The organism is Micromonospora sp. NPDC049102 (assembly GCF_043197485.1).
Lineage (GTDB): Bacteria > Actinomycetota > Actinomycetes > Mycobacteriales > Micromonosporaceae > Micromonospora.
Genome location: NZ_JBICTE010000004.1, coordinates 226,884 through 282,260, shown reverse-complemented (window position 1 = coordinate 282,260; position 55,377 = coordinate 226,884). Strand labels below are relative to the sequence as shown.

Here is a 55,377-nt window from a genome sequence, read left to right as displayed (position 1 = left end):
CCCGTGGCAGGGCTGGTCCCTGCGCCGCGCCGACTTCCTGCTCACGCGCCAGTTGGAGATCGTCGTGCACTCCGACGACCTCGCGGTCAGCGTCGGTGTGCCCACGCCGACCTTCCCGGCGGAGGTCTTCGAACCCGTACGCGACCTGCTGGTGCGGCTGGCCGTCCGCCGGCATGGTCAGTCCGCGCTGATCGGCGCGTTGAGCCGCAGCGAGCGGGCCCGCGACATCTCCGCCTTCTGACCCCTTGGTCGAGGTTCGGCCCGGACGGCGCAGGCCGCCGACCCGGATCGGGTCGACGGCCTGCGGTCGTACGAAGAAGTGGAGGTCAGCGCTCGTTGAACGGGACGTAGTCCCGCTCGGGGGCGCCGACGTAGACCTGCCGCGGACGGCCGATCTTGGTCTCCGGGTCGCTGATCATCTCGCGCCACTGGGCGATCCAGCCGGGGAGCCGGCCCAGCGCGAACAGCACCGTGAACATCTTCGTGGGGAAGCCCATGGCCTTGTAGATCAGGCCGGTGTAGAAGTCCACGTTCGGGTAGAGCCGCCGGGAGACGAAGAAGTCGTCGGCGAGCGCGATCTCCTCCAGCTCCATGGCGATGTCCAGCAGCGGGTCCGGCTTGGCCATGCGGCCCAGCACGTCCTGCGCGGCCTTCTTGACGATCGCCGCCCGCGGGTCGTAGTTCTTGTAGACGCGGTGGCCGAAGCCCATGAGCTTGACGCCGTCCTGCTTGTCCTTGACCTTGCGGACGAAGGACCGGACGTCGCCGTCACCGGCGTGGATCTGCTGGAGCATCTCCAGCACCGCCTGGTTGGCCCCGCCGTGCAGGGGCCCGAACAGCGCGTTCACGCCCGCCGAGACGGAGGCGAACAGGTTGGCGTTGCTGGAGCCGACCAGGCGGACGGTCGACGTGGAGCAGTTCTGCTCGTGGTCGGCGTGCAGGACGAAGAGCATGTCCAGCACCTTCGACATCACCGGGTCGACCTCGTACGGCTCCGCCGGCACACCGAACGTCATACGCAGCAGGTTGTCCACGTACCCGAGGGAGTTGTCCGGGTACAGCAGCGGCTGGCCGATGGACTTCTTGTACGCGTACGAGGCGATGGTGGGGACCTTCGCCATCAGACGGACCGTGGAGATCTCCACGTGCTCGGAGTCGAACGGGTCCAGGCTGTCCTGGTAGAAGGTCGACAGGGCACTCACCGCCGACGACAGCACCGCCATCGGGTGGGCGTCCCGGGGGAAGCCGTCGAAGAAGCGACGCATCTCCTCGTGCAGCAGCGAGTGCCGCCGGATCCACTCGGTGAACTCGGTCAGCTGCTGCTCGGTGGGCAGCTCGCCGTAGATGAGCAGGTACGAGACCTCCAGGAAGGAGGACTTCTCGGCCAGCTGCTCGATCGGGTACCCCCGGTAACGCAGGATGCCCGCGTCGCCGTCGATGTAGGTGATCGCGGATGAGGCAGCCGCGGTGTTGACGAAACCGGGGTCGTACGTCGTCATCCCGGTTTCCTTCAACAGCTTGCTCACCCCGATACCAGCGGGGCCCTCGACCGCGGAATGCACCGGCATCGACAGCTGCCCGCCGGGGTGGTCGAGCTTGACTTCCGTCATGTGGTTCCTCGCTTCGCCGGCAGATCTACGTTGAATTGCCTTCGCTTCTACCGTAATTGCGGTCCGGGGGACACCGCCCGCCGTGGTTCGGCGGTGAGGTATGCGTCACCCGATTCCCGACCAGGAGGCCGGGAAACCCGAAATCCCGGCAGCCGGGAGCCCTCGACAGCCGGCTGGAACCAGCGCGACACCGCCAGCTCAGGACAGCGTCAGGCGGCGCAGCGTCGTACCGGCCGTGACCTGGTAGACGTCGAGCTGGTTCGTGCCGGCGTGGAACAGCCGGTCGTCGGTGAGCAGCGCGGCGAAGCGGCGGCCGCCCGGGTCTGTCGGCACCACCGGGACCACCGCGCCGATCCGCCCGTTGACGGCGACGGCCAGCAGCGTGCCGTCCGGTATCGCGTCCGGCACGTCACCCCAGACGAGCGCCGGGAGGGTCCCGGTGTCCGGGTCGGTGGCCCGGAACGCGGCCAGGTCGGCGACCGTGGCGCTGCCCCCGGTCGGGCCGGCGCGTACCTCGGTGCCGACCAGAGGGTGCGGTGTGGGCAGCGGCGGTGGTGTGGGCACCCCGCCGGCGAAGGTGACCGCCTCCCCGGGGGCGTCGTAGAAGTGTTTCGTGGTGTCGGCGCGCGGGGCCTGTCGGGCGGAGCGGCCGTCCACCCGCCAGGGCAGTCGGATGCCGGCCTCGTCGGCGACGGTGGGCAGCAGGTCGACGTGTTCCCAGTTGCGGTCGTCCACCCGGCCGGTCTGCTGCCGTGGTTCCTTGACGAACATCGGCACCCAGGCGACCTCGCCGGCCGCGGCCTTGATGGCGTCCATCCCCCGGCCCTGCGCGCCCGGCCGGAAGCTCACCCCGTGGTCGGCGGTGACGACGACGAGGGCCTGGTCGTAGAGGCCGCTGGCCCGTAGCGTACGCAGCGTCTCGCCGATCAGCCGGTCGGTGTAGCCGAGCTGGGCGAGGTGGCGTTGGCGGGCCAGGTCGACCCAGCCTGCGCCGTCGTTGGGCAGGTCCTCGGGGGCGTCGTAGCGCGCGCCCGACGGCAGGTACGCCCACGGGGAGTGCGGCATCAGCAGGTGCAGGAAGTGCAGGGCGGGTCGGGACTGCGGCTTCAGCCCGGCGAGGAAGCTGGTGAACCGGGCGGGTTGGTTGTCGTCGAGACTGTCCCAGCGGAACTTCGGGTCCGCCGGCACCGGCTCGGCGGCGTCCAGACCGGCCTCGACCCGCGTCTGTTCCCGGTAGGAGTCCTCCGGGTCGATGGTGCTCTCGGTCGGCCCGGCGACCCTGCCGAGCAGCTTGCCGGTCTCCTTCACCAGCACGCCGAGGCCCTGCTCGGGGGCGACCGGCTGTTCGCAGCGGCTGGGTGGGCAGAGCCGGGTGATGCTCTCCTGGGCCTGGACGTCGTACAGGCCGCCGAAGGCGGTGAAGAGGTTGTCCGGGTACTGCGAGTAGTGCGGCGCGACAGCCCGCGCCGGGTAGCGGCCGGTGAGCATCGCCGGCAGCGCGTAGGGCGTCCAGCCGCTGACCCCGGTGGCGTTGCGGTACCAGGTCGATCCTGCGGCCAGCTCGGCGAAGTGCGGGAACCGTGCCGCGTCGATCCTGCCGTCGCCGCCGAGCAGACTGACCAGCGGCAGCTCGTCGAGGATCAGCATGACCACCGGCGGGTGCACGGCCGCGCCCTGCGCCGTGCCGACCGCACCGCCGTCACCGCGCGGCAGCACGACCGCCGAGGTGGGCGAGACGAACAGGAACAGCGAAACGAACGCCACCGGCCCGGCGGCGGCCAGTCGCAGCGCGCGGCCCGGGGCCCGCCACCGCCGGTGCGCCACCGCGCCGGCCACACCGACCAGACCGGCAAGACCGAGCAGGGGTACGCCCCGAAGCGGCATCGTGTGCCGGCCCACCTGCACGGCGAGAGCAGCGAGCAGCAGGCCGACGAGCGCGGTGTGGGTGAGCGCGCGCGCGGTTCGGCCGGCGAGTCGACTGAGCAGGCCGAGCGCCGCCACGGGCGCGGTGGGTACGAGCGCCACCAGGGCGACCAGCAGCAGGATGTGGCCGGTGTCGGCGCGGTGGAAGAGGAAGAAGTCGGGGCTGCGCCCGAGCACGTCCAGCAGCGGCTGGGTGACGACCAGTCCGACGAGCGCGACGATCTCCAGTAGTCGGCCCAGCTCGCCCCTCCAACCCCGGTCCCACCGCCCCCGGTCGGGTGGGGACTCGACGGGCGGGTCAGCCACCCATCACCGTCCGGTAGAGCGTGCGGGTGCCCGAGGGCAGTTCCAGCCGGTCGGTGATCCGGCCCCGGGCGGCGAGGAGCCGTTCGAAGGTGTCGCGCCGGTAGTCCGGGAAGAGGCCCCGAGGCTTGTTGGCCAGCAGCCGGGCGGCCATCGGGTCGTCCGGGTGGACGAACTCGACCACCACGGCCCCGCCGGGCGCGGTCAGCCCGGCCAGCCAGTCGACGACCTCCGGCAGCGGCACGTTGCGGCCGATGGCCAGGTGGTGCGCCAGGGCCAGGGCGAGGACGACGTCTGCCGACGCCCGTTGTGCGAAGCCGGCGCGCTCGACGCCGCGCCAGCCGCCGCCGGGGGACGGGTCGGCCAGGTCGACCACCAGCGGCAGGATGCGGTGCTGCCCCTCGGAGCGCAGCGCTCGGTACAGCTCGTCGACGACGGCCGGGTCCTGCTCGACGGCGACCACGTAGTCGGCGTGCCCGGCGGCCAGTCGGGCGTACCGGCCGTCGTTGGCGCCCAGGTCGAGCACCAGGCGCGGCCGTCCGGCGGCGGCCACGGCGGCGACCACGAACTGCTCCTTGACGACCCGGTCGCGTGCCGAGTAGCCGCAGGTGCGCTGGTAGTCCGACCAGTGGCTGCCGGCGGGGCGGTGCTCCAACCGACGGACCAGCTTCTCGATGCCGCGTACCGTGGCCACCTGCAACTGGCGCGAGTAACCGGCGGCCCGGAGTTGGGCCTTGACGTCGTTGGTGCTGGCGGCGGCGTTGCGTTGCTGCATGGCGGCGTGCAGGTGCACGTGGGTCAGGACGCCGGGGCGTAGCCGGCGGGTGCCGCCGAAGAGGGGGCGTAACTGCTCGGCCTCGATGCCGTCGACCTGGGCGCGCAGCCAGGGCTGGAAGTCCACGCCCAGGTGCGCGGTGAGCAGCAGCGGATAGAGCACGGTCTGGCAGAACTGCCGGTAGCCTGCCCACGCTTCGCCGTCACGCACCGGTTCGAAGGAGCCGATGTCGATGAAGACCGGCTTCGCGCCCCTGAACTGGAGGTTGTAGGCGGAGCCGTCCTTGGTGGTGAAGCCGTCGGCGAGAGCGGTCCGCAGGATCTCCAGGTGCAGCAGCGCGGCGTCGCGCAGCATGCCGAAGGACCACTCGTACGGGTGGGAGACGAACGGGATGCGCTCGTGGCGTAGCACCGCCGCCCACCCGGAGCCGGCGGGTGCCAGCGTCGGCGGGGCGTCCTCGGTGGCGCAGACCTTTCCCGCCGAGACGAGGGCGGGGAAGAACGGGCTGGCCGCGAGGGTGCGCCAGTGCTCGGCGGCCTGGGCGTCGAGCCCGCGCAACACTTCGTCGCCGACGTGGAAGACCCGGTTGGCGGGGTCGCGGAAGGAGGCGGGCTCGGGGCGTACCCCGGTGGGTGAGGTCGTCATGGTCGCTGCGACCGCTACCGCTGGTCGCTGGGTTGCCGGCGGAACCGGTCGACCAGCCGCCGCCAGTAGAGCTTGGCGGCGACGGCGGCACCGGCCACCCCGCCGACGACGGCCTGCACGATCAGGCTGCCCGATCCCGCGTCCAGGTAGGCCAGATGGATCACCGACCGCTCCTTCCCCTCGCCCGTCTCGACACCGACGTCCCAGGAATACAGCAGTGAGGCATTTGACCCAGAAAGCCGGACTTGTCCATCACCGTACGCTGCTCGTCCTCGCCGTCGCGGCCACATCCGAGGACTCCCAGCCCGGCCACAGGAAGCGGTCCTCGTCGGTAGCGCTGGATGATCGTGGACGCGCCACTGGACTCCTCCGGCAGCGGCCGTGGCAAGGCGCGGGCACCGTCGGCCCTGCGCCGGGCCGGCCTGCTCAACGCCCTGGCCAGCGACGACGACGGGCCAGCCTGGCTGCACCTCGACTTGGACGTGGTGAACGACGCGTCGTCGAGGTCCTCGCGCAGACGTTGGGCGACTGGTCCGCCGGCCGCTCCCCGCCCAAGGACGGCCGTTACCGAAGCGCAGCGGGCTAATCGAGTGTGGGCCCGCATTCGTAGACGGCTTCGGCGAGACTCTTCATGTGTTCGACATGGCCGGGCATCGCTTGAGTGAGATCACGGATGGCCTCGACCCATTGTCCTCGTTGGTCAACGGTAAGTGTGTGGCGGTTGCGGGCGATGAAGTCGGCCGCGCTGTCGAACCGGTCGGCCTTGATATCGCCAATGAGGTTGAGGATTGCTGCCGAAATGTCAGTGGCACCAGCGGTTTTTACCATCGATGCGAGAGCGGTGGTGCTCAGGCCGCCATCGAGCGGAGCGTCTAGTTGGCCAGCTCTTTCAAGTCGCGCTACTGAACTAAGGAGTTGTCGAGGTCGACTCGCCTGGGGACTACTCACGTAGTCGAAGACGATGTCGGCGTGACCGAGGGCACCGAATTCAAGGACCGGCGCGAAGATGCCGAGCGCCGGGCCGGAGCCGTCCAGCAGAGAGTGGCCCGGGACCCGACCGAGCATTTGTTCGACCTGGACCTGCCCGGTCTTCATCTCCGCACCGCCCCACCTCCGCTCCACAGCGTGGAATGCCGAGCGGGCTCGGTCGTAATCCGGTGCCCAGATGAGGTCACCGAGGACGGCGCTGATCCGGGAGACCGCAGCGGTCGGCTCGGCGAGGGCAGCCGCGGTGTCCAGGACATCACGGTTGATGCGTTGCCACGGACCGTGCCTCGTCGACTTCTGCTGGTGGGGAGACTTCGCTTCCCACCAGAGCTCGATCGACAGCCCCCTGCGGTCGACAGGATCGCGTGAAACTGGCATCGCCGGTTGGAACACCACCGCGCCATACCGCGCCGCCACGACATCGAGGTCTTCGGTGACTATGCCGCGACTGACCACGGTGGGCAGTTGGCCGCGCTGTGCGTACTGCTCCAGAAGCAGGTTCAGCGCTGCGACATCGTCCCGCGTAGCGCGTGCGGAGGCACGTGGAGCTCCTATCAGGATCACTGGGTGCTCGGCGTCGGCCGCCGCAAGAAGTTCGGCGACCATCGGTTGCGGGGGGGCCGAGCCAGGGCTGGCGATGACGTGCATATGGGGGTGCTCGATGACCGACCCGGGTATTCGCCACGGCCACGTCGTTGCCACAGTCGGCTCCGTGACACCCGCTCGGTTGGTCAAGGCAGCGTCGAGCACGCGCCGAGTATGGGACGGATCGGGTAGGCCCAGGGCGATCAGGCTGCTCGCTGCGGGCGCGTCCGTTCCGACCAGCGGCTGACCGTGGGTGTCGCTCAGGGCCACCCCAGGACCGGTGCGGGCCAGAGTCAATCGCGGCGCGTGTTGGAGCACCATCGGGGTGCGTAGCCCAGAGATACGCGCGGTTCCCGGCGCGTCAATGTACTCCACGAAGCCGCCCGAGACCAGACGCAATCGGCCGTCGTCGCCCAGGATCGTAGCGGACACCACGACCTCGGTAGGGTCGTGAGGCGACAGCTGTACCACCCCATCAGGCGCGAGCAATCGCTTGGTGGCGTCGGGCAGCAGCGCGAACAGTTGGGCGGCAAAAGTGTCGAAAAGCGTACTTGTCGATCCAACCGTTGCCAGGTCACATATCACCGCGACGATGTCCCGACCGACGGAACGACTGTCGTGCACAATCAGGTCACGGATCTGCGTCATGCTGATCGACTTACCGTCGACGACTGGGCCGAGCGACGAGCCGTGCACAAAGACGGGGTATTCGTTGGCACCAGCCCGAAAGGCTCGTGCCGCCTCCGCCATGGCCTCCTGACCTGGGCCGAGGATGCACAAGCCTGGACAGCTGTCTGGAAGATACCGCACGGCCAATTTCGGCAACTCAACTAGTGGACCGGTCGGTGGATCAATCTCGCCCCAGCGGGTAGGGCCGAGAGATGATCCGCTTTGGGCGGGTGGTCGGTAGATCTGTGGACCGCCGGTTCTTGAAGAAGAGGTGGCCGGGGGCGGCGCGGCTGGCGTCGGGGCAGCCGAATCGCGCAGCACTCCTGAAATAGACGGGCCCCGCAGATTGGAGCGGGACCGGCCGACAGCACCGACGTGCGGACTACTGGTCGGCGAGATCTCCGGCGCCGCCAAGAAGTCCGGAACCAGCAGCGGCTCAGAACAAGGAGGCGGCAGGGATGAAGTCAAAGAATCTGGCTGGCCCTGATCTGGGACAGGCCGGCGCCGCTCGGGAAGCCGGAGCCTGTTGCGCCCCGACTGGTCGCCGCCTATGCTCTGACTTGCATCGGGTGGCGTCCATACGTTGTAATGGTTTCCTCCTGCATGCCACAATGAAATCGGTTCGGAAACCTTCCATTCACCTAGCGGCGCGATGAGGCGACCCTCAGGACTGCCGTCGTGAATATGAATCCGCACTTTCAGAATGTAGGCGATGACATCCGCGAACACTTGCCCGAATTCGCCGTCCCAGGAGTCGCCCCAAGAATGAACGGCAGTTACCAGATCTACTACGTCTTGCGGGGATACACGATAGGCTTCTGCCCCCCCCGCCACATTTTGCGCACGCACCGAACCGCGGAGAATATTGGCGAGAGCGGCGCTGTTCTCCGGTTTTTGGGCAAAGATCGCGAAGCGAGCGGCCAAGCGCCGGGGCCAGTCGGTAACAAATGGCTCATGGACAGCCCTCTCGGACCACAGGACCGCAGCGTTCGCGTTCGGCCGATCGGGAAGTCGTCCCAGGCGCGGAGAACGTGCGCGCGTTTCGTTCGAGTATAATTCCGAGGCGACGACGTGGGGTGCGGCGAACAGAAACGCCGCAGGTAAAGACATGCCGTCCGGCGGTAACTGACGAACATGCGAGGGCGTGGGTAAGCGGCGCGGGGACGCTGCCGGTACGTGGAGAATGATCTCCGAACGCGGAAGCCTCGTTGGCCCAGTCATGAATGATAGGTTGTTAATCCACTTTCTGTCGAAGTCCGAACGAGAGCCACCCAAGACTTCGCAATACACTCGCCGCAGCTCATCGATAAGCAGTTTTCGGACCTGCCCTTGACTCGTCGTAGCGCCGATGGTGCCCGTAATGGTCACCACCGTTCGCAGTTCCTCTCGCAAGAGGTCAGGGATGATCCGAGAGGCTGCTCGCTGCAGCGACTTCGAGGTCTCGATGCGCTTAATTGCCACGTCGAAGGATCTTGTTTCGTCCGGCCAAAGTGGGCTCTTGAAGAGCTCTTCGCTGTTAGTGCTCGTCGCGTTGTAGTCGGCTGGTACGGGGGGGTTTCGGCGGGGGCGCACCGGCACAAGCACGCGCGGAGAATTTTCCCAATCCGAGACTATATTAGCCGACCCGGCCCGTTCGAATCGCTCTCCGATCAGCAGAATCGACACGAGAGCGTTCTTGCTGTAACTCTCACTGAAGGACACAAAATCCGGCCAGGTGGCGCGGTTGGTTAGTAGCAGGGCGAGCACGGCTCGGTAAATAATTAGCCCTTCGGCCAGATTCCACCTACTGAGTTCATTCGAAATTCCGTCGACCATCAGGGTCTTGCGGCGCTCCGCATAAGAAGAGTACAGCGTCCACGCTACAATAGCCTCCAAGGCTGGCCGATCCGCAACTGAGCGGACTGACAGGGGCCCGGATTCTACAGGCGGCAATTCGACCGACGCGGGGTGTAGAGCAATTGCTTTTTGCGCGAGGTCTGCGATCGTCATAGCCTGCCAAGAGCGGGGCATTTCCTGACTCTGAACAGTCCAGATGCCTCCATCCGCGATATTCAACGCGCGAGCGCGCTCGTCCTCGAGGTCTGCGATCATCAACCTGGTGGTTGGCGCGTATACAGCCACTTCGTACCCCTTGCGCCGCAGCTCGGAGTACAACTCCTCCGCGAAGGTCAGACCATTTCTGCAGGATTCAAGAAGCAGCACCCGGACGCCCCTACGATAGGCGTCCCGAAAATTGGGATCGCGCCGCGTGATGTTTGCCATCATCGCGCCACTGATTCGGACGGTCTGGTTCTTCGACCCGCCGGTCCGGATTTTAACGTAAGCGTCGCTGCCGTCCCCATGAGCACTGATCACATATATTTCATTCTCACCCCAAGGACTTGGCAGTCCGTAGAATCTCGCTCCGTGCTGCACCCCGAATCGAGTCACGTCGTGCAGCGGTAGACCCGACTGCAGGGCACTCTCGACCGTGACGGCACGCCTCCAGAATTCGCCGTCGTCAACGTCGTTAGTTACGTATACCGCACCATCCAGCACCTGGTCGCCTTTACCGGTGATGCGAAAACACTCCAGCTGCGAAACGTCAAATTCCTCCACTTTATCTTTATGGCGGTGCAGGGCCGTAACTTTAAATCCCTGACGATGCCGGAACGGCGACAGGCCCATGCGGAGCCCGGAATTCGTCTCGTCATGTGACGCACCGACCCCGTCGAAACGCCGGCCGCCCGGGTGCAGGTCGTTCATCACATCCCAACCTTCACCGCCGATCTCGTCCTGCGGCAGAAAAAGTTGCCAACTCTCGCCCTGCCGGGTGGAGATCCCGCCGCTGATGACAGCGCCGATCCGGACGTCACCCTGGGGCGCGAGCACGTCGAGGTTGGTCAGATCAGCCAACCGCGCGGCGAGCCCGCCGCTGATCGAGCCCGCCCCACAGGAAACAAGTACCCAGGACAGGGCGTCGGGCGCCAGTCTTGTTAGCGCGGTGGCCAGGTCTGTCACCGAAAGATCGGCTACGCCGTCGGTGCCGTCGGCGTGCCGTACCGGGACGCGGACATCGTCACCCTCGGCCGCGTGCACCGCGACCATGGTTCCTCTGCCGGGAGGACTTAGCTCTTGTCCGGCGATCTCCGCCCATTCCTCGTCGGTGACCAAAAGGAGTACCCGGCGGCCCGCGGTGACGACTTCCCGCACGACGAGTTGCACGGAGTCGAGGTCCACCAAGTGTTGACGCACCGTCGGAGCGGAAGACGACGCGCTGCCCCCCAGCAGCGCCGCGAGATATGTCGCTCTGGCACTCGGCGTCGGCCACATCTGCTCTTCACGAAGAACGCCGACCTGTCGACGAAACAGTTCTGCGGGGGGAGCATCTCGTAGGTCGAGTGCCGCGACCCCCTCGCTCCTGTGTCGGTGGTAGGCACGGTTCACCAGATGTCGAGCAGGTGCCACCAGCGCAGCCCCCACTTCCCCTGCCGCCGCAAACGGGGCGACGCGGGGGCCGACCAGGTCCTGCGGCGGCAGCCCGCGCACGAGCGTCGGTAGGCCAATCTGGTCAGCTCGAACCAGTGCTCCGCCAACATCGCAAGCAGGGTCCTGCGGCACATACACCATACTCGCGAGTACGCCCAACGGCTCATCGCGGAGAATGTCGGCGACGACCGTCAGGTCGCCCACGGTTTCATCGACATAGATCAGATGGAAGCCCGGTATCGGTAAAGCGTCCAGCGCGCGGTCGGATGCCCGTCCGAAGAACTGGATCGATTGACCCGATCGCACCCACGTGCGAGTTGATTCGACACAGTGAGGTTGATGAGCCATTTCCATCTCACGATCCCCTTCGCGCATGAGGTGCAGCCTGAGCCAGAGGAGACAGGACCGGCCGGCGTGACACAAGGTAACCGTGTCCACACTGTGTCTACAGTAGATCGTCCGGGCCTGAGCAAGGCTGCTGATAGCGAGCGTTCCAAGGAGTGGATGCAGCTTTCTATGGCGAGGTCGGATGCGCTCCATGCATGGACACCCACAGCGAGGGTTCCGGGCTGGCCGTACTCGACGCGGCGCAACGCCGACCGGCTGCTCGGGATGAGCGTGACCGATCTGAACACCGGCGAGGACCCCAAAGGAGGGCACACGCGACCCGTCGTCGAGGTCCTCGCGCAGATGCTGGGCGGCTGAACCGCCGCTGTCTCAGCCCCGCCGGTGGTGCATGCCGAGGCGTCGCTGGTCAGCACCACGCCAAGCGCGAACGCCAGCAGCCCCTGGGCGTGGTGTCGACCGGCGTGCCGGCTGCCGGTGATGCCGAACGTCAGCCGCCGATTCGCGGCCGTGTTCGCCACCGCGGTCACCAGCAGGGCCAACAGGTTCGCCGGCTGCGCGCCGAAGAACCACCCGGCGTCCCGCACGACGGGCAGCAGCCCACCGGCGACGTCGCGGGGATCGCCTTGAACCCGCACTGCGCGTCGGAGAACCGCGCGAACAGAGCGCCCCGCAGCAGGTTGTAAGCTCGGAACACGGCCTCCCGTTTGGCGCCACGCACCACCCGGGACGTACGCGCCAGACGGGTGCCGATCGCAAGGTCGGAGTGACCGCAGATGAGCGGTGCGACCAGGGGGAACAGCGCCGCCAGGTCGGTCGACAGGTCCACGTCCATGTACGCCAGCACCGGCGCGGACGAGGCCGACCACGCCGCGGACAGCGCTCGCCCCCGACCCTTGGCGTCCAGGTGCAGCACCTCCACGCCCGGCAGTTCGGCGCGGAGCCCGTCGGCGACCGTCAGGGTGTCGTCGATGCTGGCGTTGTCGGCGATGGTGATCCGGAACGGGTACGGGAAGTGCTCGCTCAGGTGCGCGTACAGTCGCCGGACACACGGCCCGAGGTCGACCTCCTCGTTGTGGACGGGGATCACCACGTCCAGCACCGTTCCGGCGGCGTCAGATGGCACCTGGACGGCGGCCCGAGGTCCGCCCAGCGGGGTCATGACGCCTCCGCCGTGGCGCCGGGGTCGTAGCGGGTGACCCTGTCGACGGTCTGCGCCGTGAAGGTCTGCGCGACCCAGGCGGCGATTTCCTGCGCGGCCGAGCTGCCCCCGTTGGCTCGGAAGTGATCGAGTTGGCCGCGTCGGACGAGCCGTAGAAGAACGCCTTCCAGCTCACCGAGCCGGCCTGCGCGGCCGCCGCGTAGAACGAGTTGCCCCATCCGGAGGCGCCCAGACCCCACAGGTAGAGCAGGCCGGCGCCCAGGAGCAGGACCAGCAGGGCGGGCCGGGTCCAGGCCTGCGATCGACGCGTCGGCGGCGGATGCTCGTCGAGGCGCGTGACCGGCGGCGCCTCCGGGTCGGATTCGGCGGGTGTCGTCAGCGGAGTTTCGGTGGTAACCATGCGGCGAGCCTCGACGGCGGGGCGGACGCGACGCCGTGCGTCACTTATGTGTCCGCTGTGAGATTCGTACTGAAACGATCGTTGGTCAAAGCTAGCCGTGTCGTCGTCGGCGCTGAACGCCTCTCCGGGGCAAGGAACAGGCGACGGAAGGCTCGGCGTGGGATGCCGCAGATAGGGTGATGTGGCCGTATCGGGCTCGCCGCTCGCGGACCTGGTACTCGTAGCCCAGCATTCGACCGTCTCTTCGGTCGTTAGGCTGTGCGGGGTTCAGCCGTTCCGTAATGCAGAACCGAGGCTAGCCCGCACAGCTACAGCTGCGGCTCCCGACGACGAAACCGCCATGGCGGGGATGTCGCACCTGTTGTTTCCGACTCTTCCAAAGTAGAAGATTCCCGGTTGCCGCAGGTCGGATGATCCACGACAACCGAGAATCGAGACAACGGCGTCAGCAAGAATGGGCGCAGCTAGCTGGCCCGTCCGTCAGTACTGAACCCACCGGTAAAGGTAGTTGGCGTCGCAGAAGTAACTGGTGGGGTAATTGGCTAGGCTCAACGCGACGGCCTTTACCTGACAATCAAAGTCGGTGGGAAAAGTGCCGATCCACTGGGGGTACTGACTCTGCGACGTGACGGGAGCGGCCGAGGCCGGCGTCCCACCGGTGAGCGCACCGATCGCCAAGACTCCGGCCATGCCGGCTGCCGCAGCAACCCGCTTTACCTGCTTCAGCACTGTGGATTCGCCTTTCTCTGCAGATGTCCGCTGCGTCAACCCTCGGGGAGGGTTGCACGTGCAGGAAGACCATACTCGATGACGAGCCGCAGGGGATAGATCATCGGCGCGCTCTTTGTCCTCGTGTAGACGATGTCCGAGCCGCCCGGGAGTGTGCGGCTGCCAAATCAGCGCTCCCCCGCCACGTGAAGCCACCGGGGTCGGGGTGAGCGTGGTCAGGTGCCGAGGCAGAGCCGCGGCCTCGACCCCGGCGGCGGGTAACGGGGTACGGCGAAGGAGCGCGACGCCGTATGGTGATCGAGTAGCGAGAACATTCTCGACGGCCTCGCTCCGACTGGCCACGTGCTCCACCACCGCCGACCCAACCCAAGCCGACGCCATGTGGATCAAGTGCGGGCCCGGCACCGGCCTGGCCTGGCCTGGCCTGGCCTGGCCATCGGACGGCACTCAACCAAGCTCCTGCCCGACAACAACTCCAGTGGGCACCCACATATGGAGAAGCTCGGGACTATCCACGCGCGCGGTCACCTGCACCCACCGCACCCTGACGCGACGCAGTATGAGCACGCCATCCAGCTCCAGGCGGACTGCCCGAGTGAAGCGGCTAGATGTCGGTCGTGGGATGCGGCAGGCCGACGGCGAAAACGGTCCGGCCCGGGCGGCTGTCGACGGTGACCGTGCCGTGGTGGGCCTCGACCACGGCTGCAACGATCGCCAGGCCGAGCCCGGTGCTGCCGTGTGCCCGGGACCGGGAGCTGTCGCCCCGCGCGAACCGCTCGAACATCTCCGGCCGCAGTTCCGCCGGCACGCCCGGTCCGTCGTCGGCGACGGTGAGCACGGCGGCGTCCGCCTCGACGGCGAGCGTGGTGGTGACCGTCGTACCCGGCGGGGTGTGCACGCGGGCGTTGGCCAGCAGGTTCGCCACCACCTGGTGCAGGCGGGCGGCGTCGCCGGGCACCCGGATGACCACCTGCGGCAGGTCCAGCCGCCAGCGGTGGTCCGGGCCGGCCACGTGCGCGTCGCTGACCGCGTCCACCACGAGGGCGGACAGGTCGACCGGGTCGACGGCGAGCGGCCGGCCGGTATCGAGCCGGGCCAGCAGCAGCAGGTCGTCGACGAGGCTCGTCATCCGGGTGCTCTCGGACTCGACGCGGCGCAGCGCGTGCGCCACGTCGGCGGGGACCTCGTCGCGCCCGCGCCGGGCCACCTCGGCGTACCCGCGGATCGCCGCCAGCGGGGTACGCAGCTCGTGGCTGGCGTCGGCGACGAACTGACGTACCCGGGTCTCGCTGGCCTGCCGCGCGACCAGCGCGTCGGCGACGTGGCCCAGCATGCGGTTCAGCGCCGCCCCGACCTGGCCGACCTCGGTACGGGGGTCGGTGTCGGCGGCCGGCACCCGGACGGCGAGCGCGACCTCGCCCCGGTCCAGCGGCAGCTCGGTGACCCTCGTCGCGGTGGCGGCCACCCGGTGCAGCGGTCGCAGCGTGGCGCGCACGATCAGGGCGCCCGCGCCGCCGGCGAGGAGCAGCCCGACGCCGGCGACCCCGGCCTGCGCGGCGACCAGCGCCCACACGGTGTCCTGTACGCCGCCGAGCGGGATCGCCACGGCCACCACGATCCCGTTGGGCAGTTGCCGCGCCGCCGCCCGGACGTCGCCGTCGCCGTCGCCGAGGGTGACCGTACGCGGCCGACCGTCGGTCGGCAGCGCGGTCAGCAGTGCGGCGTCGGCGGCGGGCACCTCGGCGAGGCTGCCGCTGTCGGTGCTCCGCGTCGCCATGGTGACGCCGTCGGTGCGGCGTACGGCGATCGAGCCCGGCGGAAAGCCGCGCGGGGGCTCCGGCGACGGCGGTGCGGCAGTGCCCGGGCGTGGGGCGGGCCGGCCGGGGTCGCCGCCCTGGCGGAACCACGGCGGTACGTCGCGCGGCCGGTCCCCCATCGTCAGCTGGGCGTCGACCTGGCCGATCAGGAAGTGCCGCAGGGCGACCGTGGTGAGCCCGCCGATCGCGACGCTGACCAGGGCGAGCAGAGCGACGAGGGCGAGCACCAGCCGGGTCCGCAGGGACCAGCCGGCCAGCCAGCGTCGGACGGCGCGCGCCGGCCCCCCGCGCCGAGGTGCGTCAGTCGGCGGGTTTGAGGACATAGCCCGCGCCGCGCAACGTGTGGATCATCGACGGCCGGCCTGCGTCGATCTTCTTGCGCAGGTACGAGATGTACAGCTCCACCACGTTGGCCTGGCCGCCGAAGTCGTAGTTCCACACCCGGTCGAGGATCTGCGCCTTGCTGAGCACCCGGCGCGGGTTGCGCATCAGATAGCGCAGCAGCTCGAACTCGGTCGCGGTCAGCGTGATGAGCTGGCCGGCACGGCGGACCTCGTGACTGTCCTCGTCGAGGCTGAGGTCGCCGACGGTCAGCACCGCCTCCTCGTGGGCGGCGACCGCGAAGCCCGAGCGGCGCAGCAGCGCGCGGAGCCGGGCGATCACCTCCTCCAGGCTGAACGGCTTGGTCACGTAGTCGTCGCCGCCCACGGTCAGCCCGGCGATGCGCTCCTCGACCGCGTCGCGGGCGGTCAGGAAGAGCACCGGCACGGTGGGGGCGTGTTCGCGCAGACGACGCAGCACCTGGAAGCCGTCCAGGTCGGGCAGCATCACGTCGAGCACGACGGCGTCCGGCTGGAACTGCCGCGCGGCGCTCAACGCCGCCATACCGTTGCCGGCGCTACGCACCTGCCAGCCCTCGTAGCGCAGCGCCATCGACAGCAGGTCGGTCAGCGTCGCCTCGTCGTCGACCACCAGCACCCGGACCGGTTCGCCGTCCGGACGGCGCAACTCGATCCGGCCCGGCACGGTCTGTCCCTGGATGACCATGCCGCCCATCGTGGACACCGCGGCTGGGTCGCGCCTCTGTTCCGCCTGTGTGCCAGCTGTGCGGCCGGGACGCCGGGCCACCGCTCAGGCTCCGACAGTGGTCACTCGGAGACCCCGTACGCGTCGGTCCGCACGAACCGCATGCTCCACCCGCCGTGACCGTCGGGCTGGTCGCGCTCGTAGAGGTGGTCGGGGCCCGGCTGTGTCGGGCCGGTGCCGCCCGGGTGCCGCATGATCCACCGCCGCGGAGGGGCGCCGTCCGACTCGGCCGGCACCGCGCGGACCAGGCCGTCCGCGGGACCGCCGACGAAGCGTACGGTGACCTCGTCCATCGCACTCCTTTGCGTGAGGGTGCCGACACGCTCGGTGCGTGCGGCTCTGGCTCGCAAGCTACCGCACCCGACGTCGACCCAGCCCGAGGTACGCCGGGATCGGCGGCCGTCGCGGTTTGCCCAGCTCGGCCCCCGGGTACCGCGATCGAAGGCACCCGCCGCCGGCGGGACGAGGACGAGGAGTTGTCAATGCGTACGCTGGACGGGCGGTACCAGCTCGAACAGCGTATCGGCGTTGGCGGGATGTCCGAGGTGTGGCGGGCCCACGACCGCGTGCTGGACCGGCCGGTCGCGGTCAAGCTGATCGCGCCCGGCCCGGCGGGCAACCACGACACGGTGGACCGCATCCGCACGGAGGCCCGTTCGGCGGCCCGGTTGGTGCACCCGAACGTTGCCAGCGTCCACGACTTCGGCACCTCGTCGACGCTGCCCGGCCGCCCGGTTCCCTATATCGTCATGGAGCTGGCCGAGGGCGAGACACTCGCCGCGCACCTGCGGTCGGGGCCACTGGACTGGCGCATCTCGGTACGGGTGTGCGCCGAGGTCGCCGCCGCACTGTCCGCCGCCCACGCGAGTGGTCTCGTGCACCGCGACGTGAAACCGGCAAACGTCATCCTCACCCCGGCGGGCGTGAAGGTCCTCGACTTCGGCATCGCCACCCCGGCCGACACACCGGACCCGATGCCCGACGGCATCCTGCTCGGCACTCCGGCGTACCTGGCACCCGAGCAGCTCGACGGCGCTCTCGCCACCCCGGCCGCCGACATGTACGCGCTCGGCGTGCTCCTCTACTACTGCCTCACCGGCCTGTTGCCGTACCGGGCGGACACCTCGGCCGAGATGCTGAGGGCACGTCGTTCCCGGCCGCCCGAGCCACTACCGGAGATCGACGGGCTCCCGCCGGAGGTGTCCGAGTTGTGCCGCTCCTGCCTGGCCGACGATCCGGCGGAGCGTCCGACCAGCCTGGTCGCGGCGCTGCTGCTGGCCGAGGTCGTCGACGCCCGGGTGTACGTGCCGATGGCGATCCCCACGCAGCGGCCACCGTCGACGACGTCGCCGTGGACCGAGCGGGCCGCGGCGCAGGCCACCGAGGCGCTGTCGGTCGTCGACGGGAGCTGACCCCGGCGTTTCACCCGCCCCCGGCCGGGTAGCCGGCGGTGAGCGACGGGAGGAACGCGATGCCGAGTCCGAGTTCCTGGCTGCACGAGGCCACCGCCACCGCCGAGGGTGGCCACGTCCGAACCGATGACGGCGGGCTCTCCACGCCGCTCGCGTCGCCGCTGGCAGCGCACTGCACCGGCCTGAGACCGGAGCAGCTGCTGGCGGCGGCCTTCGCGTCCTGCCTGCACCATGCGGCGGTGGAGGCGGCCGGGAAGATCACCGACGAGGCGCACACCGTCCAGGTACGCGCCGAGGCGAAGTTGGGCCGCGACGACGACGGCCGTTACCGGGCCGACGTGCACGCCTCGATCTCCTCCGCCGGTCTGAGCCGGTCGCAGTTGGCCGACCTGGTCGAGTACGCCGACCGGCTCTGGCCCTTCTCCAGCGGTGACAACACCCGGCACCGGCTGACCGTCACCCCGGCGGAGAGCGGTCGACACTGAGGGACAGTCAGCCGCTCGGGGGCACCGACCTCACGCGTTCGGTGGAGCCTGTGATCCACCGAACGGGGGACGATCAGAGGGTGGCGGGGATCGACCCGCCACTGGTACATGATGACCGAGTTGACCTGCCGAATCGGGAATACCCGTCTCGCCTGATCGGCGAGGTTATGCCGGCATAGCCGTCTTTTGACCGATGCTATGACCAAAATTCGGGCAAATTGTGGCGCATGCCACTCTACGGACCGATGGCAGCGGACGGTCGACTATCTAGCCTCGGCGGGTGCATCCCGACGACCCCTCCGCCCAGAAGCTGACCGACGCGCCCTCGACCACCCGCACGGGGGACGCCGCATCAACCGAACGGACGATCGGCCGTCACCGGGTCCCCGATTCGCCGCGCCGCGCACTGCTCGGGTCCACCCCGGTGCGGATCGCCCTGGCCACCGGCGTCACGTGCTGCCTCGGCCTGGGCGCGTTCGCCGCCACCCGTGACACGCCGGAGGCCCCGCAGCCGGTACGGCCGATCGCCGACGCGCTGGCCGACCGTGCCGCCATCGCCGACGAGCGCGCCTCCCGGTCGCTCGACCGCGACGCCGCCCCGGCCCGGGTCGTCCCCACCCCGACGGCCTCGCCGACTCCGGCGCCCACCGTGACCCGCAAGGCGCCCCGCAAGCCGGCCAAGCCACGCCGGCCGCGCCCGGTCGCCGGCCTCGACCAGGCGCAGATGGACAACGCCAAGATCATCGTGGACTTCGGCCGGGAGCTGAAGATGCCGCGCCGCGCCCTGGTGGTGGCGCTCGCGACCGCCATGCAGGAGAGCAACCTCTACAACCTGGCCAGCGACGTGCTGCCGGAGTCGAGCGAGTACCCGCACCAGGGCAGCGGCTCCGACCACGACTCGGTCGGACTGTTCCAGCAGCGACCCAGCAGCGGGTGGGGCACGGTCGCCGAGCTGATGCGCCCGTCGTACGCCGCCCGCGCCTTCTACACCGCCCTGGCCGAGATCCCCGGCTGGGAGGACATGAGCGTCACCGCCGCGGCCCAGGCCGTCCAGGTCTCCGCCTACCCCGACGCGTACGCCCCGCACGAGGAGCGCGCCACCACCGTGGCGGCGGCGCTCCTGGCCTGACGCCCCCTCAGCGGGTCGTGTGGCCGGTGGGCGGCTGCGCGCCGCTGTCCCGGCCACCGGCAGCCACCCGGGTCGCGGGTACGCCCGTACCGGCCGCCGCCGTGGGCGTGTCGGCCGGCACCGGTTCGCCGGTCACGCCGGTGAGGATCTCGTCCACCAGCCCCTCTCGGCGGCGACGCGCGTGCAGCGTCTCCTCGAAGTCGCGCCGGGCCTGCACGGCGTCCGCGTACGCCTGCTCGCGGACCCGACGGGCCTCCTCGCGGGCCTCGTCCAGCACGCGGCGGGCCTGCGCCAGGATCTCGGCTGCCTCCTGACGCCCCACGTCGCCGGCCGGCCGGGTGGTGGCGGCGTCGCCCAGATCCAGCCGCCGCAGCAGGCCACTGAGCCAGGTCGCCTCCTGGCGGATCTCGTCCCACTCGCGGGTCGCCCCGGCGGCGGCCTCCGCCCGTGCCGCGAGCCGGGACAACCGGATCGCCAGCTCGTCCAGGCAGGAATCCACCTGCCGCTGGTCGTAGCCGGTCTTCACGACGGAGAACCTCATACTGTCGCCCCCCAGGCAGCCGCTGTTACTTCCCCACCTGGATCCTCGGGCGCGACGACGCCTACCGAAGCGGTTCGGGAAAATTGTTCAGCATGCGCGGGACGGGCGGATCAGGCGCGCTTGGGCAGCACGACCACACGGCCGAAGAACTCGTCGATGCGGCGCACCACGTCGTTGAAGTCGTCCAGGTCGATCGGCTTGGTGACGTACGCGTTGGCCTGCAACGTGTAGCTGCCGACGATGTCGGTGTCCGCGTTGGAGGTGGTCAGCACCACGATCGGGATGGTCCGCAGATCCTCGTCCTGCTTGACCGCCCCGAGCACCTGACGCCCGTCCATGCGGGGCATGTTCAGGTCGAGCAGGATGACGTCCGGTCGACGGGCTCCGGAGTGGCGACCTTCGGCCCGGAGGAACTCCATCGCCTCCTCGCCGTCACTGACGACGTCGATGATCTTCGCGACGTCGGAGTCGGCCAACGCCTCCTCGATCATCAGCACGTCGCCGGGATCGTCGTCGACCACCAGGATGCGTACCGGCTGCGGGCTGTCGCCCATCACTACCTGCCTCGGGTCGGCGGAGAATGGGGACCGGACGGTCACCACGCTGGCGGGAAAATCTAGCCCATCAGGGGGCGCTCTGGGACGCCGGGTCGGCCGCGTCCGGGACGTATCGGAGCACGTCGGCCAGACCGGTGACCCGCAACACACGCTCGACCCGCCCGCTGGCCCCGGTGATCCTCAGCCAGCCCCCGTCGGCGGCGGCCTGGTTGTCGCCCCGGACGAAAACGGCCATCCCGGTGGAGTCGCAGAAGGTCAGATCGGTGAGGTCGAGCAGCACGCGGCGCTCGCCGGCGGCGTTGAGCCGGTCGATGGCGGCGGCCAACTCACCGGCCGTACTCAGGTCCAGCTCGCCGGCGAGCCGCAGGCAGGCGGCACCGCCGTCGCGCTCGGTGTCGCTGACACTGAACGTCACCGTCTCCCCCTCGCTCGTCCACCGATGGGGTGGGACGTTTGCAGTGCGGCAAGTATACGCAGGGGGGTGTGACACGCCGCAGCCTGTGGTGATCGTCCGACGGCGCTGGTCAGACGGCGGAACGGGACCCGGCGGCCAGCCCGGCACGGCCCAGGGCCAACGCGTGGGCCGCACGCGGGAAGTCCCGCAGCGCGACGGCGAAATGCTCCAGGGTCTCCTCGACGGCACTCGCCGGCACCTTCCGACTCGTCAGGATCTCGGCCAGCCAGTCCACGAACTCGGAGAACAGCGAAGCGTCCTCGACGTAGAGCGCGGCGGCCAGCGAATCCAGGATGTGACCCAGGTCGCTCACGGTCGAGTCGAGCTGGGCGGCCGTGTAGTCGCGCGTCGCCGGCACCCGCTCGCGCAGGTCGGTCAGCGCGCTGTCGATGAGCTCGCCACGGCGGCGGACCAGACTCGCGTACTCGTCGTCGGCCAGGTGCGCGAGCTGCGCCGTCGGCACCCGCCGCAACGCCCGCTCATCGGCGATCAGCTCGGCCGCTGCCGGGGCGTTCGGCGCCCAGGCCGCGCCGAGCCGGGCAGCCCACCGGCCGTCCGCGCCGAAGCCCCGCCCACCGACCACGACCGGCACGTCCGAACGCCGGCAGGCCTCGATCATCCGATGGGCGTGCGGCAGCCGCATCGGCAGCGCGCAGGCCAACGCGACAGCCTGCGCGTCGTACCGGTGCAGGTACGACACGAGGTGCGCCGCCGGCACGCTGGCGCCCAGGAAGGTCACCTGCCAGCCGCGCAACCGCAGCACCTCGGCCACCAGGCGGGGTGGCAGCGCGTGCCACTCCCCGTCCATGCAGGCCACCACGACATGACCGCCGGTCGGACGGGTGTCGGCGTGGGCCGCCACGGCGGCGACCACCCGTTCGCTGATGTGGGTGGCGGCGTGCTCCTGGGCCACGCTCCACTCGTTGCGGGCCCACCGCTCACCCACCTCGGCCTGCGCCGGCGCGACCAGGTCGAGCAGCACCCGCTCCGGCGACACTCCCGCGTCCAGCAGGCCGATCGCCACGTCGATCGCGGCGTACTCGTCGGCGTCGGCGAGGCAGGTCAGGTAGCCGGAATAGGCGTCGGTCGGGTCCGTCGTCGCGGCGGGGGCGGTCACGCGGGGCTCGTCCTCTGCTCGTCGGCGTTCGTCAGGGTGGGCACGGCGTGCAGGTGTCGCGCGCCGCGGCTGACGGGGTTGACCGCACGCACCGCCAGGACGGCGATGTCGTCGTGGTCGCCGTGGCCCAGCCAGTCGCAGGTGAGCTGCTCCACGCGCTCGGCCAGGGCCGGCGCCGGCATGCGCTGGCACCCCGTCACGGCGGTGACCAGCCGTTCCGCGCCGAACTGCTCGTCGCCCCGACGGCCTCCACGGGCCTCCGTCACGCCGTCGCTGTAGAGCAGGCACGTCTCACCCGGCGCCAGGCGTACGGTCACCTCACCGACGCGCGGATCGGGCACCACCCCGATCAGCATGCCGCGCAGCGGCACCGTCTCGACCTCGCCCGAGTTGCGCAGCACCAGCGGGGGCAGGTGCCCGCCGCCGGCCATCGTGAGCGTGAGGCCTCCGTCGCGCTGCGGACGGGCCACACCCAGCACGATCGTGGCGAAGCGGCCCTGACCGTTGGCCTGCGTCGTCTCCAGCAGGGCGTCGTTGAGCAGCCGCAGCAGCCGCCCCGGATGGGATTCCACCCGGTGCAGCGCCTGGAGGCACTGGCGGAGCTGGCCAGTGAACACGGCGGCCTCGACGCCCTTGCCGGAGACGTCGCCCAGGAAGAACAAGGAACCGCCGTCGGCGAGCCGGTGCGAACCGTAGAAGTCGCCGCCGATGCGCAGCCCCGCCTGCGCCGGGCGGTACGCGGTGCCCCACTGCACGCCGACCGCCTCGGTCGGCTCGACCGGCAGCAGGCTGGCCTGCAGGGTGTCGGCGACCTCCGCCTGGTCGCGGTAGAGCTGGGCGGTGGTCAGCGCCGCGCCGGCCCGCGCCGCGAACGCGCGGATCAACTGGGCGTCGTCCTCGTCGTACCAGCGGGTGGAGCGCCGGGCGACCAGCAGCACCCCGACGGGGGTGTCGCGGCCGGGCAGCGGCACGACCCGGGCGGTGCTGTCGGCGCCCGCTAGACCGGGTAGCCAGCCGGCGTCGACCGCCTGTTCCACCAGCCAGTCGACGGCGTGCGGCTCGACACCGGTCAGCCCCTGGGCGATCGCCGGCGGCAGGGTGTCGCCGGTGAGGACGCCGGTGTCGACGATCGGGGTCTCGTCGTCGACCCGGGAAGCCCGCCACCACCGAGCCTGCCCCGCGCGCGGCGCGAGCACCAGCACGGCCACCTCGGCAAGGGTCGGCAGGGCGAGCCGGACGACCGCCGCGGCGGCCCGGTCGGGGTGCAGCGGGTTGCCCAGCTTGTCGCCCACCACGGCGAGGAAGGCCGAGCGCGCCCGCTCGGCCAGCAGCGCGTCGGCACGGCTGACGCTCTCGGTGACGTCCTCCACGTACCAGCAGCAGCGACCGGCGGACAGCGGCACCTGGCGGGCCCTGAGTCGACGGCCGCGGTGGGTGAAGCTTCCCGGCGTCGCCTCGGCCAACCCCGGCACCCTGGACGCGACCAGCGGCTCACCGGCGGTCACCTCGGGCAACAACCGCTCGGCGACGGGGCTCACGTGTCGGACGACGCCGTCCGCGTCGCAGACCACCAGGCCCTCGCGGAAGTGCTCGACGACCTCGGACCAGTCCGGGGTGCCCTGGTCACGGTCGGGGGCCAGCGGCGGTAGCGCGGGTGCGGGCCAGGACGGTGCGTCGGCGGACCACGCCGGGGCCTGTGTGGTGCTCGGCGTGGAGATCCGTCCGTCGCCCGGGTCCCAGTCCCTGACGTCGGAAGCAGTCACCAGCTGAGCCTCACTCCTTGTCGTCCACCCGAACCCGTACCAGTCCGCCCACCCTACGCCGGTCTGCCGCGACCGGCATCCGACAGCAGGCCCGGGCCCAGGCTCAGGTAGCGGGCGGACCCGGTGCGGCGCGCCGCCCCGGGAGTTGCGATCCGTGCGGGGACTGGGAACATGGTGCAATGGCCCACCAGCTGTTGACCATCGCGGTGAGCCGGCCCGACGCCGGCCACGTCCGGCTTCGGCTGACCGGCGAGCTCGATTACGAAACCGCTCCCGAGTTGGTCGCCGCGGCGGCCGACCTGCACTACGGGCAGCAGGTGACGATCGACCTGAGCGGCGTCGGCCTCTGCGACTCGTCCGGTCTGAGCGCCCTGCTGATCGTGCGCCGGGTTGCCGGGTCGGTCCGACTCACCGGGGTCGGCACGCAGGTGCAGCAACTGCTGGACCGCACCGGCCTCACCGAGCTGCTGAGTGTGCAGACGGCCGTCGACGACGATCTGCGCGCCACCGGCTGACGGCCGCGCGCCGCCGCCCCCGGGCAGGGGGTGGCCCCCGACCCTGGGACCTGGGGTCGGGGGCCGGAGAAATGCCTAGGGCGCGGTCATCGGCTGGAGCCGGGGCGCGCCGTCCCGCAGCTCGATCGTCGACGGGGGTTCGATGTCGTCGGGTTCCCCCGAGTCGGGCGTCTGGTACAGGTAGCGGACAAACTCCCCACCCGCCTCGTTGTCGTCGGCACCCGGCCACTGGCCGATGCAGTCCATCCCGACCACTTCGCGGCCGGTTCCGTCGGCCTCCTCCAGCAACGCCCACAGGCTCACCGGATAGCACCGGGTCGCGTCGGGCGTGAGTTGCCAGCGGGCGTACCAGCCGGGTCGAGCGGGAACGATCTCGACGATCCGTTTCATGACGACCTTCCTTCCGCGTACCTCGGAAGAACTGCGGCCCTACCCCGATCCTGCGGTCCGCGCGGGTGAGCACCCCTCACCCCGGGCGGATGAAGCGCGGCCAGCGCTCAGCCCTACCCGGCCGGCAGCGCCCGTTTCGGCTCCCGGCACGGCGGGAACGCGACCGGCGCAGGATCGATCCCCAGCGGAAGGGGCGTCACCATGCGCAAGCAGATGGAGGGCGACAACCAGCGCCGCCGGGCGCTGGCCCGGCAGGCCCGCGAGCAGGGCGGCCAGCCCAGCGAGTACGGCGCGAGCCTGAGCGCGTCCAAGCAGCTCACCAGCCTGGAACAAAGCAGACGGGCCGGCCCGCCGCCGGCCGGTCGGCACAAGTCGGACACCACGCGTGGCGGACCGGCGCCCCCGACCAGGGGCACCCCGGACAATCCGCGCCCCCAGCCACCTCCCGGCGGGGCGGCCGGAGTGACGAGCGTGGGCTACCGCGATCTGGTCGAGGACGTCCGACGCCGGTCCGGGGTCGACTTCTCGACGGCGAAGGTGGGCGCCGAGGCGACAGTGCTGGTGCTGGCCTTCGCGCTCGACGCGGCCGAGCGGCAACGACTGCTCGCCGCCGTGCCGAACTCGCTGCACGACGTCGTGCCCGTGGACGGCATCGAGCGGCACCGGGACCTACCCGGCTTCCTGGCCGAGGTGGGCCGGATCAGCGGACGTACGCCGGAGCAGGCCCGCTACCAGGCGGAGGCGACGATCGCCGCGCTCGCCGAGCAGGACGGTGATCTGATCGAGTCCCTGCACGTCCCCGACGGTCTGCGGGAGCTGCTGAACCCGCCGGCGGCCGGCGGAGGCATCGTGGGTGCCTCCACCACCACGCCCCTCCTGGACGAGGACCAGCTCCGGGCGGCTCTGGACGACCTGCCGTACTGGGCCGGTGACGCCTCCGGCCTGTATCGCGTGGTCGCGCTGCCGCCGGACAACCTCGACCGGGTGCTCGCCCGCCTCGACCGGTTGCGCCAGGAGACCGGGCGCGGCCCGAGCATCGGGCGGCCGGGCGGTACGGCAGCCGTGCTGACCGTCCGCACCAACCAGGCCGACGGGGTGACCGCGCTCGACGTGGACCTCGCCCACTCGGTCGACGACGCGATCGACGAGGTCGGCGCCGGGATGGCCGGCGGCTGACCGCGACCACGGCGTACGCGGGCCGGCGGACGCGGGTGCTCCCGCGCCGCCGGCCCGTCGGGCGCTCGGTTAGCGTGCCGTCATGAACCGCGCCGCCGACCGGTTGGAGCTGGTCGTCGATCCGGTCCGCCGGACCGGCCGGACGCTGCTCTCCGCCGGTGTGGAGCAGTCGTACGTGGACGTCGAAGATCCTCGGCACCTGCACTTCGAGTACGTCCGCCGGATCGCCTCGGCCGTGGAGCTGGCAGCGCCGGCGGGCGTACCGCTGAGCGCGCTGCACCTCGGTGGCGGCGCGTTGACGCTGCCCCGCTGGCTGGCCGCCACCCGGCCCGGCTCCACGCAACGGGTCGTCGAGCGGGACCGCGCGGTGGTCGAGCTGGTGGCCAGGGAACTGCCGCCACTGCCGCCCGAGGTGCGGGTGGAGGTCGCCGACGCCCGGGACGCGGTCACCGCCGCCGAGGCGGGCACCTACGACCTGGTGATCGCCGACATCTACCGGGCTGCCCGGATGCCCCCGCACGTCCGCACCGTGGAGTTCACCGCCGAGGTGGCCCGTGCCCTGCGGCCGGGCGGTCTCTACCTGGTCAACGTGACGGACCTGCCGCCGCTGGTCGGCACCCGCGTACAGGTGGCGACCCTGCGGGCGGTCTTCGGGGACGTCTGCGTGTTCGGCGACCGCCGGATGCTGCGCGGCCGGCGCTACGGCAACCTGGTGCTCGCCGCCACGCACCGCCCCGGAGGGCTGCCGGTCGGTCGGCTCGCGGTGGCCGCGCTGCGCGACCCGATCGCGGGTGGGCTGCTGCACGCCGCCGCCCTCGACACGTTCGTGGCCGGCGCACACCCCCTTCGTGACACCGACGCTTAGGTAGCCGCCAACCGTCCGCAATGCCGGGTTTCCGGCGGTCTGCGCGGGGAAGGCCCGGCGGCTGAGCAACGCCGACGATCGGGCCACCGCCCGCCGGGCCCTGGTCGTGATCGGACTGGTGCTGGCCACCGCACTCGCCCTGGCCTTCGTGTACGCGACCCGCCGGGTGCTCGTCTGGGCGGTGGTGGCCGCTTTCTTCGCGGTCGCGCTCAAACCGGCCGTGGACCAACTGCAACGCCGGTTCGTACGCCGCCGGGCGCTGGCCACGCTGCTCGTCTTCCTCGCCGCGTTCGTCGTGCTGGCGGTCCTCGCCACGGTGATCCTGGTGCCGCTGTTCGACGAGTTGGGCCGGTTCGCCGAGCGGGGGCCCGAGCTGCTGCGCGACGCGCGCGCCGGACGCGGCGCGGTCGGTGCGTTCCTGGAACGCACCGGGGTACGCCGTTACGTCGCCGCGCACTCCGAGGAGCTGCGCGCCGCGAGCGGTCGGCTGCGGCAACCCGCCGTCGGGGTGCTGCGCGGCGTCGGCCGGGAGGGCGCGACGATCGGCGCGGTGGTCGCCGCCGGGGCGGGGTTCCTGCACTCCCCCACCGCCGGCGTCGTCGTGCTCGTCTTCTTCGTCGTACCAGCAGGTGGAGAACCACCTGCTCCAGCCGCTCATCTGCGCCCGCGCGGTACGGCTCAACCCGCTGACCGTGCTGCTCAGCCTGCTGCTCGCGGCGGAGCTGGCCGGGTTGCTCGGCGCGCTGCTGGCCATCCCCGCCGCCGGCATCGTGCAGATCCTGTTGCCCGAGTACGCCCCGCGACGCAGTTCAGCGACCGCGCGCCGCGACCTCGGGTGAGGTGCTCTCCAGCGGCACCGCGTTCGCCGGAACCAGCCCCAACTGCACCGCCGAGCGGGTGAGCGCGGCGTCGAGCACCCAGTCGGCCCCCACGCGGGTGCGGTTGCCGGGCATCGCCATCAGGTGGTACGCCCGGGTCACCGCCTTGGCCGGCAGCCCGGCCAGGTTGACGTGCAACGGGTTCGCGGCGGCGTCCTTACCGCCCAGGTCCACCACCCAGCCCAGATCGTGGTGCTTGTACGGCCTGCGCTTCCCGAAGCCGTACGACGCGGCGATGTTGTGCGCCACACGCTTACCCTGCCGCTCGGCGTGCTGCGCCGTCATACCGCAGATCTGCCCCGGATTCACCAGGTCGGGCACGGCGGCGGCATCACCGCAGGCGAAGACCTCCGGGTAGCCGGGAACGTTCAGGTACTCGTCGGTGACCAGCCGGCCCCGCTCGGTGCGCAGGCCCAGTTCGTTGACGAACGGGTCGGGCCGCACCCCCACACACCACACCAGCGTGCAGGTCGGGACGTACTCGCCGTCGGTGAGCTTGACCCCGTCGCAGGTCGCCTCGGCCACCGAGGTACCCATCCGCACGTCCACGCCGCGCCGTTCGAGCACCTTGTGCGATGTCTCGGACATGCGCTTGTCCAGCTCGGGCAGCACGCGGGGAGCGACGTCGAGCAGCATCCAGCGGGGCCGGACGGTGAGCCGGGGGCGCTGCGCGTGCAGGGCGTCGGTGAACAGTTGCCCGTGCGCGGCGACCTCGGTGCCGGTGTAGCCCGCGCCGACCACCACGAACGTGGAGCGGGCCCGCTGCTCGGCCGGGTCCTCGGCCTGCTCGGCCAACTCCACCTGGCGGACGATGTGGTCGTGCAGGTAGACGGCCTCCGGCAGACCGCGGAAGCCGTGCGCGTACTCGGTGACACCCGGGATGGGCAGCAGCTTGTTGACGCTGCCCACGGCGAGGACCAGCCGGTCGTACGCCAGGCGGTTCTTCTCCCCCTCGGGCTGGGTGAAGCCGACCCAGCGGTTCTGCAGGTCGACGTGGTCCGCCTCGCCGATGACCACCCGGACGCCCTTCAGGGTCCCGGTCAGCGGAACGGCGATGCGCGTGGGCTCGACCACCCCGGCGGCCACCTCGGGCAGCAGCGGTAGGTACAGGAAGTAGTCGGTCGAGTTCAGCACCACGATCTCGGCCCGGTCCCGGGCGATCCGGCTCAACGTCTTCGCCGCGTGGTAACCGGCGAACCCGGCCCCCACGATCACCACACGAGGTTTCGTCATTGCCGGCCGTTTCCCGTCGCAGCCCAGGACAAACGTCGACACGTGGCACGCGCCGGCGCTCACAACCGGACAGCGCGCCCGGTAGATCAGTTATCCAGTGTTTACTCCCTACGGGTTCGTAGACTGAGATCGAATCACGTGCAATCGAAAGGAATCATGTTGTCGAGGTACTCCTCCCCACGGCGGATGATGGCCGGAGCTGCGGCGGCCGCCGCGATGCTCGTCGGCGCCACACTCACGGTGAGCAGCCCGGCCCAGGCGACGCCAGCGGGCTCGGGTGTGGTGGGCACTATCATCACGCAGACCACGATCGGTGACACCGATTACATCCTGCGTGAGATCACCATCCCGGCCGGTCAGGCCACCGGATGGCACTGGCACAAGGGTGAACTTTTCGGCTGGGTCAAGCAGGGCACGTTGAGCCACTTCGACTCGACCTGCGCGTCTGATGGCGTCTACCCTCGCGGAAGCTTCATCAAGGAGCCGGCCGGCGCGGATCACGTGCACATCGGCATCAACCGCGGCAAGGTTCCAGTGGTGCTGGAGGTTCTCTACGTCCTGCCGACCGGCGCGCCGCTGTCGGTCGACGCGCCCAACCCGGGTTGCACTTTCCAGTGACGTAGCACCTCACCCGTTCCACCCTGTTGATCAAGAGGTTCGCGTCATGACACGCCGAGGCGCATGACGCGAACCTCTTGATCACGCCGACGGTGGGGTGGGGATGGGTGGGGTGGAGGCTGTCAAGGCCCAGCGTTCGTGGTCGCGCCACGCGCCGTCGATGAACAGGTAGTCCGGGGAGAAGCCCTCAAGGCGGAAACCGAGCTTGCGGGCGACCCGCCGGGACGGCTCGTTGCCCGGCTGGATGTTCGCCTCCAACCGGTGCAGCCCGACGCTGGTGAACGCGTGGTCGATGACCAGCGCGATGCCCGCCGAGGCGTGGCCCGTGCCGCTGTACGGCTGGAACGCCGCGTACCCGAGGTAGCCGCCGCGCAGCGCGCCCAGCACGATGCCGCTGATGTTCACGTAGCCGGCGATGTCCCCGCTGGCCCGGTCGCAGATCAGGTAGCCGGCGCTGTCCCGGCGCCGGATCCGGGCGAGGTAACGGTCGTACTCCTCACCGGTGGCGGGCGCGACGAGCCACGGGTGGTGCAGGTCCCGACTCCGTCGCACGGCCGCCACGAACTCGTCCGCGTCCGTGGGCCGGGGTCGCCGGATCGCGGCTGGACCACCGCTGCGCAGGTATCTCACGGCGGACCACTCTGACCGACCCGCGGGGCGGTTGTCCAACCGGCTAGCGGGGCGTCAGCACGGAGAAGTCGTTGCCGTCGGGATCGGCCAACACGACTCGGCCGGCCGGGTCGGTGCCGATCCGGGTCGCGCCGAGGGCGAGCAGACGGTCCACCTCCGCCTGCTGGTCACCGTCGGCGGGTGGCGCGAGGTCGAGGCGCACCCGGCCCCCGCCCTCGCGCGACATGTAGGGCGGCCCACCCCACGTGATCTTCGTGCCGCCGCGCGGCGACTGGATCGCGGTCTCCTGGTCCTGATCCCAGACCAGCGGCCAACCGAGCGCCTCGGCCCAGAAGTACCCCACTTCCGGCGAACCGTCGCAGGCCAGGGCGCCGACGAACCCGCAGCCGGCGAGGAAGTTGTTGCCCGGCGCGATGATGTCGAACTCGTTGCCCTCCGGGTCGGCCAACACCACGTGGTCGACGTCCGGGCCCTGACCGATGTCGAGGTGCCGTCCACCCAGCTCGATCGCCCTGGCGACCGTCCGCTCCTGATCCTGCGGCGATGTGCTTGTCAGGTCGAAGTGCATGAGGTTCTGGACGACCTTCGGCTGCTCGGTCGGCGCGAAGCGGAGTCGGAACCCGGTGTCGTCGGTGGACACGAGCCCCACGCCCTCGCCCGGATCGTCGACGATCTCCCAGCCGAGGATCCCGGACCAGAACCGCGCCAGACGCAGAGGTTCAAGCGCGTCGAAGCTGATCGCGAACAGGTGAGAGGTCATCGGTCTGCTCATCTCCGATCCGTGTGGGCGCGGCCTGCCGTGGAACGGAAGCCTAAGGATGAGCACGCCGGTCCGCATCCGAGTATTCGACGAAGCCCTCGTCGGCGCGGGTTCCGCTACCGTCGTTTCCGCCCGGGGCCCAACCTCGCACCGTGGCCAGGACTCGCAAGCGGTCGATTCGCGTCGACGACGTCGACTACCGGTGGACGGCCAGCCGGGCCGATCCGGGCCACGTCGTGGTCCGGGTGTGGGGCGTCGACAGCAGTCAGGACATCCGGCTGGAGGCCCGGGTGGCCTTCGACGACCCATGGCGCAACTACGGACCGATCATCACCACTGATCCGGAGCGGGTGGCCGAGGTGTTCGCCTCGGACCCGATCACGCCACGGCTGGTCGAGAGGCTGATCCGGGCTGCGCTCGCCGGCCCGGTCAGTGGCGCGTGACGAACGTGACGAAGGCGCGCCAGGCCGCCGGGGCGACGACCGGTCGGGTCCATGCCTCTGTTTCCTCCGAGATCACGCTAGGGGTCTGCCCGTGCGACATCGCCTCGGCCCGTGCCGATTCCCACGACTGTCGCGGCGACAGTACGTCGGCGGGGCGCTCGATCACCGTCCCCTTTAGAGGAGCGCCCGCGAATAGCCCTCGGTCTGCACCAGGCCGGGCAGCACCAGCGGCTGGAACGAGCGCAGCGCCGCGCCGCGCCTCCTGCTCGATCGTCACCCACTCCCGGAACCACGGCATCACCGACTCGCGGATCATCGTCTCGCGGATGCGCAGCAACAGCCCGTCGGCGTCCAGCACGCGATCACTGCGCTCGGTGAACTCCAGCCGGGGTGGACGCCGGCAGTGCTCGACTGCACACCTCTGCACACCGGGGGCGGACGACACGTACATCGGCGCTGGTCACGCTCGCGTGCCTTCCGACGGTAGCGGCCCGGTCGGCAGACTGTCACGAAGCGGATCCGCCCGGCCGGAGCGAGGACGACGGGCGGAACCGAACGAGGGGCCGCCGCGAACCCCGTACCGCGGCGGCCCCTCCCCACGTCCGAAGGAGCGTGATCCATGGTGACCTCACCGCCCGTACCGACCGGCACACCGCCACACACGCCGCTGCGCCCGATGTGGCGCTGCCGTGCCTGCGGTGGCCCGTGGCCCTGTCCCACCGCCCGGCTCGTGCTCAAGGCCGAACACGAGCACGACCTGATCGGCCGGCCGCTCATCGCGCCGGACGGCGAGCCGCCAGCAGCAGCGCCGCCAACGGTCCCACAGGGTCAGGGACGCGAAGTAGACCGCGAGCCAGCCGGGCACGGCGAGCGGGGGTCGGAGACCGGGAACGAGCAAGTGGAGTACGTGCACGACGCCGCCGTACGCGAAGACCAGCACGGCCGCCGACACGACCAGCCGGACCCGTGGTGGGACGCCACGCCACCGGCCGGTGCTCACCCGAGCAGTCTGCCGCGCGCGTCGGGCCCCGACACGAGGGGCGTCCCTCGTGTCGAGGCCCGGAGGCGCACGGTCGGCGCGGACCTACGCCGGGTTGTTCGCGTGAGTCAGGGTCTCCCAGGCCACGAAGAGGTTGTTCGTGCCCTGGGGACGCTTGCGCTCGGTGTAGCTCTGGGTGTTCGCCATCCCGATGCCCATCCGGTTGTGCAGCGCGTTGAAGCCGACCTCCGTGATCGGGCCGAGGCCGAGGTCCACCGAGCCGCCGCACACGCTCGACGGGACGGCGGTGCCGTTCTCGAACTCGGTGTGGAAGCCGAGCGCGTGGCGCAGCCGGTCCTGAAGCTCCGGGTAGAGGTCGCCACCCTGGATGCGGGTGGTCTCGGCGACGTGCGAGATGGCGGAGATGCTGTAGCCGGTGTGGACCCAGTCGCGGCAGGTCTCCTGCGCGTGACCGTCGGTGTAGGTGGCCTGGCCGTGCCACCGGGAGACGAGTTCGGCGGGCGTGTCGACGTTGGTGGCCGGCGGGTAGAGGGGTCGGACCCCGTCCGCCGCGATGTAGATGGAGGCGGCGGCCGCGGCCCGGAACCGGGCGAGCGCGCGGTCGTACGACGTGCGGTCCTCGAGGAAGATCGAGATGCCGATGGCCGCCTCGGCGAGGGTCAGGTCCCAGTTGCTGGTGCGGGAGTCACCGGCGATGACGACGGGGAGGTAGACGGTGCGCAGCATGGTGGCGAACCGGGCCTGGTTGGGCCAGTTGCCGTACGTGTAGCGGATGATCTCGGCGGCGCGTGGCCACACCGATCCGGCCCAGCCGGTCTGCAACGGGGCGTTGTCGTTGGTGTGCCGCTGGATGGTCGCGGACCAGGCGTCCATCAGGGCTATCGACTTCTGCGCGTACGCCGAGTTGCCGGTGATGTACCAGGCCAGCGCGTCGGTGTACGCGGCGATGGCGTCCTCGCGCTCGTCGGTGCAACCGTAGTTCGGGTTGGAGGTCTGACCGCACTCGACGGTCGCGCGCGGTGCGGGGACCCGGGACAGCGAGGCGTACCGGCTGCCCATCATCTGGTTGTAGGCGTTTCTCCACAGCTGCTCGCCGGCCTGCACCCTGGCCTTGACGAAGTCGAGTTGTGGGCGGCTGACCAGGACGCCGGGGTGGGTGAAGGTGGCGGGGGCAGCCTGCACGCTCGCGGGCACGTCGAGCGCCACCGTCGAGGCGGCGAGCGTGACCACCGCCGCCATGAATATCGGTCGCCAACGCATGAGGACTCCCTCGGGGGTCGGAGGATTAATAGGAAACTGCGTTAACAGTTGCCGGCATCCGACCGCACCCATGGCGGCGCAAACAACGAAAGAGTTGAATATTTAAGACTGTGAAAAGTTTTCGACATTCGTAAACGTGCCGGACGTACCGGCCTCGGTCACAGCGGCTCGGGAAGTGCCTGCTCCATCGGCATCGGGACCTGGAGGTAGGTGACGCCGCGCATGTCCAGCCAGGCCCGGTCCGGTCCACGCACCAGCCGCACCATCACCGACTCGCAGGACGGGCAGCGGGCGACCAGACCCGGAGCGTGCAAGTAGACGTGCAGGCTGGCCATCGAGCCGGTCATCCCGCAGTTCTCGCAGCGGCCCATCGCGGTGCTCAGGTCGACGGCGAACAGCTCGCGCAGCGGGCCGTCGAGCATGTTGCCGTCCAGGTAGGACATGTTGGTCATCGGATCTCCTCGACGAGACGGTAAGCGGCGGACAGGCTCAGCCGGTGGGGCCGAAGCGTTCGGTCCTGATCCGTCGCGACGGATGGCCCAGCCCCACCAGCAGGTCGGCCACGGCCTCCACGAACCCGGTCGGACCGCAGACGTACGTGAGCGGTTGCAGATCCGGCGGCCAGCCGTGGGTGTTGACGTCGGCCAGGCCGACCCGGTGCGGCTCGCCGCGCCACCCGTCGGGGGCCTCGCGGGTGTAGACGTACGCCACGTCCAGGCCGAAGTCGTCGCGGCCCCGGCGGCGCAGCTCGTCGGCGTAGATCACGTCCTGGGGCGTCCGTACCGAGTAGACCAGCCGGAACGGCACCTTGCTGCCGACCTCCCGTCGCGCCCGGATCATCGCCATCAACGGCACGATCCCGGAGCCGCCGGCCACGAGCTGCACCGGGTCGGTCTGCTCGGGCCGCCAGATGAACCAGCCACCGAGCGGTCCGCGGATCTCCACCGGGTCGCCGGCGGCGAAGACGTCGATGAGGTACGGGGACACCTCGCCGTCGTGGACCCGTTGGACGGTCACCTCGATGCGCGGGCCGCCGGGGCCGTCCACAACCGGCCCGGCGATCGAGTACGACCGGGCGGCCTGGTAACCGTCCGGTGCGGTCAACCGCACGTCGACGTGCTGGCCGGGCAGGTGCCCCGGCCAGTCCGGCACCTCCAGGACCAGCGTCTGCGCGGACGCCGTCTCCACCCGGCGCTCCACCAGCCGGGCCACCTGCCACTTGATCGGCGCGCGGGCCGGGGTGCCCGTCGCCACGGCCCGCTCAGTCACCCTGGTACCGCTGCTCGCGCCACGGGTCGCCGTAGTCGTGGTAGCCGGCGGTCTCCCAGAACCCCGGCTCGTCCATCGTCTTGAGCCGGATGCCGCGCACCCACTTGGCGGACTTCCAGAAGTACAGGTGCGGGACCAGCAGACGCGCCGGGCCACCGTGCTCGGCCGGCAGCGGCGCGCCGTCGAAGGTGTGCGCCACCCAGGCCCGGCCGCCGCGCAGGTCGTCCAGCGGCAGGTTGGTGGTGTACCCGCCGTAGGAGTGCGCGAGCGCGAAGTGCGCTCCGGTGTCCACACCGTCGAGCAGGGTGTCCAGGGAGACGCCCGTCCAGGTGGTGCCGAGCTTCGACCAGTGGGTGACGCAGTGGATGTCGACGGTCGGCGTCTCCTGCGGAAGCGCCATCAACTCCTGCCACGACCACCGGTACTCGCTGCCGTTCTCGGCGGCGATGACGAACTCCCAGGTGTCCAGGGAGACCCGGGGTGTCGGGCCGGCCGAGAGCACCGGAAAGTCCTCGGTCAGGTACTGACCGGGCGGCAGGGCCGGTTCCTGCGATCGGGGCCGACCCTGGAAGCCCGGTGACACGATTCCCATTGCACAGTCGTACCACCCGGGTCGGCCGGGGCAGGAGCTTTCCGGCGTACCCCGGCCCGGCCCGGAGCGGCGCGGTCAGTGCCGGTCGGTGACGACCTCGCGCTCGGTGGGCGTGCCGCCCCGGGTGGCACGCAGGCTGGTCAGGGTGACGACCACCAGCACACCGATGATCACGCCGAGCGAGGCCAGGGTGGGGATCTGCGGAACGCTCTCCCAGCTGCCGTGCGCCCAGTGCAGGCCGAGCTTGAGCCCGATGAAGGCCAGGATGATCGCCAGGCCGTAGCTGAGGTGCACCAGCCGGCTCAGCGCCGCGTGCAGGACGAAGTAGAGCGCCCGCAGGCCGAGCAGGGCGAACGCGTTGGTGGCGAAGACCAGGTACGGGTCCTCGGTGATGCCGTAGACCGCCGGCACCGAGTCGACCGCGAAGACGATGTCGGTGGCCAGCACCGCGACAACCACCAGGGCGAACGGGGTGAGTGCCCGCCTCGCGCCCTGCCGGACGGTCATCCTGGTGCCGTGGTATTCGTCGACCACCGGCATGACCTTGCGCAGCAGCTTCACCGAGCGCATCTTGTTGATGTCGACCTCCTGCTCGTGCCCGGAGAGGGCGTCGCGCAGCAGCTTCACCGCCGTGGCGATGAGGATGATCGCGAAGAGCAGGAACGCGAAGTCGAGGGTCTGCAACGCCGCCGCGCCGAGGGCGATGAAGACCGCCCGCAGCACCAGGGCGCCGGCGATGCCGTAGAGCAGCACCCGCTGGGCGAGCACGGCCGGAACGGCGAACGCGGCCAGCAGCAGCATGAAGACGAAGAGGTTGTCGACCGAGAGGGACTTCTCGACGAGGTAACCGGTCAGGTATTCCACGCCCTGCTGGGAGCCGTAGCGGGCCCAGAGCCAGCCGCCGAAGGCCAGCGGCAGGGCGATGTAGAACGCGGACCAGCCGATCGCCTCGCGCATGGACACCTCGTGCGGCTTGCGCGTCACCAGGAAGTCCAGCACCAGCAGGAGCAGTACGCCGGCGATCGTCACCGCCCAGAGGGTGGGGGTACCGATCGACGTCAGGTCACTCGCCGCGGCCAAGGGGGACAATTCGGTCATGGGGTCTCCTCGAACACCGTGTCATGTTCGAGGTCTCCTTCACCCATCACCCGATGGGCAACCACCCGAGGCACGCCGGGCGTGCCGTACTGACCGGAATGGTTCGTGGGAAGTACTCCCCTCGCACGACAAGGTTAGGCCAGGCCGAATCGACACGCCAAGCCGGACGTCGATGGTTGCCCTGGCCAACCGCTGTGCGCCTCCGCGTGCCGACCCGCCGTCAGGCGCGGCGCAGCGTCGCCCCCGGTGCCATCGCCTGCTCCACGAGGTCCCGGTAGTCGCGCGGCAACTGCGTCGCCACGTCGTCGAACTCCCCGCCGGTGATCGCCTCGCGAAGGGTGGTGAACACCGCCCGGGTGGCGTCCCGCGCCGCCGGTTCCTGCACCCGGGCGCGCAGCGCCACACGGGCCACGAACTCGGCCGCACCGAACCGGTCCGCCTGCTCGGTGCTCGGGCTCGGCTTGAGCACCAGTTGCAGCGGCTGCGGCAACTGCGCGGCCAGGTCCAGCACCTCGCCGCCGGTCAGCCGTTCGGCGAACGTCTCCAGCACGGCCCGGGTCAGCTCGACCGCCTGCTCCGACGACGTGCGGGTGCGCTGGGAAACCTGGTCGACGAAGGTGTCGTAGTTCATCGCGTACTCCCTCGGGCTCCGTCTGCGGCGCCTGCGGGTACCCGCAGGCGACGTGGTGGAAACGACGCCGGATTTCCTGGACCGACCCGGGCGTGACCCGGCGGCGGGCGGGTAACCGCCGCCGGTCGTGACGAATCGATGCCCCGAGGGAGCCCGGACATGGCGAGCTACGCGGACGTCCTGCAGTACCTGTCGAGCCTGGACTACCCGGCCGAGAAGGACGACGTGATCCGCGAGGCCGAACGCGAGGGTGCCCCGCCGGACGTCCTCAAGGCGCTGCGCGCCCTGCCACCTGTCGACTACGCCAACGGCACCGAGGTCGCCCGGTCGGCCGGCATCGAGGCCGCCCCCGAGGTGGGCCCCGCGCAACGCGCCACGCAGGCCCGGGACAAGAAGCACAACCGGGTGTCGCAGCATCTGCGCGGCATCTGACCCGGCGGTGATGGCGTCCGCCGGAACGGGTCGGCGTCGCGGATGACCGGCACCGGCCCGCTGTCGCGCCCCCCGGACGGGCACACCCCTGCGGGGGCGCAACTCGTCGTCGTGGCGGTGGTCGGCCTCGTCGCGGGTAGCGCGTTCGCACTCACGCTGTCGCCGGCGCTCTCCCCACTGGCCGGCTGGGACGCGGCCGCGCTGAGTTGGCTGGTGCTGGTGTGGCGCAAGCTCTGGCCGATGGACGCCGCCCGCACCGCCCAACTCGCCGTGCACGAGGACCCCAACCGGCCCACCCGGGACGTGGTGCTGCTGATCGCCTGCCTCGCCAGCCTGCTGGCCGTCGGACTGGTCCTGGCCAGCGCACACGGCGCGCCACCCGGAGTGCGCCGCGACCTGTACAGCGGGCTGGGCGTCCTCAGCGTGGTGCTGTCCTGGCTGGTCGTGCACACCGTGTTCGCCGCCCGCTACGCGCGGATCTACTACACCGGCCCGGACGGCGGGGTGAACTTCAACCAGAGCGAACCGCCCCGGTACTCGGACTTCGCGTACATGGCGTTCACCGTCGGGACGACGTTCCAGGTGTCCGACACCAACCTGACCAGCAACGAGATGCGCCGTACGGTGCTGCGACACTCGATGGTGTCGTACCTGTTCGGCGCGTTCGTCATCGCCGTCACGGTGAACCTGCTGGCGGGCCTGGCGCGCTGAAGTTCTTCGGAGCGGGCCGGCGCTCGACGGCGGTGCCGGAGCTGGCGGCGGCTCCCCGGGACAGGCGGGCGCCCCTTGGCCACGAACCGCGACCGGGGGCGCCACGCAAACCTGCCCAGGCGGTGAACCACGTCCGAACCGGTCGCGGTCACCAGGCGGTGGATGCCCGCCCGAACCGAGCGGTCAGCACTGCCGGGTACAACCATACGACAGAACATCCTCCATACGGTCAGTTTTCCCTGAACTGTGGGCCAGGGCACGTCCAGGTCAGTCAGTCAGCTCCGCGTACAGGTCGGCCAGGAGGGCACGCTCGGTCGCCGGATTGTTGGTGACCCGGAAGCCGTACTGCTCGGCGAAGCCCCGCCCACTGCCGGCCAGCCGACGGGCCAGGCGCTTGCGGTCCTCCACGGGGTTGATCAGGGTGCTCGCCATGCCGGCGACCACCCGGGCCACCATCGGTCACACGCGGGCACCGTGCCGGTCAGCCGTGCAGGCCGCCGGTGCGGTCGCGGGCCTTGAGCCGGGTGGTGGGCAGGGCGGGCGCCGGCAGCGGCGACGCCGCGTCGTCGGCCACCACCCCGAAACGCCGCCCGGCCATCCAGTCCTCCCGAGCCGTGGCGACCTCCTCGTGCGAGCGGCCCACGAAGTTCCACCACATGACCAACGGCTCCTCGAACGGCGTACCGCCCAGCAGCAACAACCGCGCCCCCGCCCCGCCCCGCACGGTCAGCTCCCGTCGACCCATGCCCAGATAGAGCAGCGCCCCCGGCTCGAAACCCACCCCGGCGGCCTCGGCGGCACCGGACATCGCCAGCAGGGCGTACTCGAAATCGGGCCGCAACGGGAGCGTCGTCGGCGCCGAACCGCCCAGCTCGAGCTGCACGCCCACCAGCGGGGTGTGCACCACGGCCGGTGACCGCTGGCCGGCGAACTCGCCCACCAGCAGAGTGGCGTCGACCTCGCCGTCGCGCCAGCGCGGCAGGTCGGCGTGATGGGCGAAGTCGGCCGCGCCGGCCCGAGCCGGGTCCGGCAGCGCCACCCAGAGCTGCACACCGTGCATGACCGGCGGATGCGTGGCCGGCGACCGCTCCGAGTGGGCGATGCCGTGCCCGGAGGTCATCACGTTCAACTGACCGGGTCGGATCGCCTGCACGTTGCCGAGGCTGTCCCGGTGGATGATTTCGCCGTCGAGCAGCCAGGTCACCGTCTGCAGGCCCGTGTGCGGGTGCGGCGGCACCTCCATGCCGGGCCGCTGCGCCACGTCGTCCGGACCGAAATGGTCCACGAAGCACCACGCGCCGACCATCCGCCGGGGCCGCTGCGGCAGCAACCGCCGCACCGTCGTGTACCGCCCCAGCGGAACGTCGTGGCCCGGCAGCAGCACGCTGCCGGGATCAACATCGGCCAGGCCAGGTGGTCGGGTCTGCGCCAGCATCGATTCGGTACGCTCCACCGCCCGACTGTACGCTCGCGCCCTGCCCCGGCTGCGGCGCTTCCGGTTCGGGGTGACCGCCAACCCGGTCTGGTCGTCGCGGTTCACCGGACCTCGGTCACCGTCACGGTGTCGACGCCCGCCACCAGATCACCGAACCGGCGGCCAATGCCCTGTCCCTCCGCCGGTCCCCGCCGGGAGGTACGTAGCCGCCCGCCGATCGGATCACTGCGCGCCGACCGCTACGTCGATGGCCGGCACCCCGGGTGGGGGTGCCGGCCATCGTTTTGTCTTAGCTGTTCCAGTGCTGGGCAACCAGGTCGGTGGCCTGCTGCTCCCACTGCGCGTACGCGTCGGGGTAGGCCGAGACCTGTACGGTCTGCGCGGCGTCGGTCAGCGGCATGTCCTGCCAGCCGTCGACCTGCTTGAGGCCCTTGAGGAACGCCGTCGTGGAGTACTCCGGGTTGGTGATCTGCTCCGGCGTGCCCCAACCCGAGGTCGGGCGCTGCTGGAACAGGCCGAGGGAGTCGTGGTCGTTGGCGTCACCCAGGTGACCCAGGTTCTCCAGCTTGGACTCCTGCAGGCTCGTCGCGATCGAGATGACCGCGGCCCGCTCGGGCAGGCCGGCCTTCTTCGTGGCCGCGATGATCGCCTTGGCGTTGGTCCTCTGCTCGTCGTTCAGGGTGATGTGCGACTGGTCGCCCTGCGGCTTCGGTGCCGCAGTCTGCACCGCCACGGCGGCGGGCTTGGCATCGACCGGAGTGGCGGCGTGGGCGGCGATCGGGCCGGCGAACACACCACCGGCGAACGCCAGACCAGCAACGGACAACATGCTCTTACGGAAGATCGTGTTCATGGGGGTAGCTCCTTCGGGGGTCGGAAACACCCACACACCTGCTCGGGGGGATCGGGTGACGTGGGGGTCAGCACCTCGTCCGGGCGCTTGAGAAGTCTCGGGTCGGCGGCCTGCGAGCGGGGGGCTCGTGGCGCCGGGACCGGGTGTAACGACCGGCTGACCGGGGTCATTCCCGGGGACTGACGAACCTGGCGAGCCGCGCCGGGACCGTGGGTAACGACCGGCCGGTCGGGGTCATTCCCGCAGGCTGACGGCCCTTGATAGGTGCCGTGGACCGGATGCAACGACCCCGTGGCCGGGGTCATTCCGGGGGCTCGAGTGGCGGCCCGCGAGCGGAGGCTCATCGCGCCGGACCCTGTACAACGACCCGGCGGCCGGGACCATTCCCGGCAGGCCACCTGCGTCCGGCCCCGACGGCAGTCCGGCCCGTCCACGCGACCGGTCACATCCCACCCACACGCCCGGTCACGCCCCAGGCTTCCCGGGGCCGGACACAGCGCACATATCACCCCGGCCCCACCGAGCACAGGGCGGGCGGATCGGGTGATCGACTCGAGGTCGCCGATCCGGGGGCATCGGGTGCGTGGGAAACCCCCACATCGGCGACCTGGAGTGGATCACGATCGCCGGCGCGGGTCAGGTCTCCAGCCGAGAGCGGACCTTCTCCGCACAGGCACCCACGACGGTCTGCGCGTCGAGTCCCAGGCTTTCGATCGCCACCAGCGCGGTGAAGACGACGTCGGCCAACTCGGCTGCCACGTCCTCGCGCGTGTGGGTGACACCCTTGCGCGGATTCTGCCCGAGCAGACCGATCCAGGCGGCGGACGCCTCGCCGGCCTCCTCGGTCAGCTTGAGGATGCGGCAGGTCAACTCGGTCTGCCCGGTGCCGTTCGCGGTGTCCAACCAACTCCGCGCAGCCCGGGCCGCCGCCCAGATCGTGTCGTCCACGACGACAGTCAACCCGACGGGACCGAAGCACGGAACCGAGGCCGACCGGGGCTGACCGACGGGTCAGCGCAGCCATTGACTCCGGTCGACGGCAGTCCTAGGTTCAGGACGCTACCGGCCGGTAGGCAACCGTCCCGCCTGGTCGCCCCGCAGGCGACATCCGTCCGATGGGAAGCATCGATGCTGTCCGTACCCATTCGCACCCTGCGCCGCCTGGTCGCCGCCACCGCGACACTGACCCTGGCCGTCGGGCTGACCGGCCCCACATCCACCACCGCCGCACCCGCAGGCACCGCAGGCGCGGCCGCGGCGACCGACCGTGACCCTGGAGGCGACCAGCCGCTGCCGGGCTACACCTTCCAGAACCCGCCGCTGACGCCACTGACCGTGGCCGGCAAGCCGACGACGGTACGGCAGGGCGTGCACCGTCACGCCGCGTACATCATCGAGGTCCCCACCAGGTGGAACGGCAACCTGGTGGTGTGGGCGCACGGATACCGCGGGCAGGGCACGGTGCTCTCGCCGGAGCCGCCGGGCTTCGACCTGCGGCAGCGGATGCTGACCCAGGGGTACGCGTGGGCGTCGTCCTCGTACGACCGGAACGGCTTCGACATCCGCTCCGGGGTGCTGGGCACGAAGGATCTCGCGGACCACTTCGGACGGACACTACGTCGGCCGCACCGCACGTATCTCGCCGGGGTGTCGATGGGCGGGTACGTCATCGGCCGCTCGCTGGAGCAGTATCCCGGCTACTACGACGGCGCTCTGCCCATGTGCGGGGTGCTCGGCGACCAGACTCTGCTCGACTTCTATCTCGACTACAACCTGGTCGCGCAGGCGCTCGCCGGGGTGCCGGCCTATCCCACGCCGGCCGACTACCTGAGCAACGCGGTGCCGCGCATCCAGGCGACGCTGGGGCTGGCGGGACTCACGCCGACCGGTCCGGACACCACCACCGAGCGGGGCAAGCAGTTGCGGGCCGTGACGGTGAACCGCTCGGGTGGGCCGCGTCCAGGCGCGGAGGCCGCCTTCGCGGTGTGGAAGGACTTCCTCTTCTCGATCATGGTGACCGACGGCGGCGACTCCCCCGCCGAACGGCCGGGGCAGCTCGCCACGAACCTGCTCACCCGCTACAGCCCGAACAGTCCGGTCGACCTGAACTCGACCGTGCGACGGGTCGCGCCGGAGAACATCCGGCAACGGCTCCTGCCGACGCTGACGGAGGTGCCGCGCATCGCCGGCCGTCCGAGCGCGCCGGTGCTCAGCCTGCACGACCTCGGTGACCTGTTCGTACCGTTCAGCATGGAGCAGACGTACGCCACCGACGTGGCACGGCACGGCCGCAGCCGGCTGGTGGTGCAGCGGGCCGTCCGGGCCGCGCAGCACTGCGAGTTCAGCCCGGCCGAGGCCGGCGCCGCCTGGGACGGCCTGGTGTCCTGGGTACGCACCGGCAAGCGCCCGGCCGGCGACACCGTGACCGATCCGGCGGTCGTGTCGCGGCCCGACTACGGCTGCCGGTTCAGCGACCGGGAGGCGTACGCCGCAGGGGTCGGCACCCGCCGCCTCTACGCACCCTGCTGACGAGACGACACCGGCCGGCTCCCGTGACGGGGGCCGGCCGGTGTGTCGAGGTCACCAGAGCTGCTGGACGACGTCCGCCGCCTGCTCCTCCCACTGCGCGTACGCGTACGGGAAGGCGGAGACCTGGACGGTCTGCGCGGCGGCGGTCAGCGGCAGGTCCTGCCAGCCGCCGACGTTCCTGAGCGCGTCGAAGAACGCCGTGGCGGCGTACTCCGGGTCGGTGATCTGCTCGGGCGAACCCCAACCGGACGACGGACGCTGCTGGAACAGGCCCTGCGAGTCGTGGTCGTTGTACGCGCCGAGGTGGCCGAGGTTGTAGAGCTTCGACTCCTGCAGGGAGGTGGCGACACCGATCACCGCGCCACGGTCGCCGACGCCGGTCTTCTTGGCCGCGTCGACGATCGCCCGCGCGTTGTCGAGCTGCGCCTTGTCGAGCGGGATGCGCGACTGTGCGCCCTCGATGCCGTGCGGGATCAGTTCGTCGCGGCTCGGCTTGCCGGCCGGCGGCTTGCCGGTGGGAGAGCCGGTGGTCAGCCCGGACTCGACGGGCTGCTCCTCGTGGTGAGCGGCGGTGGCCGCCTTGCCGGTGGCGAGGTCGATGGCGGCGACGGCACCCTGGTGCGGCCCGGAGGTGACCGGGGCGGCGGTCGCGGTCGGCGCGAGCGCCAGGCCACCGAGGGCGGCAACACCCACCACGCTCAGCGCGGTCTTGCGGTACGAGTCCTTGGCGATGGCGGGGAGCCATCGAGTGAAGTCGGACTTCACGATGGTTCCTTTCGATCGTGCGGAGCGCTCCGGGGTGAACGCGCCTCGGGAGAACCGCGGAAAAGGGGTTTGGGCTCCGGCGGTACGGGGGACACAACCAGCCCGACGAGTCGGTCATTCCGGAAATGTCTCCCCCGTGACGGGCTGCGGTGCCGGTCACCTCGGGGAATTCGGATTGTCGGCGTGGTCGCGCGACAACTGGACGAAACGGACGATCCGCGCGATCCGGTCAGCCCGGATGGGCCGTACCGAACCGGACGAGCACGTGCCAGAGCTGCTTGAGGTGCTGGAGGGTGTCGGCGGCCGAACCCCGGTCGGCCCAGCGGTGCGGCTCGGTCACCACCGACACGGCGCCCCGGCCGATCAGCGCAGCGTCCACCGGCGCGCCCGGCCGGGCGAACTCCCGGTGCAGGCGCGCCGCGAGCACCGGGATCGCGGGGCCCCGGAACTCGGCGTCGACCTCGTCGACGGCCAGCGCGAAGCCGGGGTGCCACCGCAGCGGGAAACCGTACCGCCGCGCCACGGATTCCAGCGCGTCGCCGGTGGCGGTACCGGCGAAGGACGGGTCCACCACCAGCTACCCGAGAGCGACGGCCTGCGCCGGCGTCAGGGCCCCGGCGTGCGGCGCGTCCCGCTCGGACGTCGCCGTCACGGCGTGTCCGGCTCCGTGTCCAACTCCTGGAAGACGGTGATGTGCAGGTCGGCGGGGGCGTCGAGGCGCGCGTTGAGCGACCGCCACGGCGTCAGCGTCGGCGGCGCGACCTGGCTCGCTCGCCGGATCGTAATGCCTACGCTGACGGGGGGCACTGTCCCGAAGGGAGCAAAGATGGTCGACGCGTACCTGCTGCGCCCGGTCGGCCGGGTCGCCTCGCCGCTGGTCGACGCGGCGAGCGCCCCGCGGCAGGGCGACGAGGGCGCGCCACCGGCCTGGCTCGTCTTCGACCCGCAGGTCGAGCCGGCTCTGCGCGACCTGGCGGTCGGCGCGGAGCTGCTGGTGCTGACCTGGTTGGACCGCGCCCGGCGCGACGTCCTGGCGGTGCGTCCGCGGGGTGACGAGACCCGCCCGGTGACGGGCGTGTTCAGCACCCGCTCCCCGCACCGGCCCAACCCGATCGGGCTGCACCGGGTGCGGGTGCTCGCGGTGGACGGGCTGCGCGTCGAGGTGGCCGACCTGGAAGCCCTCGACGGCACCCCCGTGCTGGACGTCAAGCCGGTGCTGGGCGCAGCCGACGAACGCTGAGCCGGCCGTCGGTACGCGCGGGTCAGTGCCCCCGGGCCAGCCACTCCGGCAGGTGTGGGGCCTCCGCGCCGATGGTGGTGTCGTCACCGTGACCGGTGTGCACGACCGTGTCCGCCGGCAGGGTCAGCAGCCGGGTACGGATCGATGAGACGATGGTGTCGAAGTCGCTGTACGACCTCCCGGTCGCGCCCGGCCCGCCCTGGAACAGGGTGTCGCCGGTGAACACCGCGCCCAGGTCCGGGGCGTGGAAGCTGCACGCGCCGGGACTGTGCCCGGGGGTGTGCAGCACCCACAGGGCGGTGCCGGCCACCTCGACGCCCTGCCCGTCGCGCAGCTCGCCGTGCGGCGGCAGGTGCGGGTGGACCATGTCCCAGAGCACCCGGTCGTCGGCGTGCAGCAGGATCGGCGCGCCGGTGGCCTCGGCCAGTTCGGGCGCCACCCGTACGTGGTCATCGTGCGCGTGGGTGGCGAGGATGGCCCGTACCCGACGACCGTCGACCAGCGCGAGGACCGCGGCCACGTCGTGCGGCGCATCGAGGATGACGCACTCGTCGTCGTCACCCACCACCCACACGTTGTTGTCCACCTCGAAGGTCTGCCCGTCGAGGGAGAACGTGCCGGAGGTGACCACGTGGTCGACCCGGACGGTCATCAGAACACCACCACCGAACGCAGCACGTCGCCATGGTGCATCCGCTCGAACGCGTTCTCGACCTGGTCGAGGGCGATCTCCTCGGTGACGAAGGCGTCCAGGTCGAGACGGCCCTGGAGGTACAGCTCGGTGAGCATCGGGAAGTCCCGGCTGGGCAGGCAGTCGCCGTACCAGCTGGACTTGAGCGCGCCCCCGCGACCGAAGACGTCCAGCAGCGGCAGCTCGATCTGCATCTGCGGCGTCGGCACGCCGACCAGCACGACCGTGCCGGCCAGATCCCGGGCGTAGAACGCCTGCTTCCAGGTCTCCGGTCGGCCCACGGCGTCGACGACCACGTCGGCCCCGAAACCGCCGGTGGCGGCGCGGATCGCCTCGACCGGGTCGACGTCGGAGGCGTTCACGGTGTGCGTCGCGCCGAACTTCCTCGCCCAGTACAGCTTGCGGCTGTCGGTGTCCACGGCCACGATCGTCGTGGCGCCGGCGAGGGCCGCGCCGGCGACCGCCGCGTCCCCGACGCCGCCGCAGCCGATCACCGCGACCGAGTCACCACGGGTCACGTTGCCGGTGTTCATCGCCGCGCCGAGGCCGGCCATCACGCCGCAGCCGAGCAGACCCACGGCGGCCGGCCGCGCGGCCGGATCCACCTTCGTGCACTGTCCGGCGTGCACCAGCGTCTTCTCGGCGAACGCGCCGATGCCCAGCGCCGGCGCGAGTTCCGTGCCGTCGGTGAGGGTCATCCGCTGGGTGGCGTTGTGGGTGTTGAAGCAGTACCAGGGTCGGCCGCGACGACAGGCCCGGCAGTCGCCGCAGACCGCCCGCCAGTTGAGCACCACGAAGTCGCCCGGGGCGACGTCGGTGACGCCCTCCCCCACCTGCTCGACGATCCCCGCCGCCTCGTGGCCGAGCAGGAACGGGTAGTCGTCGTTGATGCCACCCTCGCGGTAGTGCAGGTCGGTATGGCAGACGCCGCAGGACTGGATCCGGACGATCGCCTCACCCGGGCCGGGGTCGGGCACCACGATCGTGGTGACCTCGACCGGCGCGCCCTTGCTGCGGGAGATGACTCCCCGGACTTCCTGGCTCACTTCGCCTCCTGGTGGTGGTCGGTGGCGGGGCCGGTACCGGGCCGGTGAACCGGGCTCGGCGGTGGGCCCCGGGCGAACCTACCGCGATCATCACGGTCGGCCCAGTCGGTTGGGCGGCGGGTTATCGGGGGTCACGGTGGGTACGCGGGCCGCGATTCGGACCACGGCCATCGGGAGTAATCATGAAACTCGCGCATCTGCCGCTGCGGGCCACCATCGGCGCGTACTTCCTCGACTCGGGCCTCGGCAAGCGGAACCTGGAGGGCGAGGCCGCGCAGGCGATGCACGGGATGGCCGTCGCCGCCGTTCCGCAGCTCGGTCAACTGGACCCACCGCGGTTCGCCAAGCTGCTGTCGTACTCGGAGGTCGCCCTGGGTGCGGCGCTGCTCGCGCCGTTCGTGCCAACGCCGCTGGTGGGGCTCGGTCTGACCGCGTTCGGCGCGGGTCTCGTGCAGCTCTACCTGAAGACGCCGGGGATGCGCCGGCCCGGCAGCGTCCGGCCGACCCAGCAGGGGGCCGGGTTGGCCAAGGACGTCTGGTTGGTCGGCGCCGGCCTGACGCTGGTGCTGGAGGGGCTGACCCACGGCCGTCGGCGCGGCTGACCTGGCCGAACCGCATCGTCGGCACCCGCTATCGTGTGCCCGAGCCCGACGGTCGGCCTGAGGAGCTGCGGTGACCCACAGTCGTTCGGTGCGGCCGCTCTACCGGCCCATGAGGCCCCGCCGCCGCGACGAGCCGCACCGCTCGGCCACCCCCCTGGAACTCTTCTTCGACCTCTGTTTCGTGGTGGCCGTGGCGCAGGCGGCGACGAGCCTGCACCACGACGTCGCCGAGGGGCACCTGACCCACGCGCTACCGAGCTACCTGATGGTGTTCTTCGCGATCTGGTGGTCGTGGATGAACTTCACCTGGTTCGCCTCGGCGTACGACACCGACGACGACGTCTACCGGATCACCACACTGGTACAGATCACCGGGGCGTTGATCCTGGCGGCCGGGGTGCCGCGCGCGTTCAGCGACGGCGACTTCACCGTCATCACCTACGGGTACGTGGTCATGCGGCTGGCCGCCGTCGGGCAGTGGAGCCGGGCCGCCGCCGGTGACCCGACGCACCGGGCCGCGGCCCGCCGGTACGCGATCGGCGTGAGCGTCGTGCAGCTCGGCTGGCTGCTGCGGCTGGTGCTGCCCGACGGCTGGGGCATCATGACGTTCCTGCTGCTGGCCCTCGCCGATCTGCTGGTGCCGGCGGTGGCCGAGCGTCCCGGCATGACACCGTGGCATCCCGGACACATCGGCGAGCGGTACGGGCTGTTCACGCTCATCGTGCTCGGTGAGGCGGTGCTGGCGATCTCGGTGGCGATCCAGACCGGGCTGGACGCGGGCGACCACGGTCTCTGGGCGCTCGCGGCGGCCGGCGCGGTCATCGTGTACGCGCTGTGGTGGCTGTACTTCGACCGTCCGGTCGAGGCGCCGGACCGCTTGCCGTACTCGCTGGTGTGGGGCTACGGCCACTACCTGATCTTCGCGGCGATCGCCGCGGTCGGAGCCGGCCTGCCCGTGGTGGTAGACCACGAGCGGCACCTCGCGCACGTCTCCGGTACGACCGCCGCGTACGCGGTGGCCGTACCGATAGCCGTCTTCCTCCTGACCGTCTGGGTGCTGCACGTACGCCGCCAGCAGCACGGCGCGGTGGTCGCCGCGTATCCGGTGGTCGCCGGACTGGCGCTGCTCGTGCCGCTGGGACCGGCCCCGGTGCCGGTGCTCGCGCTACTGTTGGTCGCCCTCGTGGCGGTGACGGTGGTGCTGCGGGGACGCGACGCCGGGTCGGCCGCGATGGCGGCGGCCTGACCCCGATCCGGATCAGGCATCGATCACACGGCCTGCCGGCGCGCGGGACGGCCCGGGAATGGGCAGAATTGCGGGATGCTACGCCGCCGATGGTTGCTGGCCGACCAACTCGGGCCACATTTCCTCGACGACCCCGATCAACCGGTCCTCCTCGTGGAGATCCGGGAGCTGTTCCGCCGTCGCCCGATGCACCGGCAGAAGGCGCACCTGATCCTCTCCGCCCTGCGTCACCGCGCCGCCGAGCTGGGCGACCGGGCGCTGCTGCTGCGGACCGGCACGTTCCGTGAGGCCCTGGCCCAGGTCGCCGAGCCGGTGGAGGTGTGCCACCCGCACTCCCGGGCCGCGCTCGGGTTCGCCCGCTCGGTGCCCGGGTTGACAGTGCTGCCGCCGCGCGGCTTCATCACCAGCCAGGCCGACTTCGCGGCCTGGGCCGACCGCTCCCGCCGGGGCCCGTTGCGGATGGCCGACCACTACCGGCAGGCCCGCCGCCGGCACGCCGTGCTGGCCGGTCCGGCCCGCATCGCCGCCACCGCCCCGACGCCGCGACGGCCCCGGGGGGAGGCACCCGCCGTACCCGCCACGCCGCCGCCACCACCGCCGATCGTCGAGGACGACATCGACGCGCAGGTCCGCCGCGACCTCGACCGGTGGGCGGCCGAGGGGATCCGGTTCGTCGGGCGGGACGGCCCCCGGCAGCACCCCGCCACGCACGCCGAGGCACAGGCGCGGCTCGCGCACTTCCTCGCGTACCGGCTGCCCGGGTTCGGCCGCTACGCCGACGTGATGAGCGCCGACGATCCGCTGTTCGCGCACTCGGCGCTCTCCTCGTCGTTCAACCTGGGGTTGCTGCACCCCGAACCGGCCGTACGCGCGGCCGAGCAGGCGTGGCGTTCCGGCGCCGCACCCCGCACCGCGGTCGAGCCGTTCATCCGCGGGCTGCTGGGTTGGCGTGAGTTCCTCTGGCAGCTGTACTGGTACCACGAGCCGCGCTTTCGGGGAGCGAACTGGTTGGCCGCGACCGAGCCGATGCCGCGGTGGTTCGCCGACCTGGACGCCGACGCGGTGGAGGCGCACTGCCTGGCCGACGTGCTCGCCGCCGTCCGGGACCGGGCCTGGACGCACCAGAGTCCCCGACTGCTGGTGCTGGGCAACTACGCGTTGCAGCGCGGCTGGCGTCCCACCGAGGTGGCGGACTGGTTCCAGCGCTGCTTCGTCGACGGCACCGACTGGGTGATGAACGCGACGGTGATCGGCATGAGCCAGTACGCCGACCTGGCCAGGGTGGACACCCGACCGTACGCGGTGGACGGCACCGACATCGACGAGATCAGCGACTACTGCGCCGGCTGCCGGTACGCCCCGGAGCGGGCGCTCGGCGAGCTGGCCTGCCCGTACACCGGGGGTTTCGAGAGTTTCCTGCACCGCAACCGGGAGCGGTTGGTGACCGACCCACGGCTCGCCGCCGAGCTGGCCCGCCGCGACGAGCCCGAGCACCGCGAGGCGGTGCTGGCCCAGGAGGAGAAGCGGGGCAGCAGCCCGCCCTGATCAGGTGGGGTCCGCGACCGGCGGCGGTGCCGGCGCGGGCCGCGTCACGCCCCGGTTCAGGCCGACCACCAACAGCCGGTTGTACGAGGCCGGCAGGAGCCGGGCCAGCAGGTCGGGCACCTTCGCCGACCAGCCGATGAGCACCCGGCCCCGGCGGCGCTCGACGCCCCGCAGGATCACCTCGGCGGCCCGCTCCGGCGCGATCGTCAGCAGCTTCTCGAACTGCGCCCGGCCGGCGGCGTACTCCTCGCTCGACACGCCGCTGCCGACCCGGGCGTTCTCGGTGATCCGGGTCCGGATTCCGCCCGGGTGCACGGACGTCACCCCGATGCCATCGTCGACCAGCTCGTGCCGCAGCGCCTCGGTGAGGCCACGGACGGCGAACTTGCTCGCCGCGTACGCGGCCTGCCCGGCCGGCGCGATCAGCCCGAACAGGCTGGAGATGGTGACCAGGTGCGCGCCCGGCTCGGCCTTGAGCGCGGGCAGCAGCGCGTGGGTCAGCTGCGCCACGGCCCGGAAGTTGATGTCGACGACCCAGCTGAACTCGTCGAACGTCACCTGGTCGAACCGGCCGCCGAGGCCGACGCCGGCGTTGTTCACCAGCAGCCGGACACGGGGATGGCGCTGGACGATCTCCGCCGCCACCCGGGCGGTGGCCGCCGCGTCGGCGAGGTCCACCCGGTACGTGTGCAGCCTGCGGTCCGGGTGGGCGGCCCCGATGGCGGCGACGACGGCGTCCAACCGCTCGGCGTCCCGGTCCAGCAACGCCAGGTCCACGCCCCGGCGGGCCAGAGCGTGCGCCAACGCCGCACCGATACCGCTGGCCGCGCCGGTCACCACGGCCGTCGCGCCGGCGAACTCAAACCTCCGCACGATCGCTGCTCCTCTGCTCGCGGGCGCGGCGGGAGAACCGCACACCCTCGTCGGCGAGCCGGCCGTGCCGCATCAGCAGCACGTCACGGACGTAGTTCTGGTGCAGCCGCCACGGCGCCCTCGCCCCCTGCCGGGGCAGGGCGTCGACGCCGCGCAGCACGTACGAGGAGCGCAGGTCGATCAGCGGGGCCCGCTCGTCACCGGGCGGCGGCAGCGGGGTGACGACCTGCTGGCCGGTGCGGTCCAGGTGGCGCAGCAGCCGGCAGACGTAGCCGGCGACCAGGTCGGCCTTGAGGGTCCACGACGCGTTGGTGTAGCCGATCGTCAGCGCGAAGTTCGGCACGCCGGAGAGCATCATGCCCTTGTAGGCGACGGTCTCGGAAAGCTCGACGTCGACACCGTCGACACGCAGCGTCAGGCCACCGAGCGCGAGCAGGTTGAGCCCGGTCGCGGTGACCACGATGTCGGCGCTCACCTCGTCGCCGGAGCCCAACCGGAGGCCGTCGGCGGTGAACGTGTCGATGGTGTCGGTCACCACCGACGCCCGGCCCTCTGACAGAGCGGTGAAGAGGTCGCCGTCGGGCACCACGCAGAGCCGCTGGTCCCACGGGTCGTAGCGGGGCGAGAAGTGCCGCTCGACGTCGTACCCGACCGGCAGCAGGCGCGTCGCGGCCCGGCGCAGCAGCCGCTTCACCAGCCCCGGCGCGCGCCGGCTGAGCTGGAAGTTGGCCGTGGACAGCAGCACGTTCTTCCACCGCAGCACCGGATACGCGACGCCCACCGGCAGCCGACGCCGCAGGGCGTCGGCCAGCCGGTCACGCGAGGGCAGGGCGATGACGTACGTCGGTGAGCGTTGCAGCATCGTCACGTGGGCGGCCCGCCGCGCCAGGGCCGGCACCAGCGTCACGGCGGTCGCGCCGCTGCCGACCACCACCACCCGCCGGCCCGCGTGGTCCAGGTCGGCGGGCCAGTGCTGCGGGTGCACCAACCGCCCGGTGTACGCGTCGACGCCCGGCAGGGTGGGCGTGTAGCCCTCGTCGTAACGGAAGTAACCGGTGCAGGCGAACAGGAACGAGCAGGTCAACACCACCGTCTCGGCAGTGTCGGTGCGCTCGGCGTGCACCGTCCAGCGGGCGGTGCCGCTGTCCCACTCGGCGCGCGTCACCCGGTGGGAGAAGCGGATGTGGCGCTGTACGTCGTACTCCCGGGCGGCCTCGCGCACGTACGCCCGGATGGTCGCGCCGTCGGCGATGGCCCGCGCGTCGGTCCACGGCTTGAACGAGTAGCCGAGGGTGAACATGTCCGAGTCGGACCGGATGCCGGGGTAGCGGAACAGGTCCCAGGTGCCGCCCACGGCGTCCCGCGCCTCCAGCACCGCGTACGTCTTGTCGGGGCAGTCGCGGCGCAGGTGGCAGGCCGCGCCGACGCCGGACAGGCCGGCGCCGACGATGAGCACGTCGACATGGTCGGAGGGCATCGCTTCCTCCCGGGGCGGTGGTCGGACCCTAACACCGCCCCGGATGCGCGGCACCGGGCGGCGAGGCCACCGCGATCTGCGTGGGACGCAGGCCGTTGCAGGACCGGGCCACCCAACTCCAGCAGCGTTTCCACCTGGACACCCCCGGTTGGTACGCCGACGGCGACGCCTCCCCGGAGCTGGCCCGCACGGCCGAGGCCGTCTGGCGGCAGCAGCGCGTGCGGGTGCGCTACCGGGGCTGGCGGGGTGAGGTGACCCGGGTGCTGGAGCCGTACGGCCTGGTGCTCAAGGGCGGCCGGTGGTACGTGGTGGCCGGCCGACTTCGACCTGCCGGCCTGGTGGCGGGAGCACGTGGTGCGGTTCCGCGCCCAACTGCACCAGGACGAGGCGACCGTACGCCGGTCCCCCGCCGGCCGGGACCGGCTGCGGGAGATCGGCAGTGATCCGGTGGTGTCCGCCGTGGACGCCAGCGCCGGGCCACCCGACGCGCGCGGTTGGGTGACAGCCGTCCTGCCCATCGAGTCGCTCACCCACGCCCACGGCGATCTGCTGCGCCTCGGCACCGACGTGGAGGTGCTCAGCCCGGTCGCGCTCCGCGACCGCCTGGCCGCCACCGCCGGCGGCCTGGCCGCCCTCTACGCCCCGACCCGGTAGCCGCCGCCACTTCCACATCGGATTCCACATCGGAAGATCGGCGGGACATCGACTGTCGGCACGGTGTGCCACCCTGGGACGGGCACCAGGGGTCACCGGAGGTGAGGGCCACGTTACGAGTACGCGCACTGGTCGCCGTGCCCGGCACCGGGCCGGTGACCCTCGACGTCGCGTTCGGCGCCACCGTCGCCCTGGTCGCGCCACCGCGGGTCGGCACGGCCGTGGCTCGCGTACTGGCCGGCCTGGCCGCCCCGGTCGCCGGCCGGATCATGGTCGGCGACCGGGACGTCACGGCGCTCGCGCCGCCGCGCCGGCAGATCGGCTACGTGCCCGCCGGTGGGGCGCTGCTGCCGCAGCTCACCGTGCGCCGCAACATCGAGTACGGCCAGCGCAAGCGCGAACGGGTGCACGAGATGGCCGACGACTGGACGGCGACGGTGGTGGACCGGCTGGAGCTGGCGCCCACGCTGGGTCTGCTGCCCCACGTGCTCTCCGACGCCCAACGTTTCCGGGTGGCGCTGGCCCGGGCGGCGGTCTGCCTGCCCGAGGTGCTCGTGGTCGACCTGCCCGTGGACCCGCCCGGCGGCAGCCGCCTCGGCGACCTGCTGCCCCGACTGGCGCCGCCGGGCGCGCCGGGAGTGGCCACACTCGTCTGCACCGCCGACCCGGCCACCCTCGCCGAGATCCCGCAGCGGCACGAGCTGGTCGCCGAGACCGACGAGGTGCCGCGGTGACGCCGGACGGCCGGGTCACCCGACGTACGCTGCTGCGCGCCGCCGCGGCCGGTACGGCGGCGACCGTCGCGGGGTGTGCCGGTGTCAGCCGATCGGTGCAGGTGGCGGTGGTCTGGTCCGGGGGCGAGCTGGACCGCTTCCGCGACGTCGTTGCCACCTACCCCCACCCGGTGCGCGTGGTCAGCGCCGGCAACGACATCGACGCGTTCCTGCGCGCCCGGCATCTCGCGGGCACCTCCCCCGACGTGGCGATCATGTCGCGTCCCGGCCTGGTCACGGAGTACGCCGCGCGGGAGTGGCTGCGGCCGGTACGCCCCTCGACCGAGTACGCGGTACCCATCGGCCTGGGCGACCTGCTGATGGCCGGCGGGCAGCGCTTCGGCGTGTGGGTGAAGGCCGCGCACAAGTCCCTGGTCTGGCACCTGCCCTCGATGCTGCCCGAGCAGCCGACAAGTTGGGACGCTCTGGTCGCGCTGACCCGCCGTCTCGGCGCGCTCGCCCGGCGCGGTGCCGGTCCGGCGCCGCTGGCGATCGGCGCGGCGGACGGCTGGGTGCTCACCGACTGGTTCGAGAACGTGTTGGCCGACCTCGCCCCGGCGGCGTACGACGCCCTCGCCGCGTCGGACGGCGACTGGCAGGGCCGGGCGGTGCGCGACACCCTGGATCGGCTCGCCGAGCTGTGGAGCATCGACGGGGCGTTCCTCGGCGGCGGCCGTCGCGCCCTGCTCACCCAGTACGAGGAGTCGGTGATCCAGGTGGTCAACGCCCGCCGGGCGGTGATGGTCTTCGAGGCCGACTTCACCGCCGAGGTGGTCGGCCGGTTCCGCGGTGGCGCCGAGACTCCGGTCTCCTTCCGGTTTCCGAGCGCCGGTGCGGGTGGCGGCGCGTTGATCGTCGGCGGGGACGTGGCGGTGGTGTTCGCCGACGCCCGGGGTGGGGTGGAGCTGGTCGAGTGGTTGACCAGGGCCGACGCCTTTCGCCCCTGGCTGCGCGCCGGCGGCTACCTGTCGCCGAACACCACAATCCCGTTGACCGACTACGCCGACCCGGTCCGTCGCCAGCTCGCCCGCGAGATGCGCGGCCCCGACACCCTGCACTTCGACCTGTCCGACCAGCTGCCCGCGCCGTTCACCGGCTCCGACGGCATCGGCATCTGGCCGATCATGCAGGACTTCTTCGCCGACGTCACCGACGGTGTCCGGGCCGACGAGGCGGTACGCCGGG

At 71.2% G+C, this 55,377-nt stretch carries 57 protein-coding genes and 3 pseudogenes (2 of these 60 running past the window's edge); 21 read left to right on the top strand and 39 right to left on the bottom strand.

What is annotated here, in order from left to right:
* Positions 1-241, top strand: partial view of a maleylpyruvate isomerase N-terminal domain-containing protein gene (locus ACGFH9_RS07425; protein WP_393216590.1) — the final stretch only. 413 nt of this gene lie to the left of the window's left edge; only the last 241 of its 654 coding nucleotides appear in the window; its start codon lies beyond the left edge, outside the window; it ends in the stop codon at positions 239-241.
* 85 nt (positions 242-326) lie between these two features.
* On the opposite strand, the gene ACGFH9_RS07420 is transcribed toward ACGFH9_RS07425, so the two are convergent.
* The 11 genes and pseudogenes from ACGFH9_RS07420 to ACGFH9_RS07370 form a co-directional block, all read right to left on the bottom strand.
* Complete coding sequence (locus ACGFH9_RS07420) at positions 327-1,610, bottom strand: citrate synthase (protein ID WP_393216588.1); 1,284 nt, start codon at positions 1,608-1,610, stop codon at positions 327-329.
* Positions 1,611-1,808: 198 nt separating this feature from the next.
* On the bottom strand, positions 1,809-3,839 hold the full coding sequence (locus tag ACGFH9_RS07415) for a sulfatase-like hydrolase/transferase (protein ID WP_393216586.1): 2,031 nt from the start codon (positions 3,837-3,839) through the stop codon (positions 1,809-1,811).
* The gene (locus ACGFH9_RS07410; protein WP_393216584.1) at positions 3,832-5,256 is read right to left on the bottom strand and encodes a methyltransferase; all 1,425 of its coding nucleotides are present in this window, start codon (positions 5,254-5,256) and stop codon (positions 3,832-3,834) included. Before ACGFH9_RS07410 ends, ACGFH9_RS07415 begins: the two co-directional genes overlap by 8 nt.
* 14 nt (positions 5,257-5,270) lie before the next feature.
* Entirely contained in the window at positions 5,271-5,420 is a 150-nt protein-coding gene (locus ACGFH9_RS07405) for a hypothetical protein (RefSeq protein ID WP_355233233.1), read from the bottom strand.
* A gap of 418 nt (positions 5,421-5,838) precedes the next feature.
* A complete protein-coding gene (locus ACGFH9_RS07400) occupies positions 5,839-11,505 on the bottom strand; it encodes an OTU domain-containing protein (RefSeq protein ID WP_393216634.1) in 5,667 nt (1,888 codons plus the stop codon).
* A 197-nt stretch (positions 11,506-11,702) separates the two neighbouring features.
* A pseudogene (locus tag ACGFH9_RS07395) lies at positions 11,703-12,472 on the bottom strand (glycosyltransferase); the annotation flags it as partial.
* Complete coding sequence (locus ACGFH9_RS07390) at positions 12,469-12,690, bottom strand: hypothetical protein (protein WP_393216582.1); 222 nt, start codon at positions 12,688-12,690, stop codon at positions 12,469-12,471. The pseudogene ACGFH9_RS07395 and the gene ACGFH9_RS07390, both read right to left, overlap by 4 nt.
* 662 nt (positions 12,691-13,352) lie before the next feature.
* Positions 13,353-13,601, bottom strand: coding sequence for a hypothetical protein (locus tag ACGFH9_RS07385; protein ID WP_393216580.1), 249 nt, complete (start codon positions 13,599-13,601; stop codon positions 13,353-13,355).
* Positions 13,602-14,205: 604 nt separating this feature from the next.
* A complete protein-coding gene (locus tag ACGFH9_RS07380; protein WP_393216629.1) occupies positions 14,206-15,675 on the bottom strand; it encodes a sensor histidine kinase in 1,470 nt (489 codons plus the stop codon).
* A gap of 43 nt (positions 15,676-15,718) precedes the next feature.
* Positions 15,719-16,465, bottom strand: a complete 747-nt coding sequence (locus ACGFH9_RS07375; protein WP_393216578.1) for a response regulator transcription factor — start codon at positions 16,463-16,465, stop codon at positions 15,719-15,721.
* A 101-nt stretch (positions 16,466-16,566) separates the two neighbouring features.
* Positions 16,567-16,797, bottom strand: a complete 231-nt coding sequence (locus ACGFH9_RS07370; RefSeq protein WP_393216576.1) for a hypothetical protein — start codon at positions 16,795-16,797, stop codon at positions 16,567-16,569.
* Between the two features lie 189 nt (positions 16,798-16,986).
* On the opposite strand from ACGFH9_RS07370, the gene ACGFH9_RS07365 reads away from it, so the two are divergent.
* The 3 genes from ACGFH9_RS07365 to ACGFH9_RS07355 all read left to right on the top strand — a co-directional run bounded on the left by ACGFH9_RS07365 (position 16,987) and on the right by ACGFH9_RS07355 (position 19,530).
* On the top strand, positions 16,987-17,916 hold the full coding sequence (locus ACGFH9_RS07365; protein ID WP_393216574.1) for a serine/threonine-protein kinase: 930 nt from the start codon (positions 16,987-16,989) through the stop codon (positions 17,914-17,916).
* A gap of 59 nt (positions 17,917-17,975) precedes the next feature.
* Positions 17,976-18,401, top strand: coding sequence for an OsmC family protein (locus tag ACGFH9_RS07360; protein WP_393216572.1), 426 nt, complete (start codon positions 17,976-17,978; stop codon positions 18,399-18,401).
* A 280-nt stretch (positions 18,402-18,681) separates the two neighbouring features.
* On the top strand, positions 18,682-19,530 hold the full coding sequence (locus ACGFH9_RS07355; RefSeq protein ID WP_393216570.1) for a hypothetical protein: 849 nt from the start codon (positions 18,682-18,684) through the stop codon (positions 19,528-19,530).
* 7 nt (positions 19,531-19,537) lie between these two features.
* Here the strand turns inward: ACGFH9_RS07355 and ACGFH9_RS07350 are convergent, their stop codons facing one another.
* The 5 genes from ACGFH9_RS07350 to ACGFH9_RS07330 form a co-directional block, all read right to left on the bottom strand.
* Complete coding sequence (locus ACGFH9_RS07350; RefSeq protein ID WP_393216568.1) at positions 19,538-20,071, bottom strand: ATPase; 534 nt, start codon at positions 20,069-20,071, stop codon at positions 19,538-19,540.
* Between the two features lie 110 nt (positions 20,072-20,181).
* Entirely contained in the window at positions 20,182-20,625 is a 444-nt protein-coding gene (locus ACGFH9_RS07345; protein ID WP_393216566.1) for a response regulator, read from the bottom strand.
* 70 nt (positions 20,626-20,695) lie between these two features.
* Positions 20,696-21,043 (bottom strand): STAS domain-containing protein, encoded by a 348-nt coding sequence (locus ACGFH9_RS07340; protein WP_393216564.1) that lies wholly within the window; start codon positions 21,041-21,043, stop codon positions 20,696-20,698.
* Between the two features lie 109 nt (positions 21,044-21,152).
* Positions 21,153-22,199, bottom strand: a complete 1,047-nt coding sequence (locus ACGFH9_RS07335; RefSeq protein ID WP_393216562.1) for a B12-binding domain-containing protein — start codon at positions 22,197-22,199, stop codon at positions 21,153-21,155.
* Entirely contained in the window at positions 22,196-23,962 is a 1,767-nt protein-coding gene (locus ACGFH9_RS07330) for a PP2C family protein-serine/threonine phosphatase (protein ID WP_393216560.1), read from the bottom strand. Before ACGFH9_RS07330 ends, ACGFH9_RS07335 begins: the two co-directional genes overlap by 4 nt.
* A gap of 179 nt (positions 23,963-24,141) precedes the next feature.
* Here ACGFH9_RS07330 and ACGFH9_RS07325 point away from each other — a divergent pair, with 179 nt between their 5' ends.
* Positions 24,142-24,477, top strand: a complete 336-nt coding sequence (locus tag ACGFH9_RS07325) for an STAS domain-containing protein (protein ID WP_393216558.1) — start codon at positions 24,142-24,144, stop codon at positions 24,475-24,477.
* Between the two features lie 75 nt (positions 24,478-24,552).
* On the opposite strand, the gene ACGFH9_RS07320 is transcribed toward ACGFH9_RS07325, so the two are convergent.
* Positions 24,553-24,867 (bottom strand): hypothetical protein, encoded by a 315-nt coding sequence (locus ACGFH9_RS07320; protein WP_355233219.1) that lies wholly within the window; start codon positions 24,865-24,867, stop codon positions 24,553-24,555.
* 201 nt (positions 24,868-25,068) lie between these two features.
* Between ACGFH9_RS07320 and ACGFH9_RS07315 the strand changes: the two genes are divergently transcribed.
* The 4 genes and pseudogenes from ACGFH9_RS07315 (at position 25,069) to ACGFH9_RS07300 (ending at position 27,747) form a co-directional block, all read left to right on the top strand.
* The gene (locus ACGFH9_RS07315) at positions 25,069-26,043 is read left to right on the top strand and encodes a DUF2267 domain-containing protein (RefSeq protein ID WP_393216556.1); all 975 of its coding nucleotides are present in this window, start codon (positions 25,069-25,071) and stop codon (positions 26,041-26,043) included.
* 82 nt (positions 26,044-26,125) lie between these two features.
* The gene (locus tag ACGFH9_RS07310; RefSeq protein WP_393216554.1) at positions 26,126-26,908 is read left to right on the top strand and encodes a spermidine synthase; all 783 of its coding nucleotides are present in this window, start codon (positions 26,126-26,128) and stop codon (positions 26,906-26,908) included.
* Between the two features lie 106 nt (positions 26,909-27,014).
* Positions 27,015-27,227, top strand: a pseudogene (locus ACGFH9_RS07305) (AI-2E family transporter); the annotation flags it as partial.
* 91 nt (positions 27,228-27,318) lie between these two features.
* On the top strand, positions 27,319-27,747 hold the full coding sequence (locus ACGFH9_RS07300) for an AI-2E family transporter (protein ID WP_393216627.1): 429 nt from the start codon (positions 27,319-27,321) through the stop codon (positions 27,745-27,747).
* Here the strand turns inward: ACGFH9_RS07300 and ACGFH9_RS07295 are convergent.
* Entirely contained in the window at positions 27,718-29,019 is a 1,302-nt protein-coding gene (locus ACGFH9_RS07295) for an NAD(P)/FAD-dependent oxidoreductase (protein ID WP_355233215.1), read from the bottom strand. The two genes, ACGFH9_RS07300 and ACGFH9_RS07295, sit on opposite strands and share 30 nt — an antisense overlap.
* A gap of 189 nt (positions 29,020-29,208) precedes the next feature.
* Between ACGFH9_RS07295 and ACGFH9_RS07290 the strand changes: the two genes are divergently transcribed.
* Complete coding sequence (locus tag ACGFH9_RS07290; protein ID WP_355625204.1) at positions 29,209-29,637, top strand: cupin domain-containing protein; 429 nt, start codon at positions 29,209-29,211, stop codon at positions 29,635-29,637.
* A gap of 81 nt (positions 29,638-29,718) precedes the next feature.
* On the opposite strand, the gene ACGFH9_RS07285 is transcribed toward ACGFH9_RS07290, so the two are convergent.
* Both ACGFH9_RS07285 and ACGFH9_RS07280 read right to left on the bottom strand, forming a co-directional pair.
* Entirely contained in the window at positions 29,719-30,267 is a 549-nt protein-coding gene (locus ACGFH9_RS07285; protein ID WP_393216551.1) for a GNAT family N-acetyltransferase, read from the bottom strand.
* A gap of 43 nt (positions 30,268-30,310) precedes the next feature.
* Positions 30,311-31,039: a VOC family protein gene (locus tag ACGFH9_RS07280; protein ID WP_393216549.1), complete on the bottom strand. Its 729-nt coding sequence runs from the start codon at positions 31,037-31,039 to the stop codon at positions 30,311-30,313.
* Between the two features lie 140 nt (positions 31,040-31,179).
* On the opposite strand from ACGFH9_RS07280, the gene ACGFH9_RS07275 reads away from it, so the two are divergent.
* On the top strand, positions 31,180-31,470 hold the full coding sequence (locus ACGFH9_RS07275) for a hypothetical protein (RefSeq protein WP_393216547.1): 291 nt from the start codon (positions 31,180-31,182) through the stop codon (positions 31,468-31,470).
* Positions 31,471-31,644: 174 nt separating this feature from the next.
* On the opposite strand, the gene ACGFH9_RS07270 is transcribed toward ACGFH9_RS07275, so the two are convergent.
* The 8 genes from ACGFH9_RS07270 to ACGFH9_RS07235 form a co-directional block, all read right to left on the bottom strand.
* Positions 31,645-31,695 (bottom strand): hypothetical protein, encoded by a 51-nt coding sequence (locus ACGFH9_RS07270; RefSeq protein WP_393216625.1) that lies wholly within the window; start codon positions 31,693-31,695, stop codon positions 31,645-31,647.
* Between the two features lie 403 nt (positions 31,696-32,098).
* Positions 32,099-32,470 carry a hypothetical protein gene (locus ACGFH9_RS07265; protein WP_393216545.1) on the bottom strand — a complete coding sequence of 124 codons (372 nt, stop codon included), beginning with the start codon at positions 32,468-32,470 and terminating at the stop codon, positions 32,099-32,101.
* 84 nt (positions 32,471-32,554) lie between these two features.
* Positions 32,555-33,730: an alginate lyase family protein gene (locus ACGFH9_RS07260; RefSeq protein WP_393216543.1), complete on the bottom strand. Its 1,176-nt coding sequence runs from the start codon at positions 33,728-33,730 to the stop codon at positions 32,555-32,557.
* Positions 33,731-33,888: 158 nt separating this feature from the next.
* Complete coding sequence (locus ACGFH9_RS07255; protein ID WP_393216541.1) at positions 33,889-34,182, bottom strand: DUF6510 family protein; 294 nt, start codon at positions 34,180-34,182, stop codon at positions 33,889-33,891.
* Between the two features lie 37 nt (positions 34,183-34,219).
* Complete coding sequence (locus tag ACGFH9_RS07250) at positions 34,220-34,984, bottom strand: ferredoxin reductase (RefSeq protein WP_393216623.1); 765 nt, start codon at positions 34,982-34,984, stop codon at positions 34,220-34,222.
* 7 nt (positions 34,985-34,991) lie between these two features.
* Entirely contained in the window at positions 34,992-35,591 is a 600-nt protein-coding gene (locus tag ACGFH9_RS07245) for a sulfite oxidase-like oxidoreductase (protein ID WP_355233205.1), read from the bottom strand.
* 75 nt (positions 35,592-35,666) lie between these two features.
* Positions 35,667-36,689, bottom strand: a complete 1,023-nt coding sequence (locus tag ACGFH9_RS07240; RefSeq protein ID WP_393216539.1) for a TerC/Alx family metal homeostasis membrane protein — start codon at positions 36,687-36,689, stop codon at positions 35,667-35,669.
* 220 nt (positions 36,690-36,909) lie between these two features.
* Positions 36,910-37,320 carry a DUF2267 domain-containing protein gene (locus ACGFH9_RS07235; protein ID WP_355233203.1) on the bottom strand — a complete coding sequence of 137 codons (411 nt, stop codon included), beginning with the start codon at positions 37,318-37,320 and terminating at the stop codon, positions 36,910-36,912.
* Positions 37,321-37,479: 159 nt separating this feature from the next.
* Between ACGFH9_RS07235 and ACGFH9_RS07230 the strand changes: the two genes are divergently transcribed.
* Both ACGFH9_RS07230 and ACGFH9_RS07225 read left to right on the top strand, forming a co-directional pair.
* Entirely contained in the window at positions 37,480-37,752 is a 273-nt protein-coding gene (locus tag ACGFH9_RS07230) for a DUF2795 domain-containing protein (protein WP_355233202.1), read from the top strand.
* 42 nt (positions 37,753-37,794) lie between these two features.
* On the top strand, positions 37,795-38,463 hold the full coding sequence (locus tag ACGFH9_RS07225; protein ID WP_393216537.1) for a DUF1345 domain-containing protein: 669 nt from the start codon (positions 37,795-37,797) through the stop codon (positions 38,461-38,463).
* A gap of 267 nt (positions 38,464-38,730) precedes the next feature.
* Here the strand turns inward: ACGFH9_RS07225 and ACGFH9_RS07220 are convergent, their stop codons facing one another.
* The 4 genes from ACGFH9_RS07220 to ACGFH9_RS07205 all read right to left on the bottom strand — a co-directional run bounded on the left by ACGFH9_RS07220 (position 38,731) and on the right by ACGFH9_RS07205 (position 41,699).
* A complete protein-coding gene (locus tag ACGFH9_RS07220; RefSeq protein WP_393216632.1) occupies positions 38,731-38,919 on the bottom strand; it encodes a hypothetical protein in 189 nt (62 codons plus the stop codon).
* A 25-nt stretch (positions 38,920-38,944) separates the two neighbouring features.
* Entirely contained in the window at positions 38,945-39,916 is a 972-nt protein-coding gene (locus ACGFH9_RS07215; protein WP_393216535.1) for a pirin family protein, read from the bottom strand.
* Positions 39,917-40,187: 271 nt separating this feature from the next.
* Positions 40,188-40,751, bottom strand: coding sequence for a hypothetical protein (locus ACGFH9_RS07210; RefSeq protein ID WP_393216533.1), 564 nt, complete (start codon positions 40,749-40,751; stop codon positions 40,188-40,190).
* Between the two features lie 636 nt (positions 40,752-41,387).
* Positions 41,388-41,699: a MazG-like family protein gene (locus ACGFH9_RS07205; RefSeq protein ID WP_355233197.1), complete on the bottom strand. Its 312-nt coding sequence runs from the start codon at positions 41,697-41,699 to the stop codon at positions 41,388-41,390.
* Between the two features lie 180 nt (positions 41,700-41,879).
* On the opposite strand from ACGFH9_RS07205, the gene ACGFH9_RS07200 reads away from it, so the two are divergent.
* Positions 41,880-43,280 carry a hypothetical protein gene (locus ACGFH9_RS07200; protein WP_393216531.1) on the top strand — a complete coding sequence of 467 codons (1,401 nt, stop codon included), beginning with the start codon at positions 41,880-41,882 and terminating at the stop codon, positions 43,278-43,280.
* Positions 43,281-43,331: 51 nt separating this feature from the next.
* On the opposite strand, the gene ACGFH9_RS07195 is transcribed toward ACGFH9_RS07200, so the two are convergent.
* The 3 genes from ACGFH9_RS07195 to ACGFH9_RS07185 all read right to left on the bottom strand — a co-directional run bounded on the left by ACGFH9_RS07195 (position 43,332) and on the right by ACGFH9_RS07185 (position 44,852).
* Positions 43,332-44,045 carry a hypothetical protein gene (locus ACGFH9_RS07195; RefSeq protein ID WP_393216529.1) on the bottom strand — a complete coding sequence of 238 codons (714 nt, stop codon included), beginning with the start codon at positions 44,043-44,045 and terminating at the stop codon, positions 43,332-43,334.
* Between the two features lie 229 nt (positions 44,046-44,274).
* Positions 44,275-44,616, bottom strand: a complete 342-nt coding sequence (locus ACGFH9_RS07190) for a DUF3626 domain-containing protein (protein WP_393216527.1) — start codon at positions 44,614-44,616, stop codon at positions 44,275-44,277.
* 77 nt (positions 44,617-44,693) lie between these two features.
* The gene (locus ACGFH9_RS07185) at positions 44,694-44,852 is read right to left on the bottom strand and encodes a hypothetical protein (protein ID WP_393216525.1); all 159 of its coding nucleotides are present in this window, start codon (positions 44,850-44,852) and stop codon (positions 44,694-44,696) included.
* 19 nt (positions 44,853-44,871) lie between these two features.
* Between ACGFH9_RS07185 and tsaA the strand changes: the two genes are divergently transcribed.
* Positions 44,872-45,285, top strand: a complete 414-nt coding sequence (gene tsaA, locus ACGFH9_RS07180) for a tRNA (N6-threonylcarbamoyladenosine(37)-N6)-methyltransferase TrmO (protein WP_393216523.1) — start codon at positions 44,872-44,874, stop codon at positions 45,283-45,285.
* A 22-nt stretch (positions 45,286-45,307) separates the two neighbouring features.
* Here the strand turns inward: tsaA and ACGFH9_RS07175 are convergent, their stop codons facing one another.
* Both ACGFH9_RS07175 and ACGFH9_RS07170 read right to left on the bottom strand, forming a co-directional pair.
* On the bottom strand, positions 45,308-45,937 hold the full coding sequence (locus tag ACGFH9_RS07175; RefSeq protein WP_393216521.1) for an MBL fold metallo-hydrolase: 630 nt from the start codon (positions 45,935-45,937) through the stop codon (positions 45,308-45,310).
* On the bottom strand, positions 45,937-47,022 hold the full coding sequence (locus tag ACGFH9_RS07170) for an S-(hydroxymethyl)mycothiol dehydrogenase (RefSeq protein ID WP_393216519.1): 1,086 nt from the start codon (positions 47,020-47,022) through the stop codon (positions 45,937-45,939). The genes ACGFH9_RS07175 and ACGFH9_RS07170 overlap by 1 nt, the downstream gene beginning before the upstream one ends.
* A gap of 182 nt (positions 47,023-47,204) precedes the next feature.
* Between ACGFH9_RS07170 and ACGFH9_RS07165 the strand changes: the two genes are divergently transcribed.
* From ACGFH9_RS07165 to ACGFH9_RS07155, 3 genes are all read left to right on the top strand, one after another.
* The gene (locus ACGFH9_RS07165) at positions 47,205-47,624 is read left to right on the top strand and encodes a hypothetical protein (protein ID WP_393216517.1); all 420 of its coding nucleotides are present in this window, start codon (positions 47,205-47,207) and stop codon (positions 47,622-47,624) included.
* Positions 47,625-47,694: 70 nt separating this feature from the next.
* Positions 47,695-48,870: a low temperature requirement protein A gene (locus ACGFH9_RS07160; protein WP_393216515.1), complete on the top strand. Its 1,176-nt coding sequence runs from the start codon at positions 47,695-47,697 to the stop codon at positions 48,868-48,870.
* 75 nt (positions 48,871-48,945) lie between these two features.
* Positions 48,946-50,415: a cryptochrome/photolyase family protein gene (locus ACGFH9_RS07155; protein ID WP_393216513.1), complete on the top strand. Its 1,470-nt coding sequence runs from the start codon at positions 48,946-48,948 to the stop codon at positions 50,413-50,415.
* On the opposite strand, the gene ACGFH9_RS07150 is transcribed toward ACGFH9_RS07155, so the two are convergent.
* Entirely contained in the window at positions 50,416-51,288 is an 873-nt protein-coding gene (locus ACGFH9_RS07150; protein WP_393216511.1) for an SDR family NAD(P)-dependent oxidoreductase, read from the bottom strand.
* Entirely contained in the window at positions 51,275-52,765 is a 1,491-nt protein-coding gene (locus ACGFH9_RS07145; RefSeq protein ID WP_393216509.1) for a flavin-containing monooxygenase, read from the bottom strand. The genes ACGFH9_RS07150 and ACGFH9_RS07145 overlap by 14 nt, the downstream gene beginning before the upstream one ends.
* Positions 52,766-52,845: 80 nt before the next feature.
* On the opposite strand from ACGFH9_RS07145, the pseudogene ACGFH9_RS07140 reads away from it, so the two are divergent.
* The 3 genes and pseudogenes from ACGFH9_RS07140 to ACGFH9_RS07130 all read left to right on the top strand — a co-directional run.
* Positions 52,846-53,419 (top strand): annotated as a pseudogene (locus tag ACGFH9_RS07140) (helix-turn-helix transcriptional regulator).
* 101 nt (positions 53,420-53,520) lie between these two features.
* Positions 53,521-54,153: an ATP-binding cassette domain-containing protein gene (locus ACGFH9_RS07135; protein ID WP_393216507.1), complete on the top strand. Its 633-nt coding sequence runs from the start codon at positions 53,521-53,523 to the stop codon at positions 54,151-54,153.
* Positions 54,150-55,377 carry the 5' portion of a hypothetical protein gene (locus ACGFH9_RS07130; RefSeq protein ID WP_393216505.1) on the top strand. Its footprint extends 50 nt past the window's final position, so the window shows 1,228 of its 1,278 coding nt (coding positions 1-1,228); the start codon lies at positions 54,150-54,152; its stop codon lies beyond the right edge, outside the window. Before ACGFH9_RS07135 ends, ACGFH9_RS07130 begins: the two co-directional genes overlap by 4 nt.

Bases quoted from the DNA above. Each gene is read 5' to 3' on its own strand.
- ACGFH9_RS07295 (WP_355233215.1), bottom strand. From the start codon at position 29,019: ATGACGAAACCTCGTGTGGTGATCGTGGGGGCCGGGTTCGCCGGTTAC.
- ACGFH9_RS07200 (WP_393216531.1), top strand. From the start codon at position 41,880: ATGCTGTCCGTACCCATTCGCACCCTGCGCCGCCTGGTCGCCGCCACC.
- ACGFH9_RS07310 (WP_393216554.1), top strand. From the start codon at position 26,126: ATGAACCGCGCCGCCGACCGGTTGGAGCTGGTCGTCGATCCGGTCCGC.
- ACGFH9_RS07245 (WP_355233205.1), bottom strand. From the start codon at position 35,591: ATGGGAATCGTGTCACCGGGCTTCCAGGGTCGGCCCCGATCGCAGGAA.
- ACGFH9_RS07325 (WP_393216558.1), top strand. From the start codon at position 24,142: ATGGCCCACCAGCTGTTGACCATCGCGGTGAGCCGGCCCGACGCCGGC.
- ACGFH9_RS07280 (WP_393216549.1), bottom strand. From the start codon at position 31,039: ATGAGCAGACCGATGACCTCTCACCTGTTCGCGATCAGCTTCGACGCG.
- ACGFH9_RS07290 (WP_355625204.1), top strand. From the start codon at position 29,209: ATGGCCGGAGCTGCGGCGGCCGCCGCGATGCTCGTCGGCGCCACACTC.
- ACGFH9_RS07375 (WP_393216578.1), bottom strand. From the start codon at position 16,465: ATGGTCATCCAGGGACAGACCGTGCCGGGCCGGATCGAGTTGCGCCGT.
- ACGFH9_RS07220 (WP_393216632.1), bottom strand. From the start codon at position 38,919: ATGGTGGCCCGGGTGGTCGCCGGCATGGCGAGCACCCTGATCAACCCC.
- ACGFH9_RS07225 (WP_393216537.1), top strand. From the start codon at position 37,795: ATGACCGGCACCGGCCCGCTGTCGCGCCCCCCGGACGGGCACACCCCT.
- ACGFH9_RS07255 (WP_393216541.1), bottom strand. From the start codon at position 34,182: ATGACCAACATGTCCTACCTGGACGGCAACATGCTCGACGGCCCGCTG.
- ACGFH9_RS07210 (WP_393216533.1), bottom strand. From the start codon at position 40,751: ATGAACACGATCTTCCGTAAGAGCATGTTGTCCGTTGCTGGTCTGGCG.
- ACGFH9_RS07165 (WP_393216517.1), top strand. From the start codon at position 47,205: ATGAAACTCGCGCATCTGCCGCTGCGGGCCACCATCGGCGCGTACTTC.
- ACGFH9_RS07320 (WP_355233219.1), bottom strand. From the start codon at position 24,867: ATGAAACGGATCGTCGAGATCGTTCCCGCTCGACCCGGCTGGTACGCC.
- ACGFH9_RS07365 (WP_393216574.1), top strand. From the start codon at position 16,987: ATGCGTACGCTGGACGGGCGGTACCAGCTCGAACAGCGTATCGGCGTT.
- ACGFH9_RS07370 (WP_393216576.1), bottom strand. From the start codon at position 16,797: ATGGACGAGGTCACCGTACGCTTCGTCGGCGGTCCCGCGGACGGCCTG.
- ACGFH9_RS07315 (WP_393216556.1), top strand. From the start codon at position 25,069: ATGCGCAAGCAGATGGAGGGCGACAACCAGCGCCGCCGGGCGCTGGCC.
- ACGFH9_RS07235 (WP_355233203.1), bottom strand. From the start codon at position 37,320: ATGAACTACGACACCTTCGTCGACCAGGTTTCCCAGCGCACCCGCACG.
- ACGFH9_RS07175 (WP_393216521.1), bottom strand. From the start codon at position 45,937: ATGACCGTCCGGGTCGACCACGTGGTCACCTCCGGCACGTTCTCCCTC.
- ACGFH9_RS07410 (WP_393216584.1), bottom strand. From the start codon at position 5,256: ATGACGACCTCACCCACCGGGGTACGCCCCGAGCCCGCCTCCTTCCGC.
- ACGFH9_RS07260 (WP_393216543.1), bottom strand. From the start codon at position 33,730: ATGCGTTGGCGACCGATATTCATGGCGGCGGTGGTCACGCTCGCCGCC.
- ACGFH9_RS07155 (WP_393216513.1), top strand. From the start codon at position 48,946: ATGCTACGCCGCCGATGGTTGCTGGCCGACCAACTCGGGCCACATTTC.
- ACGFH9_RS07360 (WP_393216572.1), top strand. From the start codon at position 17,976: ATGCCGAGTCCGAGTTCCTGGCTGCACGAGGCCACCGCCACCGCCGAG.
- tsaA (WP_393216523.1), top strand. From the start codon at position 44,872: ATGGTCGACGCGTACCTGCTGCGCCCGGTCGGCCGGGTCGCCTCGCCG.
- ACGFH9_RS07420 (WP_393216588.1), bottom strand. From the start codon at position 1,610: ATGACGGAAGTCAAGCTCGACCACCCCGGCGGGCAGCTGTCGATGCCG.
- ACGFH9_RS07400 (WP_393216634.1), bottom strand. From the start codon at position 11,505: ATGGAGCGCATCCGACCTCGCCATAGAAAGCTGCATCCACTCCTTGGA.
- ACGFH9_RS07240 (WP_393216539.1), bottom strand. From the start codon at position 36,689: ATGACCGAATTGTCCCCCTTGGCCGCGGCGAGTGACCTGACGTCGATC.
- ACGFH9_RS07390 (WP_393216582.1), bottom strand. From the start codon at position 12,690: ATGGGGCAACTCGTTCTACGCGGCGGCCGCGCAGGCCGGCTCGGTGAG.
- ACGFH9_RS07350 (WP_393216568.1), bottom strand. From the start codon at position 20,071: ATGAGGTTCTCCGTCGTGAAGACCGGCTACGACCAGCGGCAGGTGGAT.
- ACGFH9_RS07345 (WP_393216566.1), bottom strand. From the start codon at position 20,625: ATGGGCGACAGCCCGCAGCCGGTACGCATCCTGGTGGTCGACGACGAT.
- ACGFH9_RS07230 (WP_355233202.1), top strand. From the start codon at position 37,480: ATGGCGAGCTACGCGGACGTCCTGCAGTACCTGTCGAGCCTGGACTAC.
- ACGFH9_RS07145 (WP_393216509.1), bottom strand. From the start codon at position 52,765: ATGCCCTCCGACCATGTCGACGTGCTCATCGTCGGCGCCGGCCTGTCC.